Annotated in this window: 51 protein-coding genes (2 of these 51 running past the window's edge); 16 read left to right on the forward strand and 35 right to left on the reverse strand. The window is 63.6% G+C overall.

Annotated elements, in window-relative coordinates; translation table 11 throughout:
• From M3M27_RS14010 to rlmD, 5 genes are all read right to left on the reverse strand, one after another.
• Positions 1–113, reverse strand: partial view of a hypoxanthine-guanine phosphoribosyltransferase gene (locus tag M3M27_RS14010; RefSeq protein WP_140722293.1) — the 5' end (the start) only. 442 nt of this gene lie to the left of the window's left edge; only the first 113 of its 555 coding nucleotides appear in the window; its start codon is at positions 111–113; its stop codon lies beyond the left edge, outside the window.
• Positions 113–1,120, reverse strand: a complete 1,008-nt coding sequence (gene nagZ, locus M3M27_RS14015) for a beta-N-acetylhexosaminidase (RefSeq protein ID WP_434026007.1) — start codon at positions 1,118–1,120, stop codon at positions 113–115. The genes M3M27_RS14010 and nagZ overlap by 1 nt, the downstream gene beginning before the upstream one ends.
• A gap of 183 nt (positions 1,121–1,303) precedes the next feature.
• A complete protein-coding gene (locus M3M27_RS14020; protein WP_434026008.1) occupies positions 1,304–1,993 on the reverse strand; it encodes a DsbA family oxidoreductase in 690 nt (229 codons plus the stop codon).
• Between the two features lie 41 nt (positions 1,994–2,034).
• Entirely contained in the window at positions 2,035–2,535 is a 501-nt protein-coding gene (locus M3M27_RS14025; protein WP_434026009.1) for a CYTH domain-containing protein, read from the reverse strand.
• Between the two features lie 221 nt (positions 2,536–2,756).
• Complete coding sequence (gene rlmD, locus M3M27_RS14030) at positions 2,757–4,091, reverse strand: 23S rRNA (uracil(1939)-C(5))-methyltransferase RlmD (protein WP_434026010.1); 1,335 nt, start codon at positions 4,089–4,091, stop codon at positions 2,757–2,759.
• Between the two features lie 159 nt (positions 4,092–4,250).
• Here rlmD and M3M27_RS14035 point away from each other — a divergent pair, with 159 nt between their 5' ends.
• Positions 4,251–4,952 carry a response regulator transcription factor gene (locus M3M27_RS14035; protein ID WP_140722312.1) on the forward strand — a complete coding sequence of 234 codons (702 nt, stop codon included), beginning with the start codon at positions 4,251–4,253 and terminating at the stop codon, positions 4,950–4,952.
• Between the two features lie 93 nt (positions 4,953–5,045).
• Here the strand turns inward: M3M27_RS14035 and recO are convergent, their stop codons facing one another.
• The 9 genes from recO to rpoE form a co-directional block, all read right to left on the reverse strand.
• A complete protein-coding gene (gene recO / locus M3M27_RS14040; RefSeq protein ID WP_140724177.1) occupies positions 5,046–5,804 on the reverse strand; it encodes a DNA repair protein RecO in 759 nt (252 codons plus the stop codon).
• A 370-nt stretch (positions 5,805–6,174) separates the two neighbouring features.
• Positions 6,175–7,083 carry a GTPase Era gene (era, locus tag M3M27_RS14045; protein ID WP_140722315.1) on the reverse strand — a complete coding sequence of 303 codons (909 nt, stop codon included), beginning with the start codon at positions 7,081–7,083 and terminating at the stop codon, positions 6,175–6,177.
• Positions 7,080–7,760, reverse strand: a complete 681-nt coding sequence (gene rnc, locus M3M27_RS14050; protein ID WP_140722318.1) for a ribonuclease III — start codon at positions 7,758–7,760, stop codon at positions 7,080–7,082. Before rnc ends, era begins: the two co-directional genes overlap by 4 nt.
• Entirely contained in the window at positions 7,750–8,130 is a 381-nt protein-coding gene (locus M3M27_RS14055) for a DUF4845 domain-containing protein (RefSeq protein ID WP_434026011.1), read from the reverse strand. The genes rnc and M3M27_RS14055 overlap by 11 nt, the downstream gene beginning before the upstream one ends.
• Positions 8,131–8,157: 27 nt before the next feature.
• Positions 8,158–8,958, reverse strand: coding sequence for a signal peptidase I (gene lepB, locus M3M27_RS14060; protein WP_434026012.1), 801 nt, complete (start codon positions 8,956–8,958; stop codon positions 8,158–8,160).
• Between the two features lie 105 nt (positions 8,959–9,063).
• Positions 9,064–10,872, reverse strand: coding sequence for a translation elongation factor 4 (lepA, locus tag M3M27_RS14065; protein ID WP_140722327.1), 1,809 nt, complete (start codon positions 10,870–10,872; stop codon positions 9,064–9,066).
• Positions 10,873–11,054: 182 nt separating this feature from the next.
• Positions 11,055–12,608 (reverse strand): DegQ family serine endoprotease, encoded by a 1,554-nt coding sequence (locus tag M3M27_RS14070; RefSeq protein WP_434026013.1) that lies wholly within the window; start codon positions 12,606–12,608, stop codon positions 11,055–11,057.
• A gap of 102 nt (positions 12,609–12,710) precedes the next feature.
• Positions 12,711–13,583 (reverse strand): sigma-E factor negative regulatory protein, encoded by an 873-nt coding sequence (locus M3M27_RS14075; protein WP_140722333.1) that lies wholly within the window; start codon positions 13,581–13,583, stop codon positions 12,711–12,713.
• Positions 13,580–14,200, reverse strand: a complete 621-nt coding sequence (gene rpoE, locus M3M27_RS14080; protein WP_140722337.1) for an RNA polymerase sigma factor RpoE — start codon at positions 14,198–14,200, stop codon at positions 13,580–13,582. Before rpoE ends, M3M27_RS14075 begins: the two co-directional genes overlap by 4 nt.
• 235 nt (positions 14,201–14,435) lie before the next feature.
• Between rpoE and M3M27_RS14085 the strand changes: the two genes are divergently transcribed.
• Positions 14,436–16,517: a 3-hydroxyacyl-CoA dehydrogenase NAD-binding domain-containing protein gene (locus M3M27_RS14085; protein ID WP_434026014.1), complete on the forward strand. Its 2,082-nt coding sequence runs from the start codon at positions 14,436–14,438 to the stop codon at positions 16,515–16,517.
• Between the two features lie 112 nt (positions 16,518–16,629).
• On the opposite strand, the gene M3M27_RS14090 is transcribed toward M3M27_RS14085, so the two are convergent.
• From M3M27_RS14090 to M3M27_RS14115, 6 genes are all read right to left on the reverse strand, one after another.
• Positions 16,630–17,640: a cation diffusion facilitator family transporter gene (locus tag M3M27_RS14090; RefSeq protein ID WP_434026015.1), complete on the reverse strand. Its 1,011-nt coding sequence runs from the start codon at positions 17,638–17,640 to the stop codon at positions 16,630–16,632.
• A 117-nt stretch (positions 17,641–17,757) separates the two neighbouring features.
• Complete coding sequence (gene mmsB, locus M3M27_RS14095; RefSeq protein WP_434026016.1) at positions 17,758–18,645, reverse strand: 3-hydroxyisobutyrate dehydrogenase; 888 nt, start codon at positions 18,643–18,645, stop codon at positions 17,758–17,760.
• Positions 18,646–18,718: 73 nt separating this feature from the next.
• Positions 18,719–19,864, reverse strand: a complete 1,146-nt coding sequence (locus M3M27_RS14100) for an enoyl-CoA hydratase/isomerase family protein (protein ID WP_140722349.1) — start codon at positions 19,862–19,864, stop codon at positions 18,719–18,721.
• Positions 19,861–20,658, reverse strand: a complete 798-nt coding sequence (locus tag M3M27_RS14105; protein WP_434026017.1) for an enoyl-CoA hydratase — start codon at positions 20,656–20,658, stop codon at positions 19,861–19,863. The genes M3M27_RS14100 and M3M27_RS14105 overlap by 4 nt, the downstream gene beginning before the upstream one ends.
• A complete protein-coding gene (locus M3M27_RS14110; protein ID WP_434026018.1) occupies positions 20,655–21,836 on the reverse strand; it encodes an acyl-CoA dehydrogenase family protein in 1,182 nt (393 codons plus the stop codon). The genes M3M27_RS14105 and M3M27_RS14110 overlap by 4 nt, the downstream gene beginning before the upstream one ends.
• A gap of 4 nt (positions 21,837–21,840) precedes the next feature.
• Positions 21,841–23,346: a CoA-acylating methylmalonate-semialdehyde dehydrogenase gene (locus M3M27_RS14115; RefSeq protein ID WP_140722358.1), complete on the reverse strand. Its 1,506-nt coding sequence runs from the start codon at positions 23,344–23,346 to the stop codon at positions 21,841–21,843.
• Positions 23,347–23,464: 118 nt separating this feature from the next.
• Here M3M27_RS14115 and M3M27_RS14120 point away from each other — a divergent pair, with 118 nt between their 5' ends.
• The 3 genes from M3M27_RS14120 (at position 23,465) to mutS (ending at position 28,235) form a co-directional block, all read left to right on the forward strand.
• Positions 23,465–24,847, forward strand: coding sequence for a helix-turn-helix domain-containing protein (locus M3M27_RS14120; RefSeq protein ID WP_434026019.1), 1,383 nt, complete (start codon positions 23,465–23,467; stop codon positions 24,845–24,847).
• Between the two features lie 205 nt (positions 24,848–25,052).
• Positions 25,053–25,451, forward strand: a complete 399-nt coding sequence (locus tag M3M27_RS14125; protein WP_434026020.1) for a DoxX family protein — start codon at positions 25,053–25,055, stop codon at positions 25,449–25,451.
• A 171-nt stretch (positions 25,452–25,622) separates the two neighbouring features.
• Positions 25,623–28,235 carry a DNA mismatch repair protein MutS gene (mutS, locus tag M3M27_RS14130; protein WP_434026022.1) on the forward strand — a complete coding sequence of 871 codons (2,613 nt, stop codon included), beginning with the start codon at positions 25,623–25,625 and terminating at the stop codon, positions 28,233–28,235.
• 59 nt (positions 28,236–28,294) lie between these two features.
• Here the strand turns inward: mutS and M3M27_RS14135 are convergent, their stop codons facing one another.
• The gene (locus tag M3M27_RS14135) at positions 28,295–28,924 is read right to left on the reverse strand and encodes a glutathione S-transferase family protein (RefSeq protein WP_434026023.1); all 630 of its coding nucleotides are present in this window, start codon (positions 28,922–28,924) and stop codon (positions 28,295–28,297) included.
• A 66-nt stretch (positions 28,925–28,990) separates the two neighbouring features.
• Positions 28,991–29,701, reverse strand: coding sequence for a helix-turn-helix transcriptional regulator (locus M3M27_RS14140; RefSeq protein ID WP_140722644.1), 711 nt, complete (start codon positions 29,699–29,701; stop codon positions 28,991–28,993).
• Positions 29,702–29,926: 225 nt separating this feature from the next.
• Between M3M27_RS14140 and M3M27_RS14145 the strand changes: the two genes are divergently transcribed.
• From M3M27_RS14145 to katG, 3 genes are all read left to right on the forward strand, one after another.
• Positions 29,927–30,550, forward strand: a complete 624-nt coding sequence (locus M3M27_RS14145; RefSeq protein ID WP_434026024.1) for a DUF937 domain-containing protein — start codon at positions 29,927–29,929, stop codon at positions 30,548–30,550.
• 138 nt (positions 30,551–30,688) lie between these two features.
• A complete protein-coding gene (locus tag M3M27_RS14150) occupies positions 30,689–30,832 on the forward strand; it encodes a hypothetical protein (RefSeq protein WP_434026025.1) in 144 nt (47 codons plus the stop codon).
• Between the two features lie 79 nt (positions 30,833–30,911).
• On the forward strand, positions 30,912–33,164 hold the full coding sequence (gene katG, locus M3M27_RS14155) for a catalase/peroxidase HPI (RefSeq protein WP_434026026.1): 2,253 nt from the start codon (positions 30,912–30,914) through the stop codon (positions 33,162–33,164).
• A 158-nt stretch (positions 33,165–33,322) separates the two neighbouring features.
• Here the strand turns inward: katG and M3M27_RS14160 are convergent, their stop codons facing one another.
• Positions 33,323–33,736: an RNA-binding S4 domain-containing protein gene (locus M3M27_RS14160; RefSeq protein WP_434026027.1), complete on the reverse strand. Its 414-nt coding sequence runs from the start codon at positions 33,734–33,736 to the stop codon at positions 33,323–33,325.
• Positions 33,737–33,966: 230 nt separating this feature from the next.
• On the opposite strand from M3M27_RS14160, the gene M3M27_RS14165 reads away from it, so the two are divergent.
• From M3M27_RS14165 to M3M27_RS14200, 8 genes are all read left to right on the forward strand, one after another.
• The gene (locus M3M27_RS14165) at positions 33,967–34,626 is read left to right on the forward strand and encodes a phosphatase PAP2 family protein (protein WP_434026028.1); all 660 of its coding nucleotides are present in this window, start codon (positions 33,967–33,969) and stop codon (positions 34,624–34,626) included.
• A gap of 63 nt (positions 34,627–34,689) precedes the next feature.
• Positions 34,690–35,001: a hypothetical protein gene (locus M3M27_RS14170; protein WP_434026029.1), complete on the forward strand. Its 312-nt coding sequence runs from the start codon at positions 34,690–34,692 to the stop codon at positions 34,999–35,001.
• 77 nt (positions 35,002–35,078) lie between these two features.
• Complete coding sequence (locus M3M27_RS14175; RefSeq protein WP_434026030.1) at positions 35,079–36,197, forward strand: polysaccharide biosynthesis/export family protein; 1,119 nt, start codon at positions 35,079–35,081, stop codon at positions 36,195–36,197.
• 1 nt (position 36,198) lies between these two features.
• Positions 36,199–36,879, forward strand: coding sequence for a YjbF family lipoprotein (locus M3M27_RS14180; protein WP_177497730.1), 681 nt, complete (start codon positions 36,199–36,201; stop codon positions 36,877–36,879).
• A 3-nt stretch (positions 36,880–36,882) separates the two neighbouring features.
• Entirely contained in the window at positions 36,883–37,674 is a 792-nt protein-coding gene (locus M3M27_RS14185) for a capsule biosynthesis GfcC family protein (RefSeq protein ID WP_140722663.1), read from the forward strand.
• A 35-nt stretch (positions 37,675–37,709) separates the two neighbouring features.
• Complete coding sequence (locus tag M3M27_RS14190) at positions 37,710–39,863, forward strand: YjbH domain-containing protein (protein WP_434026031.1); 2,154 nt, start codon at positions 37,710–37,712, stop codon at positions 39,861–39,863.
• 49 nt (positions 39,864–39,912) lie between these two features.
• Complete coding sequence (locus M3M27_RS14195) at positions 39,913–41,046, forward strand: glycosyltransferase family 4 protein (protein ID WP_434026032.1); 1,134 nt, start codon at positions 39,913–39,915, stop codon at positions 41,044–41,046.
• 68 nt (positions 41,047–41,114) lie between these two features.
• Positions 41,115–42,518, forward strand: a complete 1,404-nt coding sequence (locus M3M27_RS14200; RefSeq protein WP_434026033.1) for a mannose-1-phosphate guanylyltransferase/mannose-6-phosphate isomerase — start codon at positions 41,115–41,117, stop codon at positions 42,516–42,518.
• 152 nt (positions 42,519–42,670) lie between these two features.
• Here M3M27_RS14200 and M3M27_RS14205 read toward each other — a convergent pair whose 3' ends face one another.
• The 12 genes from M3M27_RS14205 to M3M27_RS14260 all read right to left on the reverse strand — a co-directional run.
• Entirely contained in the window at positions 42,671–43,828 is a 1,158-nt protein-coding gene (locus M3M27_RS14205) for a hypothetical protein (RefSeq protein WP_434026034.1), read from the reverse strand.
• Between the two features lie 77 nt (positions 43,829–43,905).
• The gene (locus tag M3M27_RS14210) at positions 43,906–45,084 is read right to left on the reverse strand and encodes a glycosyltransferase (RefSeq protein WP_434026036.1); all 1,179 of its coding nucleotides are present in this window, start codon (positions 45,082–45,084) and stop codon (positions 43,906–43,908) included.
• Positions 45,081–46,319 (reverse strand): polysaccharide pyruvyl transferase family protein, encoded by a 1,239-nt coding sequence (locus M3M27_RS14215; protein WP_434026037.1) that lies wholly within the window; start codon positions 46,317–46,319, stop codon positions 45,081–45,083. The genes M3M27_RS14210 and M3M27_RS14215 overlap by 4 nt, the downstream gene beginning before the upstream one ends.
• A gap of 62 nt (positions 46,320–46,381) precedes the next feature.
• Complete coding sequence (locus tag M3M27_RS14220; protein ID WP_434026038.1) at positions 46,382–47,425, reverse strand: glycosyltransferase; 1,044 nt, start codon at positions 47,423–47,425, stop codon at positions 46,382–46,384.
• A gap of 153 nt (positions 47,426–47,578) precedes the next feature.
• On the reverse strand, positions 47,579–48,745 hold the full coding sequence (locus tag M3M27_RS14225) for a cellulase family glycosylhydrolase (protein ID WP_434026039.1): 1,167 nt from the start codon (positions 48,743–48,745) through the stop codon (positions 47,579–47,581).
• A gap of 69 nt (positions 48,746–48,814) precedes the next feature.
• Positions 48,815–50,167 carry a polysaccharide biosynthesis C-terminal domain-containing protein gene (locus tag M3M27_RS14230; protein ID WP_434026040.1) on the reverse strand — a complete coding sequence of 451 codons (1,353 nt, stop codon included), beginning with the start codon at positions 50,165–50,167 and terminating at the stop codon, positions 48,815–48,817.
• Positions 50,143–51,366 (reverse strand): polysaccharide pyruvyl transferase family protein, encoded by a 1,224-nt coding sequence (locus tag M3M27_RS14235; protein WP_434026041.1) that lies wholly within the window; start codon positions 51,364–51,366, stop codon positions 50,143–50,145. The genes M3M27_RS14230 and M3M27_RS14235 overlap by 25 nt, the downstream gene beginning before the upstream one ends.
• Before the next feature lie 598 nt (positions 51,367–51,964).
• Positions 51,965–52,942, reverse strand: a complete 978-nt coding sequence (locus M3M27_RS14240) for an NAD-dependent epimerase (protein WP_434026042.1) — start codon at positions 52,940–52,942, stop codon at positions 51,965–51,967.
• Positions 52,943–52,962: 20 nt separating this feature from the next.
• Positions 52,963–54,129, reverse strand: coding sequence for a nucleotide sugar dehydrogenase (locus M3M27_RS14245; protein WP_434026044.1), 1,167 nt, complete (start codon positions 54,127–54,129; stop codon positions 52,963–52,965).
• 544 nt (positions 54,130–54,673) lie between these two features.
• Complete coding sequence (locus M3M27_RS14250; protein ID WP_434026045.1) at positions 54,674–56,893, reverse strand: polysaccharide biosynthesis tyrosine autokinase; 2,220 nt, start codon at positions 56,891–56,893, stop codon at positions 54,674–54,676.
• Between the two features lie 49 nt (positions 56,894–56,942).
• Positions 56,943–57,377, reverse strand: coding sequence for a low molecular weight protein-tyrosine-phosphatase (locus tag M3M27_RS14255; protein ID WP_434026046.1), 435 nt, complete (start codon positions 57,375–57,377; stop codon positions 56,943–56,945).
• 206 nt (positions 57,378–57,583) lie between these two features.
• Positions 57,584–57,671, reverse strand: the 3' portion of a protein-coding gene (locus tag M3M27_RS14260) for a nucleotide sugar dehydrogenase (protein WP_434026047.1). 1,079 nt of this gene lie beyond the right edge of the window; 88 of the gene's 1,167 nt are visible here — the last part of the coding sequence; the start codon falls outside the window, past its right edge; its stop codon occupies positions 57,584–57,586.

Consider the following 57,671-nt stretch of genomic DNA (forward strand, 5'->3'; position numbering starts at 1 on the left):
CGGTAATCGCGGCTGATCTCGTCGGCGATGCGGGCGATGGCCGCGTCGATGGCAGGGCGGTCGATCAGCAGGTCGGCCTGGTCCAGGGCCTGGGGGATGGAAAGAGTGGGCATCAGGCGGTTTTTCCGAGTTGTTCCAGCAAACGGGATTGTGAAGCGGCATGCCGGCCGTCGGCCAACAGGCCGTCCCAGCCGAGGGCGCCGCGGCCGATCAGGCCGATCAGCGCGGCGGTATTGAGCTGGCGCCCGGCCACCGCGGCGAGCGCCTCGTCGACCAGCTCCGGGTGGCAGACCAGCACGGCGTCGCAACCGGCATCGAGGTGGGCATGCACGCGCGCGGCGACGCCGCCGGCGCCGTGCGAAGCGGCCATGCCGATGTCGTCGGAGAACACCACGCCGCGGAAGCCCAGCTCGCCGCGCAGGATGTCGCCGATCCAGCGCGGCGAGTAGCCGGCCGGTTCGGGCGCGACCTGCGGGTAGACCACGTGCGCCATCATCACCGCGTCGGCGCCGGCGCGGACGCCCTCGGCGAACGGGACCAGGTCCTCGCGCCGCAGCGCCTCCAGCGGCCGCGGATCGACCGCGACGTCGACGTGGGTGTCTTCCAGCACGGTGCCGTGCCCGGGAAAGTGCTTGAGCGTGGCGGCCATGCCGGCCTCGTGCATGGCCTCGACGTAGGCACGGGTGAACGCGGCCACGACCTCGGGGTCGGCGCTGAAAGCGCGGTCGCCGATCGCGCGGTTGCCGCGCGCCAGGTCCACGACCGGGGCGAAGCTCAGGTCCACGCCGCTGGCACGCACCTCGCTGGCCATCAGCCAGGCATGTTCGCGCGCGAGCTGCAACGCCGCCTGCGGATCGCGCGCGTACAGCTCGCCAAAACCCTGCAGCGGCGGCAGCGCGCTGTAGCCTTCGCGGAAGCGCTGCACGCGGCCGCCTTCCTGGTCCACGCAGATCAGCTGCGGCAGGCGCGCCGCGGCACGGATCGCGGCCGTCAGCTCGACCACCTGGGCACGCGAGGCGAAATTGCGCTTGAACAGCACCACGCCGGCGACACAGTCGTGTTGCAGCCAGTCGCGCTCCTGGGCGGTGAGCTCGGTGCCGGCAACGCCGATCAACAACATGCAAGGTTCTCCGGGGACGCGCGGCGGATGGCGCAGCGCCGCATTGTCGCAGAAGCCAGGCCGGAACGTCCCCGGCAGGCGGTGTCCCGCCCGCCATGGCCGCATCGGCGATTCAGCGGTTCACGGACCGCCGCTGCGCGCGCGGAGCCCTGCCGGCGGTGCTGGCGGACGCGGTCCCGCGGCTCAGGCCTGGCAACCATCGGTCCCGCAGGCCTCTCCCTCGGGACCCGCCTGGGCTCCACCTTCCGCCGCGACCCTGGCCAGGATCTGGGCGAACGCTTCCGGCGGTTGCGCGCCTTGCACCAGGTAGCGGCCGTCGATCACGAAACTCGGCACGGCAGTGATCCCCAACGCCCGGGCCTGGGCCAGTTGGGCCTCGACCTCGGCGACTCCTTCGTCCGACGCGAACAGCGCGCGGACACGTTCCTCGCCGAGGCCGCCCGCGGCGCCGGCAGCGATCAGCGTGGCGATGTCGGCCAGGTTGCGGCCCTCGGCGAAATGGGCCCGGAACAGCGCTTCGGCCACCGCGTCGGCATCCCCCTCGCGCGCGGCCAGCCATAGCAACCGATGGGCCGGCAGCGTGGTCACCCGCACTTGGCCGCGGCCGAAGTCGAACGGCAGGCCCTCGGCACGCGCGGTGGCCTGGGTCTGGGCCAGGATCTGCTCGGCGCGTTCCTGGCCGCCGAACTTGGCGGCATACGCCTGCCGCAGCGGCACCGGCTCGGTGCCGGCCTCGGGATCGAGCTGGAACGCATGGAAGTGCACGTCCAGCGCCGGGGCGCCGGCCCCCAGCAATTCCACCCCGCGCTGGAAGCGGCGCTTGCCGATCCAGCACCAGGGACACACCACGTCGGACCAGATGTCGATTCTCATCGGTCCCATATGCGGGCGCCGCCCAGGCAGACAAGCCCGCCTCAGGCGCCTGCCGGGCCCCAGCTCGAGTACGGGCGCACCGCCAAAGCCAGGTTGTAGTAGCGCACGTCGTCGGTGACCTCCTCGCCCAGCCAGTCCGGCCGTTCGAACGACTCCCCGGCGTCGTCCAGCTCGATTTCGGCCACCACCAGCCCGGCGTTGTCCCCCAGGAACTCGTCCACCTCCCAGAGATGCCCGGCATGCCGGACCAGGTGGCGGCGCTTGTCGATCAGCCCGCCGACGCACAGCGCCAGCAGCGCGCGCGCGTCCTCGACGGGGATGGGATAGTCGAACTCCTGGCGGGTATGCCCCACCTCGCGCGACTTCAGGTTGAGAAAGGCCCGGTCGCCCTGGATGCGAACCCGCACCGAAGCCTTCTGTTCGCCGCGGTCCATCGCGCCGAGATCGTTGATGTAGCCCTGCGCCATCGGGACGACCTCGTGCGCGGCTGCGCGCCAGCCATCGCCGGTGACGAGGAATTTGCGTTCGATTTCCAGGGGCATGGGATTCGGGATTCGGGATTCGGGATTCGGGATTCGGGATTCGGGAAGAGCATTTTTGCCTGGGCTCGGCTGTGACGCGCCCTGATGCATCCTGCGGGGCTTTTGCTTCTTGCAGGAGGGACTTCAGTCGGCAAGCCGGTCGGGACCGAAGTCCCTCCCACAACAGCAATCCATCCGAGGCAGCCTTTTCCGGGTCCCGTACCCTCGGGTCCCGGACGACATCACGGCCGCTCGAACAACGCAATGCTTTCCACGTGCGCGGTATGCGGGAACATGTCCATCGCGCCGGCCGCCTTGAGCCTGAAGCCTTGTTCGTTGACCAGGTAACCGGCATCGCGCGCCAGCGAACCGGGATGGCAGCTGACGTAGACGATGCGGCCGAACTTCTTCAACGGCAGCTGCTTGAGCACGTCGATCGCGCCGGAGCGCGGCGGATCCAGCAGCAGCTTGTCGAAGCCCTCGCGCATCCAGGGCGCGCCACGCTGGTCCTGGGTCAGGTCGGCCGCGAAGAACCGGGCATTGTTCAGGCCATTGCGTGCGGCATTCTCCTTGGCCCGCGCCACCAGTCCCGCGTCGCCTTCCACGCCGACCACCTCGCGCACGCCGCGCGCCAGCGGCAGGGTGAAGTTGCCGAGCCCGCAGAACAGGTCCAGCACGCGGTCCTCCGGGCCGGCATCGAGCAACGCCAGCGCGTGGGCGATCATTTTCTCGTTGAGCTTGGCGTTGACCTGGATGAAGTCCAGCGGCCGGAACGCCAGTTCCACGTCCCAGTGCGGCAGCCGGAACGAGAGCGGCACCGGCTCGGCTTCCAGCGGATGCACGCTCTCCACCCCGCCCGGCTGCAGGAAGATCGCAAAGCCATGTTCCCGGCCGAACCGCGACAGCGCCAGGCGGTCGGCCTCGCTCAGCGGCTGCAGGTGGCGGAAGGTCAACGCGATCGCCTCGTCGCCGGCGATGAACTCGATCTGCGGGATGTCGCGCTTGCCCTGCAGGCCTTCGACCAGTTCGGCCAGCGCCGATACCTTCTCGCCGATCCGGGGGATCACCGTATGGCAGACCGACAGGTCGGCGACGAAGCGCGGATCCTGCTCGCGGAAACCGACCAGCGTCTTGTCCTTCTTCTCGACCCGGCGCACCGAGAACCGGCCCTTGCGGCGGTAACCCCAGCTGTCGCCGGCCAGCACCGGCAGCACGGCCTCGGGGCTGACGTGGCCGATCCGCTCCAGGTTCTCCATCAGCACGCGCTGCTTGGCGACGATCTGCTTGCCCTCGTCCAGGTGCTGCAGCACGCAGCCGGCGCAGACGCCGAAGTGCGGGCAGCGCGGGGCGACGCGGTCCGGCGAGGCCGCCAGCACCTCGACCGTCCTGGCCTCGTCGAAATGGCGGCTGCGGGCGGTCGGCTCGGCCAGCACCGTCTCGCCCGGCAGCGCGCCGCTGACGAAGGTCACCTTGCCGCCCTCGCCGTCGCGGCGGGCCACGCCGCGGCCGTCGTGGCTCAGGTCGGTGATGTCGGTCTGGAAAGGGGTACGGTCGAAGCGGTTTCTGGATCTGGCCACGTGGCGGAACGGCTGCGGGCGGACAAAGGGCGCGTATTGTCGCAGAACCCGCCGGCGGGGCGCCCGGCGCCCGTTCATTGTCGTTTGTGCCAAGGAACGGCAAACTGCTCCCCGGCAGCGAACGCTAAGCTGCCGGAAGCTGACATGGAGGCAGCATCGATGGCACTGGAATCCACTCCCCGTCTCTTGCTGGTCGAAGACGACCCGATCAGCAGCGGTTTCTTCAGGATCGCGCTGGAAGCGCTGCCGGCCGAAGTCGACTGCTGCGACTCGAAAGCCTCGGCCCTGGCGCTGGCCGCCCACCACGACTACGACCTGGCCCTGATCGACGTGAACCTGCCGGACGGCAATGGCACGGAGCTGCTGGCTTCGCTGCGCGATGGCCACCAGCACCTGCCCGCCCTGGCGCATACCGCGGAACTGTCCGCCGACGCCCAGCGCGACCTGCGCGACAACGGCTTCCTCGACGTCCTGGTCAAGCCGCTCTCGACCGACCGGCTGCTGCAGGCGGTGCGCCGCGGGCTGACCCGGAGCCGCACCGCGGCGCTGGAGGCCACCTCGAGCGAGCACGACTGGGACGAGGACGCGGCGCTGCTCGCGCTCAACGGCCAGCAAGGCCACCTCGATGCGCTGCGCGAGCTGTTCCTGGCCGAACTGCCCGCCACCCGCGACGCGATCGTGTCCGCGCTGGAACTCGACGATACCCAGGCGCTGCGCAACCACCTGCACCGGCTGCAGGCCAGCTGCGGATTCGTCGGGGCGGCCCGGCTGGCAGGGGCGGTGCGGCAACTGCGCAACGATCCACGCTCGTCGCAGGCCCGCGCAGCCTTCCACGAGGCGGTGTCGGCACTTCTGCGCTGATCCCGGGTTCGGGTGAAAGCCTGTCGCCGCTCCTCCTCCGGAGCGGCCCCACGTCGCCGATCGACGGGAACGGTGTCTTCGCCGCCGCGGGGCTCAATCCGGCCCAGGCGCCTCCGGATCCCGCGTTCCCAATCCCGCATCCCGGCTCCACCCCAGCATCTCCCAGGACTTCAAGCCGCGGCCCCCGAGGTGGTGCATCAGCACGGCCCGCATGCTGCGCCGCAACCCGGCCATGTCGTCCGCGACCGGCCGCTCGTCGGCCGCCAGCGCCAGCAGCGCGCGTCCGGTCGCGCTCTCGTGGCGGTCCCGCGGTCCGCGCTCGCTCAGCAGGCGCCGGGGGCCGTCGGCAGGATCGAGCAGGTAGCGCGCCGCCGGATCGATCGGCGCCCCGTCCGCATCGTGCTGCAGGTCGAAACCGAAGCCCAGGATCTCCAGCAGGTCGCGCTCGAACCGGCGCAAGGTCCAGGCCAGGGTACCGGGGTCGGCCAGCCGCTCGCGCACCTGGCCGTAGAGCTCATGCAGCTCCGGCAGCGGGTCGTGGCGCGGGGCCAGCCGCAGCAGCAGTTCGTTGACGTAGAACCCCGCCAGCATCGCATCGCCGGCCAGGCGCGGCGCGGCGTCCAGGGCCTCGGCCTGCCGCAACTGGGCCAGCTCGCCGCGCTGCACCGCGCTGAATACGATCGCCTGCAACGGCTGCAGCGCCGCCCGCAGCGCCTGCTGCTTCGGCCCCTGCACGCCGCGAGCGATCAAGCCCAGCCGGCCATGCTCGCGGGTCAGCACCTCCACCAGCAGGCTGGTCTCGCGCCACGGCCGGGCATGCAGGACGAAAGCGGGCTCGTGCTCGATCAGCATGGGGATCTCGAGGGGGCTCGGGGCTCGGGGCTCGGGGCTCGGGGCTCGGGGCTCGGGGCTCGGGGCTCGGGGCTCGGGGAAGCATCTTTGCCCGAGTTTGAGTGTCAAGCGACCTGACGCTTTTTCTGCAGGCTTTTTGCTTTCTGTGGGAGGGACTTCAGTCCCGACGGATGGCCGGCAAAGCCCTGTCGGGACTGAAGTCCCTCCCACAACGACGCCCGATCGAAGCGGGCTTGTCGTTTTGCCGGGCCACCAGTCCCCGTCCCTGGCTCCGGCTTCTCCGGTGAAGCCTGTCGGGGCTGAAACCCCTCCTACGGCGGCACTCGACCCGGAGCAGGCATTTCGAGTCCCTGGGCCCCGGCCGGGGGCCTCACTCGTACCCGAACGCCTTCAGCGCCGACTCGTCGTCCGACCAGCCCTCGCGCACCCGCACCCAGGTTTCCAGGAACACCTTCGCGCCGAACAGGCGCTCCATCTGCTGGCGCGCCTTGGCACCGATTTCCTTCAGGCGGGTGCCGCCCTTGCCGATCACGATCGCCTTCTGGCCCTCGCGCTCGACCCAGATCACCGCGCCGATCCGCAGCAGGTTGCCGTCCTCGGCGAAGCGCTCGATCTCCACCGTGGTCGCGTACGGCAGCTCCTCGCCCAACTGGCGCATCAGCTGCTCGCGGACCAGCTCGCCGGCCAGGAAGCGCTGGCTGCGGTCGGTGATCTCGTCCTCGCCGAACATCGGCGGCGCCTCGGGCAGCAACGCGAGCACGTCCTTGACCAGCGCTTCCAGGCCCTTGCGCTTGAGCGCCGAGACCGGGTGCACCGCCGCGAACGCGCGGCCCTCGCTGACCTGCGCCAGGAACGGCAGCAGCGAACTCTTGTCCTTGAGCCGGTCGACCTTGTTGACGATCAGCACCACCGGAATGCCGGCGTCGCTGAGCACGTTGTAGGCCAGCGTGTCCTCCTCGTCCCAGCGCCCGGCCTCGATCACCAGCAACGCCGCGTCGACGTCCTCCAGCGAGCCGCGGGCGGCCCGGTTCATCACCCGGCTCATCGCCGAGGCCTTGAACTTGCCCTGCTCGCGGTGCAGGCCCGGGGTGTCGACCAGCACGATCTGCCCGGCCGGGAAGGTCGCGATGCCCAGCAGGCGATGCCGGGTGGTCTGCGGCCGGTTGGAGACGATGCTGACCTTGGCGCCGACCAATGCATTGGTCAGGGTCGACTTGCCCACGTTGGGGCGACCGATCACGGCAACGCTGCCGCAACGATGGGAAGGATTGTCGCTCACTTGCTCGGATCCAGTTGGCGGATGAGGGCGGCCGCGGCCTGCTGTTCGGCGAGCCGGCGCGAGGTGCCCTCGCCCTCGGCCCGCAGCGGCGGATCGCCCAGGGTGCAGGCTACCCGGAAATGCTTGGCGTGGTCGTCGCCGCTCTCGGAAATCAGTTCATAGGCCGGCAGCGGCCGCTGCCGCGCCTGCAACCACTCCTGCAGCCGGGTCTTGGCGTCCTTTTCGGGCTTGCCGACCGGCAGCGCGGCCAGCGCGCCCTCGAACCACGGCAACACGACCCTGCGGCACGCCTCGAAGCCGGCGTCGAGGTAGATCGCCGCGACCACCGCCTCCACCGCGTCGGCGATGATCGAATCGCGACGGTGTCCACCGGACTTCATTTCGCCCGGCCCGAGCGTGAGCCGCTCGCCGAGCTGCAGTTCGCGCCCGATCGCGGCCAGGGAAGCCTCGCGCACCAACTCGGCCCGCGCCCGGGTCAACGCACCCTCGTCGGCCTTCGGCCAGCGCAGGTAGAGCGCCTCGGCGACCAGCAGGTTGACGATGCCATCGCCGAGGAATTCCAGGCGTTCGTTGTGCGGGGCCCCGGCGCTGCGATGCGTCAGGGCCTGCTTCAGCAGCTCCGGATCGGCGAACGCATGGCCGATCCGGTCGCCGCGCCGAACGGTCTTACTGCTCACCACCACGCCTGGTCAGGTCCTGGGTGCTTTCGAACTTGCCGACCACGTCGAGGTTGCCGACCAGCGGACGGCGTACCTCGTAGGCCACCTTCATGCGCCAGCCCCCGTCGATGCGCTCGAACTTCACGTCGTCCTTCTTCACGTTCTCGGAGTAGTTGATGTACAGGCGGCGGAAGAACAGGTCCTGCACCTTGCCCGGGTCCATGTCGCCGCTGCCCGGCTCGTTGGCCAGGCTCTTCATGGCCGTGCGCACCGAGTAGTACTCCTGGTACATCGGGAACAGCTTCATGCCGATGTAGACGGCGAACCCCACCACCGCCAGCACCACCACGAACGACAACAGCGTCATCCCACCCTGATCGCGCTTCATAGGTCTCCCCTGCACGCCCCAACGTGCTTATTGAATACCTGTCCCGATCCGCGACGGATCGAAACTCCCCTTGCAGAACCAGCCCTCGCAGTTCAGCCAGATCAGGAACGCCTTGCCGCGGAGGTTCGCCTCCGGCAGGAAATGCGTCTGGGTCCAGAACCGGCTGTCCTCGCTATTGTCGCGATTGTCCCCCATCACGAAATACTGGCCCGGCGGCACCACCCAGTCGCCCTGGCCGGCCGGATTGGCGCGGTCGATCCATTCCAGCACGGTGTGCGGGCGGCCCGGCAGGTCCTCGGTCAGCAGCGTGGTCCCGGTCATCTCGGCACCGCGGCCCTTGCCGATGTACTCGCCCTTGACCTGGTACTTCATCGGCTCGCCGTTGATGTACAGGGTATCGCCGTGGAACCCGATGCGGTCGCCCGGCAGGCCGACCACGCGCTTGATCCAGTTCTCGTCCGGGCGGTGCGGCGGCTTGAACACCACCACGTCGCCGCGCCTGGGCTCGCCGGTCGGGATGATCTTGGTATTGGTGATCGGCAGGCGGAAACCGTAGGCGAACTTGTTGACCAGGATGAAGTCGCCGATCAGCAGGTTCGGCATCATCGAACTGGACGGGATCTTGTACGGCTCGGCCACGAAGCTGCGCAGGACCAGCACCACCGCCAGCACCGGGAAGAACGCCTTGGAGTAGTCCACGATCGCCGGCTCGGTGTCGAGCAGGCCCGCCTTGCTGGCGCGGCGCTTGGCGAGGAACAGCTTGTCCAGCAGCCAGATGAAGCCGGTACCCAGCGTGAGCACCACCAGCGCGATTTCAAACCATTTCATTCGGGTTCCTTCGGAACGGGATTCGGGAGTCGGGATTGGGGATTAGCAAGAGCGGGGCCGGCTTGCGCCTTTGCCAATCCCGACTCCCGAATCCCTAATCCCGTTTCACTTGTTGTCCATCTGCAACACGGCCAGGAAGGCTTCCTGCGGGATCTCCACGCGGCCGACCTGCTTCATCCGCTTCTTGCCTTCCTTCTGTTTCTCCAGCAGCTTCTTCTTGCGCGAAACGTCGCCACCATAGCACTTGGCCAGCACGTTCTTGCGCATCGCCTTGACCGTGGTGCGGGCGATGATCTGCGAGCCGATCGCGGCCTGGATCGCGACGTCGAACATCTGCCGCGGGATCAGGTCCTTCATCTTCTCGCACAGCTCGCGGCCGCGCCGGTCGGCATGGCTGCGGTGCGCGATCAGCGACAGCGCATCGACCTTGTCGCCGTTGATCAGCACGTCCACGCGCACGAACGGGCCGGCGTCGAAGCGCACGAAGCTGTAGTCCAGCGAGGCGTAGCCGCGACTGACCGACTTGAGCTTGTCGAAGAAGTCCAGCACCACCTCGGCCATCGGCAGCTCGTAGCTGATCTGCACCTGGCTGCCGAGGTAGTTGATCCCCAGCTGGGTGCCGCGCTTTTCCTCGCACAGCTTGATGATGTTGCCGATGTACTCCTCGGGCGTGAGGATGTTGGCGCGGATGATCGGCTCGCGGATCTCCTCGACATGGTTCACCGGCGGCAGCTTGGCCGGGTTGTCCATCATCACGATCGAGCCGTCGGTCTTGAGCACCTCGTAGATCACCGTCGGCGCGGTGGTGATCAGGTCCAGGTCGTACTCGCGCTCCAGCCGCTCCTGCACGATTTCCATGTGCAGCATGCCGAGGAAGCCGCAGCGGAAGCCGAAGCCCATCGCCTCGGAGCTTTCCGGCTCGAAGCGCAGCGCCGCGTCGTTCAGGCGCAGCTTCTCCAGCGCCTCGCGCAGATCCGGGTAATCCTCGGCATCGACCGGGAACAGGCCGGCGAACACGCGCGGCTGCATTTCCTGGAAGCCGGGCAGCGGCTTGGGCGCCGGATCGCCGGCCAGGGTCAGGGTGTCGCCGACCGGCGCGCCGTGGACGTCCTTGATCGAGGCGGTGACCCAGCCCACCTCGCCTGCGGACAGCTTCGGCAGCACCTTGCGCTTGGGCGTGAACACGCCCACCGCGTCGACCTGGTGGTTGCGTCCGGTGGACATCACCAGCAGCTTGTCGCCGGGCTTAATCTCGCCCTGCATCACGCGCACCAGCGAGACCACGCCCAGGTAGTTGTCGAACCAGGAATCGATGATCAGCGCCTGCAGCTTGTCGGTGTCGCGCGGCTGCGGCGGCGGGATGCGGTGGACGATGGCCTCGAGCACCTGCTCGACGTTCAGGCCGGTCTTGGCGCTGACCGCGACCGCGTCGGCGGCGTCGATGCCGATCACCGCCTCGATCTCGGCCTTGGCGCGCTCGGTGTCGGCGGTCGGCAGGTCGATCTTGTTGAGCACCGGGACCACTTCCAGGCCCTGCTCCACCGCGGTGTAGCAGTTGGCCACCGACTGCGCTTCCACGCCCTGGGCCGCATCGACCACCAGCAGCGCGCCTTCGCAGGCGGCCAGCGAGCGGCTGACCTCGTAGGAGAAGTCGACGTGCCCCGGGGTATCGATGAAGTTCAGGTGGTAGACCTGCCCGTCCCGCGCCTTGTAAGGCAGCGATACGGACTGGGCCTTGATGGTGATGCCGCGCTCGCGCTCGATCGGGTTGGAGTCGAGCACCTGCGCTTCCATCTCGCGGGCCTCGAGCCCGCCGCAGAGCTGGATGATGCGGTCAGCGAGCGTGGACTTGCCGTGGTCGACGTGGGCGATGATGGAGAAGTTGCGGATGTTCCGCATCGAATCGGATGACATGGAGGTGGGCGGCGGCGCAGCCGTCGTCAGGATAACGCCGCATTATCGCACGAGCGGCCCGGTGGCGCCCGCCCGGCCTGCCTGCAGGAGCGGGGCCGGCCGCGGCGGGGTCCGAGCGCCGTCCGCCGCAGCCGCTCCTGCGGCTGCGTGCCCGCCGCGGCCGCGGCGGGCACGGGGCGACATCAGCCGCCGGCCTTGATCGCCACGTAGCTGGTGGCCTGGCCGTTGGAGACCAGCAGCATCACCACGTCGCCCTTCTTGTAGCTGCCCAGCGCGCGATTCAGTTCGGCGACGCTCCCGACCGGGGTCCGGCCGACGCGCAGGATCGCCAGCCCCGGAGACAGCGGCGGCGTGGTGTTGCGGGCCTGGGAGCCGGTCACCGCGGCGATCCGCACGCCCTGCCCGGCCTCCAGCCCCAGCCGGCTGCGCTCGGCGGCGGTCATGTCCGCCACCTGCAGGCCGAGCAAGGCAATGCTGGCGGGCCCGGCCGAGGGGCCTTCGGCGGCGTCCTCGATGGACTTCGCCGGCCCCTTGCCATCGTCCAGCGCGGTCAACGTCACCGTCACCTCGCGCGGCTTGCCGTCGCGCAGGATGCCCAGGCGAACCTTCGTGCCCGGCGGCAGCAGGCCGATCATCGGCGGCAGGTCGCTCGCCGCGGCGATGTCCTTGCCGTTCACCGAACGGATCACGTCGCCGATCTCGACCCCGGCCTTGCCGGCGGGGCTGTCGGGCGGGAGCCCGTTGACCAGCGCGCCACGGCTGTCCGACAAGCCCAGCCCCTGTGCCTTGAGCGCATCGATCGGGCCGACCATCACGCCCAGCTGCCCGCGGGTCACGCGGCCGGTCGCCTTGATCTGCTCGGCCGCGCTGATCGCCAGGTCGATCGGGATCGCGAAGCTGATGCCCATGTAGCCGCCGGAGGCCGAGAATATCTGCGAGTTGATGCCGACCACCTCGCCGCGGGTATTCAGCAGCGGCCCGCCGGAATTGCCCTGGTTGATCGCCACGTCGGTCTGGATGAACGGCACGTAGCGCTGGTCGGCGTACGGATTGCTGCGCCCGGTGGCGCTGACGATGCCGGCGGTGACCGAATGATCCAGCCCGAACGGCGAGCCGATCGCGACCACCCACTGGCCGGCCTTGAGCGTATTGGAATCGCCGATGCGCACGGTCGGCAGGTTCTTGGCCTCGACCTTCAGCAGCGCCACGTCGTACTGCTCGTCGCTGCCGATCACCTTGGCCTTGAGCTCGCGGCCGTCGGACAGCTTCACCGTGACCTGGCTGGCGCCATCGATCACGTGGTGGTTGGTCAGCACGTAGCCGTCGGCGGAAATGATGAAGCCCGAGCCCATCGACTTGCCGGCGATATCGTCGTCATCGCCGCCGCCCTGGCCGCGGCGAGGCTGGCCCGGCATCGGGAAGTCCGGGCCGAAGAAACGGCGGAAGAACTCGGGGATCTGGTCGTCGTCCGGCAACTGCTGGCCGCGGCCGGAGCGGCGCATCATGTCCTTGCGCGTCACCGTGCTGTCGATGTTGACGACGCCGGGGCCGACCTGCTCGACCAGGTGGGTGAAGTCCGGCAACCCCGCCACCAGCTGTGGCGCCGGCGTCGTGCTGCGGTTCGTCGCGATCGGCGACGATGCGGGCGCCGGCGTCTCGGGCTGCTGGGCGCAGGCGGCCAGCGGCAGCGTCATCGCCAGCAGGCCGAACATCTGGTTGCGGATACGGGGATTCATCGGGGCATGCCTCCAATGGCAACAGTCGCAGACAAAGGGGTGCTCATGACCCACGCGGCGCGTGGGCGGCTCGGGATGCAACGGAGTGGACCGGAATCGCGGTTATGGCTGCGGCAACGGCGGCTCGGAGGGCCCGTTGACCGCCGGCTGCGCCGGCAGCCGCGGCTCGAACGGATAGAACGCCGTACCCGCCTGCGGTCGCGCGAAACTGGCATTGAGCGCGCCATCGCCGGAGATCACCGAACGCGGCCACGGCTTGGCCTGCAGGGTCGATGGATGCGCAAACGGATTGGCCGCGACCGGCAAGGGCTCCGTACCCGTCGCGAGGACAGGCGCCACCTGGGGCGTCGCCGCGGCGATCCGGCGTTCCGGCTCCTGCGCCCGCGCCGCCACGCTGCGCGCGGCCTGCTGGTTGCGCGTGGCGCCGCCGTTGCGCCGCTGCGCCGCCGCGTCCTGGCGCCGGGCCGAGGCCAACGCGACCGCCGGCACCGCGGCCACCGCATCGGCCAGCGTGCCATCGGGAGCGGCCGGTGCGGCCGGGCTGGCCGGCATCTGCGCCGTCGTGGCGACCACCTTCACCGGCTCGGCGGCCGGGGCGGCCTCGTCGGGCAGTCGTTCGCGCGCCATGAACAGCGCCAGCGCCGCCACCGATGCGGCGATCGCCGCACCGCCGCCCCAGCGCCAGCCGGGACGGGCCTTGCGACCGGCATCCGCCAGCGGCAGGGGTTCGGCCGCCACCGCCGCGCGCACCCGCGCGGCGAATTCGGCCGGGGCCGGCGCGCAGGCCGCGCCGCGCAGCACATCGCCGAGCAACTGCCAGCGCTCGTGGCAACCGGACAGCTCCTCGTCGTGTTCCAGGCGGCGCAGCAGGAAACGGCTCTCGTCCGCCGCCAGCTCGCCATCGATCAGCGCGGACAACTGCTGCCGGTAATGGATTTCGAACTTGTCGTTGGTCATGGACGGGTTATGGCTCATACACGATGTCGCTCACGGGTCGCACTGACGGTTTCGAGCAGGGGACGCAGCTCGGCATCGATGGCTTCGCGCGCCCGGAAGATGCGCGAACGCACCGTACCGATCGGGCACCCCATCTTCTGCGCGATGTCCTCGTAACTCATGCCCTCCACCTCGCGCAGGGTGATCGCCTCGCGCAATTCCTCGGGCAAGGCTTGGACCGCGCGCATCACGGTTTGTTCCAGCTCCTGACGCATCAGTTCATGCTCCGGGGTGTCGCTGTCGCGCAACCGCGCCGCTCCGTCGAACTGCTCGGCATCGGCGACGTCGATGTCGTCGGTGGGCGGGCGGCGGTTGTGCGCGACCAGGTGGTTCTTGGCGGTGTTCACGGCGATACGGTGCAACCATGTATAGAACTGGCTGTCGCCCCGGAAGTTCCCGATCGCGCGGTAGGCGCGGATGAAGGTTTCCTGGGCCACGTCCTGGCACTCGCTCCAGTCGGCGATGTAGCGCCCGATGAGGGCGACGATCCGGTGCTGGTACTTGCGCACCAGCACGTCGAAAGCCGCACTCTCGCCGCGCTGCACGCGCCGGACCAGTTCCAGGTCCAGCTCCTGTGGTGTTTCGACTTCGGCCATGTCGGGCCGCACTCCTGTCGCCCGAACGAGGTCGGGCGTTGTGACCGCTGTTGGATGGAAAAGTTCAGTCGCCCGCCAGCGGCGACCGTCCCAAGGTTAACGGGCGTTACGGAAGCCTGGGAAATATCCGGCCCCGCCGCGCGCACGCTTCCCTACCCCTTATGGGATTTGACGTGAAGGAAACAACCTCTGGATGATAACGGGCCTTTCCATACATATCCGGATGGACCGACCCATGCTCTCAGGCTTCGATGGGCTCCGATTCAGTCACTGGCAGGCCGAGATCCGCGACGACGGCGTCGTGGTGCTGAGCCTGGACCGCCAGGACGCGCCGGTCAACGCGTTTTCCCAGGACGTGCTGCTGGAACTGGGCGATATCCTCGAGCGTATCGCCATCGACCCGCCCAAGGGCGTGGTGATCCGTTCGGCCAAGGCGAATGGCTTCATCGCCGGCGCCGACCTGAAGGAATTCCAGGAATACGACCGCCGCGGCACGGTGGACGACGCGATCCGCCGCGGCCAGGCCGTGTTCCAGAAACTCGCCGAACTGCCCTGCCCGACCGTGGCCGCGATCCACGGCTTCTGCATGGGCGGCGGCACCGAGATCGCGCTGGCCTGCGACTACCGCATCGCCAGCGACGCCCCGTCCACCCGCATCGGCCTGCCGGAGACCAAGCTCGGCATCTTCCCGGGCTGGGGCGGCAGCGCGCGCCTGCCGCGCCTGGTCGGCGCGCCGGCGGCCATGGACCTGATGCTCACCGGTCGCACCGTCTCGGCCGGCGCCGCCCGGGCCATGGGGCTGGTCGACAAGGTGGCGCCCCCGGCGGTGCTGCTCGACGGCGCCATCGCGCTGGCGCTCTCCGGTTCGACGCGCCCGGTCAAGCAGCGCCTGCTCGGCTGGGCGACCAACACCTGGATCGCCCGCAAGATCCTCGCACCGCAGATGACCAAGCAGGTCGCGCGCAAGGCGAAGAAGGAACACTACCCGGCCCCCTACGCCCTGATCGGCACCTGGGAGCGCGCCGGCGGCAGCGGCATCCAGGCGCGCCTGGACGCGGAGCGCCGCGCGGTGGTCAAGCTCGCGGGCACCCCGACCGCACGCAACCTGATCCGCATCTTCTTCCTGACCGAACGCCTGAAGGGCCTGGGCGGCAAGGACGGCGGCGGCATGCCGTCGCCGGGCATCAAGCACGTGCACGTGATCGGCGCCGGCGTGATGGGCGGCGACATCGCGGCCTGGTCCGCCTACAAGGGCTTCGAGGTGACGCTGCAGGATCGCGAGCAGCGCTTCATCGACGGTGCGCTGTCGCGCGCGCAGGAGCTGTTCGCCAAGAAGGTCAAGGACGAGAGCAAGCGCCCCGCCGTGGCCGCAAGGCTGAAGAGCGACCTGGCCGGGGACGGCGTCGCGCAGGCCGACCTGGTGATCGAGGCGATCATCGAGAACCCGGAAGCCAAGCGCGAGCTGTACCAGTCCGTGGAGCCCCGCCTGAAGCCGGACGCGCTATTGACCACCAACACGTCCTCGATCCCGCTGGTCGAGCTGCGCGAACACATCGCGCGGCCCGGCCAGTTCGCGGGCCTGCACTACTTCAACCCGGTCGCGCTGATGCCGCTGGTGGAGATCGTCCAGCACGACGGCCTCGATCCGGCCAACGTCCAGCGCCTGGCCGCCTTCTGCAAGGCGCTGGACAAGTTCCCGGTGCCCGTGGCCGGCACCCCGGGCTTCCTCGTCAACCGCGTGCTGTTCCCGTACATGCTGGAGGCCGCCACCGCGTACGCCGAGGGCATCCCGGGCCCGGTGATCGACAAGGCCGCCGTGAAGTTCGGCATGCCGATGGGCCCGATCGAACTGATCGACACGGTGGGCCTGGACGTGGCCGCCGGCGTCGGCGAGGAACTGGCGCCGTTCCTGGGCCTGCAGATCCCGGCCGCGCTGCAGACCGTCGAGCCGGGCAAGCGCGGCAAGAAGGACGGCCAAGGCATCTACAAGTGGGAGAACGGCAAGCCCGTCAAACCCGAGGTGCCTGCCGACTACAAGGCCCCGGAGGACCTGGAAGACCGCTTGATCCTGCCGTTGCTCAACGAAGCCGTCGCCTGCCTGCACGAAGGCGTGGTCGCCGACGCCGACCTGCTCGATGCCGGCGTGATCTTCGGCACCGGCTTCGCCCCGTTCCGCGGCGGCCCGATCCAGCACATCCGCGCGACCGGCGCCGATGCACTGCTCGCCCGCCTGAAGGCCCTGCAAAGCCGCCACGGCGAACGCTTCGCGCCGAGGCCGGGCTGGGACTCGCCGGTGTTGCGCGAACCGGTGGTCTAGCGCATCGTGCATGCGTCATCCCGATAGGCGATGGCAGGTTCACCGGATTGGGCGAAACGAAAAACGGAGCCGCGGGGCTCCGTTTTTCGTTTCGCATCGGCAGACGCTTCCCCTATCGGTGCACGGGACCGTGATGCCCCTGGGCATCTGCTGCGCCATGCCCATGCCCATGCCCATGCCCATGCCCATGGTCGTGGTCGTGGTCGTGGTCGTGGCGATGTTCGCCGGGCCGGCCGACGCTGCAGGCATCGCCGCAGTGGTCCGCTTCGACCTGCAGGGTCACGTGGTCGATCTCGAAGCGCTCGTGCAGTCTCTGCCCGAGTTGGCGTCGCAGCAGGTCGGCATCGCCGCCCTCTGCCATCACCACGTGGGCGGTGAGCGCCGGCGTGCTCGAAGCCAGCGCCCATACATGCAGGTCATGCACGTCCAGCACCCGCTCGTGCGCGCACAGCTCCGCGCGGACGGCATCCAGGTCCACGCCCTTGGGCACGCCTTCGAGCAGCACGTTGATCGCTTCGCGCAGCAACACCCAGGTGCGGGGCAGCACCCACAGGCCGATCAGCACGGCAAGGATCGGGTCGATCACCTGCCAGCCAGTGAAGCGGATCAGCAGCGCGCCGATGATGACGGCCACCGAGCCGAGCATGTCGCTCCACACTTCCAGGTAGGCGCCCTTGACGTTCAGGCTTTCGCCGCTGCCGGCCTGCAATAGCCGCATCGCGATGAGGTTGACCACCAGGCCCAGCGCGGCGATGAGCAGCATGCCGGTGGAAGCGATCGGCTGCGGCTCGCGGAAGCGCTGCACCGCCTCCCAAAGAATGTAGGCGCCCACCGCGAACAGCAGCGCGCCGTTGGCCAAGGCGCCAAGCGCTTCCAGGCGGGCGTAGCCGTAGGTGCGGCGCGCATCGGGCGGGCGGCGGCTCAGCCGCACCGCGAGCAGCGCGATCATCAAGCCCAGCGTGTCGGTCGCCATGTGCGCCGCGTCGGAGAGCAAGGCCAGGCTGTTGGTGATGAACGCGCCGGCGATCTCGGCCGCCATGAAGCCGCCGGTCAGGCCCAGCGCCCACCAGAGCGGCTTCTCGTGGCGGATCGTGCTCGGCGCGTGGTTGTGGTCGTGTCCCATCGTCTTGGCCCTGCTGGATGCGCGCACCTTATGCGCAGCCGCGAGCGGAGACTATTACACCCACGATGCCCGGCTCGGGCATCGATGCATGTCCCGGGCCGGGCAGGCACGGCCCGTCTACGGGGACGCCACCAGCTTGACCACGCTGGAGAAGTCCAGCTTGCCGTTGCCGGCACGGCTGTTCATGGCGTAGAGGTTGCGCGCCAGCTCGCCGAGCGGGATCGAAGCGCCGGTGCTCATCGCCGCTTCGACCGCCAAACCCAGGTCCTTGAGCATCAGGTCGTTGCCGAAACCGCCGCTGTAGCCGCGCGAAGCCGGCGCATTCTCGAGCACGCCCGGCCACGGGTTGCACACCTCGGTGGCCCAGCTGCGGCCGGTGCTGACCGCCATCATCTGCGACAGCACCTTGGGATCGAGCCCGTGCGCGACGCCCAGTGCGATCGCCTCGCCGGTCACCGCCATGATCACGCCCAGCGCCATGTTGTTGCACAGCTTGGCGACCTGCCCGGCGCCGCTGTCGCCGACATGGAAGATGTTCTTGCCCATGGATTGCAGGACCGGGCGCGCGCGCTCCAGCGCGGAGGCCTCGCCCCCGACGATGAACGTCAGCGTGCCGGCAGCGGCGCCGGCGGTACCTCCCGAGACCGGGGCGTCGATCATCTGCAGGCCGCGCGCCTGGGCGGCGGCGGCAACCTTGCGGGCGGTCGCAGGCGCGATGGTGCTGCAGTCGATCACCAGCGCACCGGCGGGAATGCCCGCGAGAATGCCATCGTCGCCCAGGTAGAGGCCCTCGACGTGGCGGCTGGCCGGCAGCATCGAGATCACCACCTCGGCGCCTTCCAGCGTGGCCTGCGCCGAACCGGCGGCCGATGCGCCCGCGGCGACCGCAGCGTCCAGCGCGGCCGGCACCAGATCGTAGGCATGCACCGCATGGCCGGCCTTGACGAGATTGGCGGCCATGGGGCCGCCCATGTTGCCCAGTCCGATGAAAGCGATACGGCTCATTGGTTCAGCCCTCCTGATAGGTGATGTCAGTTTGCCGGTTGCGGAAGCGGCTGGCTGCCGCCGGCACCGGCCTCTACGCCAGGTCGGCCAGCGGATGCTTCGCTGCCGGCCATGGCGCCTCGAAGAAACGCGCGGCCCAATGTTCGTCGGCCTCGGCGAGCGTGGCCGGGTTCCAGCGCGGCTGGCGATCCTTGTCGATCAGCAACGCACGGATGCCTTCGGCGAAGTCGCCATGCGCCGCCGCGTGCAGCGCCACGACGTATTCGACGCGGAAGGTGTCGGCCAGATCGTCGGTGGCCGCGTTGTGCTGCAGCGCCCAGGCCAATCGCGCCGAACCGGGGGCGCCTGCGCGCAACGTGGCGCGGGCCGCCTGCAACCACGCATCCTCGTCGTCGATCGCTTCGATCGCGGCAACGACGTCCTCCAGGACCGGCCGCGCCACGATCCGCGCGATCAGGTCGGCATGGGCCTGCAGCGGACCGGGCTCGGGCGAATGGGCGATGCCATCCAGGAATTGCGAGAGTTGCGCGTGGTCCAAGGCGGCATCGCCGCTCCAGTCCAGCATGCGCAAGCCATCGAGCACGTCCGCGTGCCGCTGGCTGTCCACGCACGCGTCGGCCAGGCCCGCGTAGATCGCATCGCCCGCATTCAACGGCGCGCCGGTCAGCGCGAGGAACAGGCCGGCGCCCCGCGGCACGCGACGCATCAGCCAGCTGCCGCCGACATCGGGAAACAGGCCGATGCCGATCTCGGGGAAGGCCAGCTTCGACCGCTCGGTCACCACGCGATGGCTGGCGCCGGACATCAGGCCGATGCCGCCGCCCATCACGATGCCGTGTCCCCAGCACAGGATGGGCTTGGCATAGGTGTGGATGCGGTAGTCGAGCCGGTACTCCTCCGCGAAGAAAGCGGCCGCATAACGGTTGGCGCCGACATCGGTCGCGCCCGAGTCGCGGAACTCGCGCATGCTGCGATACAACCCGTGCAGATCGCCGCCGGCACAGAACGCCTTTTCTCCGGCGCCCTGCAACACCACGCAGGCGATGCGCGCGTCGTCCTGCCAGCGCCGCAACTGCGCATCGAGCAGGCGGGTCATCTCGAGCGACAACCCGTTGAGCGACTTGGGCGCGTTCAGCGTGGCGATGCCGATACGCCGCCCATTGTCCGCCTCGCGCTCTTCGAAAAGAACGGGCGCCTGCGCGTCGTGCGGGGCGTTCATGCGTTCTTCCATCGCGGACTGCGCTTTTCCAGGAAGGCGGCGACGCCTTCGACCTGGTCGGCGGTATCGAACAGGTCGACGAACGCCTCCCGCTCGGCCACCAGCGCCGCGGCATGGGTGCCGGTGCGGGTGGCCTGCACGAGCCTCTTGCAGGCCGCCACGCTCGATGGGCTCTGCTTCTCCGCGCGATGCGCCCATTCGATCGCACGCGCCTTCGCCTCGCCCTTGCCCACCACGTCCTCGACCAGGCCGATGCGCAGCGCGGTCGCCGCATCGACGCGCTCGCCGAGCAGGATCATGCGCTTGGCCCAGCCCTCGCCCACCAGGCGCGGCAGGTTCTGGGTGCCGCCGGCGCACGGCAGCAATCCCACCGTCGCCTCCGGCAGCGCCATCTGCGCGTGTTCCTCGGCGATGCGCAGGTCGCAGGCCAGCGCGCATTCCAGCCCGCCGCCCATCGCATAGCCGTTGATCGCGGCGATCGATACGCCACGGAACGCGCTCAAGGCCTCGAAGGCCTCGCCGAACCTGCGCGCCGCCTCGCGCGCGGCCGCCTTGTCGCCCGAAGCGAACTGCTTGAGGTCGGCCCCCGCCGAGAAGAACTTCTCGCCGTCGCCGACGATCACCAGCGCATAGACGTCGCGATCCGCATCCAGCGCCTTCACCAGGTCGCGCAAGGCCGCGAGGCTGTGCACGGTCCAGGTATTGGCCGGAGGGTTGCTCAGCGTGACGACCGCCACGTGGCCATTGCGCTCGACCTCCAGGCCCGCGAACCCGCGTTGCGACCAGTCGCTCATCGCAGTTCCTCCTCGGTGTTGAGCAGGTGGCGCGCGACGATCATGCGCATCACCTCGTTGGTGCCTTCCAGGATGCGATGCACGCGCGAATCGCGCAGCAGGCGCTCGACCGGGTACTCGCGGATGTAGCCGTAGCCGCCATGGATCTGCAAGGCTTCGTCGCAGATCGCGAAGCCGGCATCGGTGGCGAAGCGCTTGGCCATCGCGCACCACACGGTGGCATCGCGCGCGCCGGCGTCGAGCTTGCGCGCGGCCGCATGCACCATCTGGCGCGCCGCCACCAATTGCGTCGCCATGTCGGCGAGCTTGAACTGCAACGCCTGGAAATCGGCCAGCTTCCTGCCGAACTGGCGGCGTTCGCCCATGTAGCGGCGCGCCGCGTCGAGCGCGCCCTGTGCGGCGCCGAGCGAGCACGCGGCGATGTTGATGCGGCCGCCATCGAGCGCCTTCATCGCCAGCTTGAAGCCCTCGCCCTCCCTGCCCAGCAGGTTCTGCGCCGGAATGCGCACGCCTTCGAAACTGATGCCGCGGGTGGGCTGGCTGTTCCAGCCCATCTTCTCCTCCTTGCGCGCATAGGCGATGCCGGCAGCGTCGGCCGGCACGACGAACGCGCTGATGCCGCGGGCGCCCTCCTCGCCCGTGCGCGCCATCACCACCAGCACGTCGGTGGCCCCGGCGCCCGAAATGAACGCCTTGCTGCCGTCGAGCACGTACTCGTCGCCGTCGCGCACCGCGCGGGTCTTGAGCGAGGCGGCATCGGAACCGGCGCCCGGCTCGGTCAGGCAGTACGAGGCCAGCTTCTCGCCGCTGGCCAGCAACGGTCCCCAGTGCTGGCGTACCGGGTCCTGGGCGAAGCTGGCGATCAGCCAGGTCGCCATGTTGTGGATGCTGAAGAACGCCGAGGTCGAAGGATCGACCACCGCCATTTCCTCGAACACGATGGCGGCATCCAGACGCTTCATGCCCAGCCCGCCGTAAGCCTCGTCCGTGTAAAGACCGCAGAAGCCCAGCTCGGCGCCCTTGCGCAGCGCCTCGCGCGGGAACTCGCCTTCGGCGTCCCAGCGCGCGGCGTGCGGCGCCAGTTCCTTCATGGCGAAGTCGCGCGCGGCCTCGCGGAAGGCCTGCTGCTCCTCGCTGGGTTCGGTGGTGTCGTACGGCATCTGCATGGCGGCGTTCATGGCATCACTTCAGGTTGATCGTGGTGTTGACGCCGTGGCCTAGCGTCTCGTCGTCGAACCAGCGCGCGGTCACGGTCTTGGTCTGCGTGTAGAAGGTGACGACCTGCTTGCCGTACGGGCCGAGGTCGCCGAGCTTGGAGGCACGCGAACCGGTGAACGAGAACAGCGGCACCGGCACCGGGATCGGCACGTTGATGCCGACCTGGCCGACGTCGATGTCTTCCTGGAACCTGCGCGCGGCCGCGCCGGACTGGGTGAAGACCGCGGTGCCGTTGCCGTTGGGGTTGGCGTTGACCAGGGCGATGGCCTCGTCGAGCGTCTCCGCCTCCAGGATCACCAGCACCGGCCCGAAGATCTCCTCGTCGTAGATCCGCATGCCCGGCTTGACGCCGGAGAAGATCGTCGGGCCGACGAAATTGCCCTTCTCGTAGCCGGCCACCGCCGGATTCCGGCCGTCCAGCTCGAGCTTCGCGCCCTGCTCCACGCCGGAGGCGATCAGCCCCTCCACGCGCTCGCGCGCGGCGCAGGAGATCAGCGGGCCGACATCGGTGCCGGCCTCGGTGCCGGCGTTGACCTTGAGCGTCTTCGCCTTGGCGACCAGGTCGGGGATCCATGCACGCGCTTCGCCGACCAGCACCAGGGTCGAGGCCGCCATGCAGCGCTGCCCGGCCGCGCCGAACGCCGCGCCCACCATCGCGTTGAGGGTTTGCTCCTTGTTGGCGTCGGGCAGCACCACGGCATGGTTCTTGGCGCCCATCATGCACTGCACGCGCTTGCCGGCCAGCGAGGCGCGTTGGTAGACGTGGGTGCCGACCTTGGTGGAACCGACGAACGAGACCGCCTTGATGTCCGGGTGGTCGCAGATCGCGTTGACCACGTCCGGGCCGCCATGCACCACGTTGAGCACGCCCTTGGGAATGCCTGCTTCCAGCGCCAGCTCGACCAGGCGCATCGTCACCAGCGGGTCCTGCTCGGACGGCTTGAGCACGAAGGTGTTGCCGGTGGCGATCGCCATCGGGAACATCCACAGCGGGATCATCGCGGGGAAGTTGAACGGCGTGATGCCGGCGCATACGCCCAGCGGCTGCAGCAGCGTATAGGTGTCCACGCCGGTGGCGACGTTGTTGGCCAACTCGCCCATCTGCAGCGTGCCGATGTTGGCCGCGTGCTCGACCACTTCCAGGCCGCGGAACACGTCGCCCTCGGCATCCGGCAGGGTCTTGCCCTGCTCGGCGGTCAGCAGCGCCGCCAGCTCCTTCATGTTCTCGCGGATCAGCTGCTGGTACTTGAGGAAGATGCGGGCGCGGGCGCCGATCGGGGTCTTGCGCCAGGTCCGGAAGGCCGCCTTCGCCGCAGCCACCGCGGCATCGACCTCGGCCGAGGTGGCGAACGGCACCTTCGCGAGGACCTGCTGGGTGGCGGGATTGACCACGTCCTTCCAGTCGGCGGTCGTGGACTCGACGAACTCGCCGTCGATCAGCAAGGGGACACGGGAAGCGGAGTCGCTCATGGCGGGGGACCTGGATGTGAAGAACATTCGCATTGTTCGCATCCCGGACGCCAATTTCATCCTTGAATCTGCTTAATCGCGCTAAGATCGGCACGAGATCTTGCGAATATTGCGAATCATGAGCCAAGCCCATCGCCAGCTCGGCCTGCGCCTGCAGCGCCTGCGCCGCCTCCATGGGCTGACCCAGGCCGAGCTGGCGCGGCGCCTGCAGCTCTCCCCCAGCTACCTGAACCAGATCGAGCGCAACCAGCGGCCGCTGACGCTGGACGTGCAGCGGCGCCTGCAGGAGGTGCTCGGCGACATCGGCGACTTGCTCGACGCAGGCGATCCCGGCGCCCTGGTCGAACCGCTCGACCGGACGTTGCGCGCGCTCGGCCGCGGCAACCTGTCCACCAGCGAGCTGCGCCTGCTGGCCGGCAGCCTGCCGCAGGTCGCCCACGCCCTGCTCGACCTGCACCGGCAGCACCGCCACCTGCACGAACGCGCCGCCGCGCTCGAGCTGCAGCTGGGCAACGCCCAGGCCGCCGCGCCGCTGCTGCCGCCGGGCGACCAGGTCCGCGACTACTTCAACCGCGTGCAGAACCACATCGCCGAACTGGACGACAGCGCCGAAGCGCTCTACGCCGAGCTGGGCCTGACCCCGGCCAGCCTGGTCGGCCGGCTACGCCAGCGCCTGGCCGACCGCCACGGCATCGTCGTGGAAACGACCGAGGCGCCATTGCCCAACGCCAAGCGCGAACTCGATCCGGCGCACCGCACGCTGTGGCTGGCCGCCCATCTCAAGCCCGGCCAGCAGGCGTTCCAGATGGCGGCGCAGCTGGCCTTGCTGGAACACGCATCGCTGCTCGACGCGCGCATCGCCGACGCCGGCTTCGACGACCCCGGGCGTGCCGCGTTGATGCGGATCGGCCTGTCCAACTACTTCGCCGGCGCCTTGGTCATGCCCTACGGCGAGTTCCTGCGCAGCGCGCGGGAATCCCGCTACGACATCGACTGGCTGGCGCATCGTTTCGGCGTCGGCTTCGAAGCGGTCTGCCATCGCCTGAGCACGCTGCAACGGCGCGGCCATGCGGGCCTGCCGATCTTCCTGCTGCGCGTGGACCGCGCCGGCAACGTCTCCAAGCGCCACTCGTCCACCGATTTCCACTTCTCGCACGTGGGCGGTTCCTGCCCGCTGTGGATCGTCTACGAAGCCTTCAACCAGCCCGGCCGCATCCTCACCCAGATCGCGCGCATGCCGGACGGGCGCGCCTATTTCTGGCTGGCGCGGCAGGTCAGCAGCGGCGAGCCGGGCTACGGGCGGCCACGCAAGACCTTCGCCCTCGCGGTCGGCTGCGACCTGCGCCACGCCGACCAGTGGATCTACTCGCGCGGCTGGGACCTGAAAGCGCTGGACGACGCGGTACCGATCGGCCCCGGCTGCCTCACCTGCGAACGCGAGGACTGCGTGCAGCGCGCGTTCCCGAGCCTGCTGCATCCCAGGACGTCGCGCGGCGGGTGAACCCGGCGCCGCGGTCGCTGCGACTCCCCGTGGTGCTTCGACCCATCCGGCGGCGGGCCGGTCCGCCCGGCCTCGGCCGTCCGCTGGGCGACGCCATCGCCATCCGGCCGGTCCGGACCGGAACCGCCATGGCTGGCGATCGCCTGCCCCCTTTCCGCGCCGATCCGGCTCTACAATCGGGCCCGCATCCACCACGGAGCCCGCCATGGACAAGTCGTCGGACTACGCCCCGGCCCTCGGCCGCTTGCTCATGGCCGCCCTCTTCCTCTTTTCAGGAATCGGGAAGCTGATGGATCCGGCCGGCACCATCGGCTACATCGCCTCGGTCGGCGCGCCGTTCCCGAGCCTGGCGTTCGCGCTCGCCGCCGCCATCGAGGTGGGCGGCGGCCTGTTGCTCGTCATCGGCTACCGGGCCCGGCTGGTCGCCGCGGTCATGGCGGCCTTCACGCTGGCCACCGCGCTGCTGTTCCACACCCGGTTCGGCGACACGAACCAGCTGATCCACTTCCTCAAGAACGTGGCGATCGCGGGCGGCCTCCTGCAAGTGGTCGGATTCGGCGCAGGCGCCTGGAGCGTCGATGCCCGGGGAACACGCGCCCGCTGATGCGATCGACACGGATGCCATGGCGGCGATTCGCCGTCGCGATGCATCCGGCGCGTGCGGAGCCTGCGAAGAGCACCGGCCCGAGCCCCGGCGATCGGCGGGGCCAGGCCAAGCCGAGGCTACAATGGGCGGCCATCGCCACCGGCGACCCACAGCCGTCCATTGCACTCGATGACCGTATCGCTCGAATCACCGCGCCCGACCAAGGGAAGCGCGGAGCACACGCCCTTGATGAAGCAGTACTTCGCCGCCAAGGCCGAGTACCCCGACCTGTTGCTGTTCTTCCGGATGGGCGATTTCTACGAGCTGTTCTACGACGACGCGCGCAAGGCGGCGCGGCTGCTCGACATCACCCTGACCCAGCGCGGCAGCTCGGGCGGGGCGCCGATCCCGATGGCTGGCGTGCCGGTGCATGCCTACGAAGGCTATCTCGCGCGCCTGGTGGCGCTGGGCGAATCGGTGGCGATCTGCGAGCAGATCGGCGATCCGGCGCTGGCCAAGGGGCTGGTCGAGCGCAAGGTGGTGCGCATCGTCACGCCCGGCACCGTCACCGACGAAGCCCTGCTGGACGAGCGCCGCGACACCCTGCTGATGGCGCTCTCGCGCGGCAAGACCGGCTACGGGCTGGCCTGGGCCGACCTGGCCGGCGGCCGTTTCCTGGTCAACGAGGTCGACAGCGACGATGCGCTGGAAGCCGAACTGGCCCGGCTGGAGCCGGCCGAGCTGCTGATCCCCGACGAGGAAGCCTGGCCGGAATTCCTGCGCCAGCGCAACGGCGTGCGGCGCCGTCCGCCGTGGCTGTTCGACGCCGACAGCGGCCGCCGCCAGTTGCTGGCGTTCTTCAAGCTGCACGACCTCTCCGGCTTCGGTATCGACGACAAGCCGCGCGCCACCGCCGCGGCCGGCGCGCTGCTCGGCTATGTCGAGGAAACGCAGAAACAGCGTTTGCCGCACCTGACCTCGATCGCGATGGAAGTGGCCGGCGAAGCGATCGCGATGAACGCCGCCACCCGCCGCCACCTCGAACTCGACACCCGCGTCGACGGCGATACCCGCAACACCCTGCTCGGCGTGCTCGACAGCACCGTCACGCCGATGGGCGGGCGCCTGCTCCGCCGCTGGCTGCACCGCCCGTTGCGCCTGCGCGACGTGCTCGTCCAGCGCCACGACGCGGTAGGCACGCTGATCGACCGCGGCGCGGACGCCGACCTGCGCGAGGCCTTCCGCGCGCTCGGCGACCTGGAGCGCATCCTGACCCGCGTGGCGCTGCGCTCGGCGCGCCCGCGCGACTTCTCCACCCTGCGCGATGGCCTGGGGCTGTTGCCGCAAGTCCGCGCGATCCTGCAATCGCTGGACTCGCCGCGCCTGCAGGCGCTGTATGCCGAGCTGGGGGAGCACGACGCGACCGCGCACCTGCTCGCCTCGGCGATCGCCGAACAGCCGCCGCTGAAGCTCTCCGACGGCGGCGTGATCGCCGAGGGCTTCGACGCGGAGCTCGACGAGCTGCGCCGGCTCTCCACCCACGCCGACCAGTTCCTGATCGACCTGGAAGTCCGCGAACGCGAAAGCAGCGGCATCCCGACCCTGAAGGTCGGCTACAACCGCGTGCACGGCTACTACATCGAAATCAGCAAGGGCCAGGCCGACAAGGCACCGGTGCACTACACCCGCCGCCAGACCCTGACCAACGCCGAGCGCTACATCACCGAGGAACTGAAGGCGTTCGAGGACAAGGTGCTGTCCGCGCGCGAGCGTTCGCTGGCGCGCGAGAAGTTGCTGTACGAGCAGCTGCTGGACGCGCTCGGCGCCGAACTGGAACCGCTCAAGCGCTGCGCGGCGGCCCTGTCGGAGCTGGACGTGCTCGCCTGTTTCGCCGAACGCGCGCAGGCGCTGGACTGGTCCCGGCCGGAACTGGAGACCGCGTCCTGCCTGCGCATCGAGCGCGGCCGCCATCCCGTGGTCGAGGCCGTGCGCGAGCACCCGTTCGAGCCCAACGACCTGGACCTGCACCCGGATCGCCGCATGCTGGTGATCACCGGCCCGAACATGGGCGGCAAGTCGACCTACATGCGCCAGAACGCGCTGATCGTGCTGCTGGCGCACATCGGCAGCTACGTGCCGGCCACGCGCGCGGTGATCGGCCCGATCGACCGCATCCTGACCCGCATCGGCGCGGGCGACGACCTCGCCAAGGGCCAGTCGACCTTCATGGTCGAGATGGCCGAGACCAGCTACATCCTGCACCACGCCACGCCGCACTCGCTGGTGCTGATGGACGAGATCGGCCGCGGCACATCGACCTACGACGGCCTGGCCCTGGCCGACGCGGTGGCGCGGCACCTGGCGCACGTCAATCGCTGCTACACGCTGTTCGCCACGCACTACTTCGAACTGACCGCGCTGGCCGACGAGACCTTCGAGGGCGGCCCCAGCGGCATCGCCAACGTGCACCTGGACGCGGTGGAACACGGCGAATCGCTGGTGTTCATGCATGCGGTCAAGGACGGGCCGGCCAACCGCAGCTTCGGCCTGCAGGTCGCCGCGCTGGCCGGGCTGCCCAGGGCCACGGTGGCGCAGGCGCGCCGGCGATTGGCGGAACTGGAGCAGCGCGGCAGCGAAAGCCATGCCGCGCAGATGGCCCCGCAGGCGCTGGACGCGCCCCAGCAGTTCGGCCTGTTCGCGCCGAACTCCGCCGCGCTGGACGCGCTGCAGGCCCTCGATCCGGACGAGCTGACCCCCAAGCAAGCGCTCGAGGCGCTCTACCGGGTCAAGTCGCTGCTGTAGCGCGGAGCGCTTCCATCGACGCGCCGGCCGCCTCCACGAAGCGGCCGGCACTGCTGGCGTCACATCGCGGGATTCGGATGCGCGGGCGCCAGCGCGTCGTCGCGCGCATTGGCCGCGATCGCGGCCGGGCGCTGCGCGTGCCGCGCGGCATAGGCCTCGAACGCCGGCCGCTTCTCCAGCGCGCCGATCATCATGTAGTAGTTGAGGAAGGAGGCCATCATCAGGTCGGCCGTGGTGAACCGGTCGCCGACCAGATACGTCTTGCCGGCCACCGCCTGCTCCAGCGTGCGCAGCACGTCTTGCTCGCAGCCGTAGCCCGCGTTCATCGGCGGCGCGAGCTTGCCGGCGTGCTTGGCGGTTATCAGCGCCTCCACCGGCCCGGAGAGGAAGAACAGCCAGCGGTAGTAGTCGCCGCGCTCGGGCGAGCCCGCGGGCGGCGCCAACCGCTTCTCCGGCACCAGCTCGGCCAGGTAGGCGCACACCGCGGCGCTCTCGGTGACCACCGTATCGCCATGCCGGATCGCCGGCACCTTGCCCATCGGGTTGATCGCCAGGTACTCGGGCGACTTCATCGTGGTGCCGAAGTCCAGCACCGCCTCCTCGTACGGCAGGCCGGTCTCTTCCAGCATCCAGCGCGCGATGCGGGCGCGGGACATCGGATGGGTGTAGAAGGTCAGCGTGCTGCTCATGGCGTGCTCCTGCATTGGGCATCGGAAGGAACAGACAGTGTGTTCCCCCGCTGCTGACAACCGCTGTCAGCAGTCTGCGACCGGACGCGGCAATCGCCGGCGCAAGCGCAGCTTTTCCCAACGCCGCAGCAGCCGGTGGCGCTGGTCCGGGTAGCGCACGCCGGTATCCTCCAGGGCGAGCACGCGGTCGGCGCGGAAGTGGCGGAAATCGGCGCGCATCTCGCACCAGGCGGCGAACAGGCGCATGTCGGCGAGGAAGGCCATCGCGAACGGCCAGATCCTCCGCTCGCTGGACCGGCCTTGCGCATCGCCGTAGCGCAGCCGCACCACGTGGCCATCGCGTATCGCGCGGCGCAGCACCGGCAACCACGGTTCGGGCGGCACCGGGCTCCAGTCGGGCGCGAACAGCCCGCTGGTTTCCACCTGCAGGCGCAGGCCGTCGGGCAAGGTGCCGACCACGCGGTCCAGCGCCCGGACCGAGGCCGCCGCCAGCTCCGGGTCGGCATGCGAGGCCACCCAACGCGCGCCCAGCAGCAACGCCTCCAGCTCCTCGGCCGAGAACATCATCGGCGGCAGCAGGAATCCCGGGCGCAGCTGGTAGCCGACGCCGGGATCGCCGACGATGTCGGCGCCCTGCCCGCGCAACGCGTCGATGTCCCGATACAGCGTACGCAGGCTCACGCCGAGCAGCTCCGCCAGCTGCGCGCCGCGCACGGGCGCGCGCCGGCGTCGCAGTTCGTCCAGCAGGTGCAGCAGGCGGGTGGCGCGAACGGTCATGCGCGGGCTCCATGGCGGACTTGCCAGCATAGCCTCGACATGCAGGCGCCGGACCCGGCAACGAAGGCCGGCACCGGCCCGCCGGCGACCTCTCGGGACCCGCCGCCAGGCGTTCGCCCAGGCGCTCCGGGCAGCCATGACGACGCCCCTGGCCCTTCGTTCCGGCGACATGCCGTTCTGCTAGGCTCGGTGTCCCGCCGTCCCCGGCATCGCCCAGGAAACGCCATGAACAACCCCTCGCTTGCCGGCAGCCTGCTGCAGCAGCTGCAAGGTTCCGGGATCCAGCAGATCGCCTCGCAACTGGGCGTGGACCCGAACCAGGCGCAGTCCGCCGTTTCCAGCGCGGTGCCGCTGCTGCTCGGCGCGCTGGGCCGCAATGCCCAGCAGCCGGAAGGCGCGCAGGCCCTGCTCGGCGCCCTGCAACGCGACCATGCCGGCGCGTCCGCCGGCGGTCTCGACCTGGGCGGCCTGCTGGGTTCCGTGCTCGGCGGCGCTTCGACGCCACAGACCGACGGCGCCGGCATCCTCGGCCACATCTTCGGCGGCAACGCCCAGCAGGCCGCCAGCGGGCTTGGCCAGGCGACCGGCCTGGATAGCGGCAAGTCCGGGCAGTTGCTGCAGATCCTCGCACCGATCGTGATGTCCTTCCTCGCCCAGCGCTTCCTTGGCGGCGGCAGCGGCAGTGTCGGCCAGCTCAGCCAGGCGCTCGGCCAGGAGCACCAGCAGGCCCGCGCCGACGGCAGCGTGTCCGGCCTGCTCGGGCAGGTACTGGACCAGGATGGCGACGGCCAGCTCGGCGTCGGCGACTTGCTGAAGATCGGCGGCAGCCTGCTGGGCGGCAACCGCTAGGCTCGGCTGTTCTGGGCTGGAGGCGCCGCATGGCGAGCGCCTCCATGCCATAGCCGAGAACTATTGAAATATTCAAATTATTCGAATTCAACAAACGATCGGCGCTCCTTATCGTGTCTGCACCGTGAGGAGCCCGCCATGAGCCCGCCGATCGATCGTCTTGCCAACTCTCCGGATGCCGTGATCTTCCATCATGCTCCGGCGGCCGCACCCGCTTGGCCCATGCTCGCCCCGCACGCCCCGTCGTTGTCCGATCCGGTACAGCTGCAGCGCCACGACTGAAACATCCGTTCCCGGTGCCCGGCTCCCGGACCGGATACCGAGCGGTCACCCAAGTGCGTACGAACCAGGTAGAGAAGCCATGACAACCGAAGCCAAGTGCCCTTTCCACCAGACCGCCGGTGGCGGCACCACGAACAAGGACTGGTGGCCGAACCAGCTGCGCGTGGATCTGCTGAACCAGCATTCCGACAAGTCCAATCCGCTGGACAAGCGCTTCAACTACGCCGAGGAGTTCAAGAAGCTCGACTACCAGGCGCTCAAGAACGACCTGCACGCGCTGATGACCGATTCCCAGGACTGGTGGCCGGCGGACTTCGGCCACTACGGGCCGCTGTTCATCCGCATGGCCTGGCATAGCGCCGGCACCTACCGCATCGGCGACGGCCGTGGCGGCGGCGGTCGCGGACAACAGCGCTTCGCCCCGCTCAACAGCTGGCCGGACAACGTCAGCCTGGACAAGGCGCGCCGCCTGCTGTGGCCGATCAAGCAGAAGTACGGCCAGAAGATCTCCTGGGCCGACCTGATGATCCTGACCGGCAACGTCGCGCTGGAATCGATGGGCTTCAAGACCTTCGGCTTCGCCGGCGGCCGTCCCGACACCTGGGAACCCGACCAGGACGTGTACTGGGGCCGCGAGACCACTTGGCTGGGCGGCGACGTCCGCTACGCGCACGGCTCGGAAGGCGTGGACAAGCCCGGCGACGAAGGCGTGCTGGTGACCGACAACGCCGCCGATGGCGACGTGCATTCGCGCAATCTCGAAAACCCGCTTGCCGCGGTGCAGATGGGCCTGATCTACGTCAATCCGGAAGGCCCGGACGGCAATCCCGACCCGCTGCTGGCCGCCAAGGACATCCGCGACACCTTCGGCCGGATGGCGATGAACGACGAGGAGACCGTCGCCCTGATCGCGGGCGGACACACCTTCGGCAAGACCCATGGCGCCGGCCCGGCCGACAACGTGGGCTCCGAGCCCGAAGCCGGCGAACTGGAGCAGCAAGGCCTGGGGTGGTCGAACAAGTTCGGTACCGGCAAGGGCGGCGACACGATCACCAGCGGCCTGGAGGTGACCTGGACCCAGACGCCGGCGCAGTGGAGCAACCACTTCTTCGAGAACCTGTTCAAGTACGAGTGGGAGCTGACCAAGAGCCCTGCGGGCGCGCACCAGTGGGTCGCCAAGGATGCGGAGGCTGTCATCCCGGACGCCCACGATCCGTCGAAGAAGCGGCGCCCGACCATGCTCACGACCGACCTGTCGCTGCGCTTCGATCCGGCCTACGAGAAGATCTCGCGGCGCTTCATGGAAAACCCCGACCAGTTCGCCGACGCCTTCGCGCGCGCCTGGTTCAAGTTGACCCACCGCGACATGGGCCCGCGTGCGCGCTATCTCGGCCCCGAGGTGCCGGCCGAGGAGCTCATCTGGCAGGATCCGATCCCCGCGGTCGACCATCCGCTCGTCACGTCCGAGGACATCGCCTCGCTCAAGCAGAAGATCGCCGCGTCGGGGCTGACGATCCCGCAACTGGTCTCGACCGCCTGGGCTTCCGCCTCCACCTTCCGAGGCTCTGACAAGCGCGGCGGCGCCAACGGCGCGCGCATCCGCCTGGCGCCGCAGAAGGATTGGGCCGTCAACCAGCCGCAGCAGCTCGCGAGCGTGCTCAAGACCCTCGAAGGCATCCAGAACGAGTTCAACGCCGCGCAGGGCAGCGGCAAGAAGGTCTCGCTGGCCGACCTGATCGTGCTCGCGGGCGGCGTGGGCGTCGAGCAGGCCGCGCAGAAGGCCGGCGTGCCGATCGAGGTGCCGTTCTCGCCGGGCCGCAGCGACGCCTCGCAGGAACAGACCGACGTCGATTCGTTCGCGCCGCTGGAACCGCTCGCGGACGGTTTCCGCAATTACCTCAAGGGCCGTTACGTGGTGCCGGCCGAACACCTGCTGATCGACCGCGCGCAACTGCTCACGCTCACCGCGCCGGAACTGACGGTCCTGGTCGGCGGCCTGCGCGTGCTCGGCGCCAACGTCGGCGGCTCCCGGCATGGCGTGTTCACCGCCCGGCCCGGGGTATTGAGCAACGACTTCTTCGTCAACCTGCTCGACATGAACACCGAATGGGCGCCGACCTCGCCGGCACGCGAGGTGTTCGAAGGCCGCGACCGCAAGACCGGCGCGCCGAAATGGACGGGCACGCGCGTCGACCTGGTGTTCGGCTCGAACTCGGTGCTGCGCGCGGTGGCCGAGGTCTACGCGAGTTCGGATGCGCAGCAGAAGTTCGTCCACGACTTCGTCGCGGCCTGGACCAAGGTGATGAACCTGGACCGCTTCGACCTGGCCTGACCACGGATCCCTCGGCAAAGGGAGCAACGGGAACGCCCCGGCCTGGCCGGGGCGTTTTTTGCTGCGTCCAATGCAAGATCAGCGCTTACCGGACCTGCAGGCGCTTCCGGTACCGCCGCATGGCGGCCCGGGCGTACCCCGCCCGTTCGCGTGCGCTCCTACATCGCGTCGATGTCGCCCAGCGCGCGGATCAGGCGCCGCGCGCGCTTGTCAGGCCGGTGTTCCGGCGGCTGGTAGCCGGTGCGCTCGGCGGCGCGCAGCGCCCGCGCCTCGGCCCGCCGCGCACGCGATGCCTCGCTTTCTTCATACAGTTGCTGCGCCACCGATGCCGGCCCCCGCTGCTCGCTGAGCCCGCGCACGACGATCTCGAATACCTCGTCGCCCCGGCTGATGCGCACCTGCTCGCCGACCCGGACGGCGCGCGACGACTTGGGCCGCTGCCCGCCCACCTCGACCTTGCCCGTCTCGATGGCCTGCTTGCACAAACTCCGCGTCTTGAAGAAGCGCGCCGCCCAAAGCCATACATCGAGCCTGACCGTGACGCTTTCCTGTACCTGTTCAGTCGCTGACATTCATTTCCCGGGGATCGCGATGCGTCCTGACCGGATCGTCCCGCCCGCATCGTTGGCGGCACGACCGGGACCATCGCCTCCACCCGGATGATCCTGCACGCGAAATGCGGCATCGGCCGGCATCAATCAAGGCTCCAAACGTCACGAAGTATCGGCCGCCCGTCGTCCCGCTCATTTTCCAGCCATGCCGTACCGCCTATGCTCGGCGGCCACCTCTTCGATCCATCCGCATGCCCCACGCCTGGACCTGGGTCACCGAACTGGGCAACAGCAAATGGCTGCTGCCCGCCGCGGCCCTGCTCATCGCCATCGCCTGGCACTCCAGGACCTTGCCTGGGCGGACCGCCGTGCACGTGGGTCTTGCGATCCTGTCGACCTCGATGGTGGTGCTGGCCTCGAAGATCGCCTTCATGGGCTGGGGCATCGGCTCGGCTGCGCTCGATTTCACCGGATTCAGCGGCCACGCCGCGATGTCGGCCTGCATCTATCCGCTCCTGTTCGCCGTGCTGGGCACCGGCCGGAAGGCCGCGCGCGGGCTTCCCCTGGCCGGCTTCGCACTGGCCGCGCTCATCGCCTGGTCCCGGCTTCCGCTCCAGGCCCATTCGCTCTCCGAAGTGGTCGGCGGATTCCTGCTGGGAGCAGCCGGCTCGATCCTGGTCCTGCGCCATTGGCCATGGCACAGGCCGCCGTTGCCGGCCTGGCGCTGGTTGGCGGCGGGGCCTTCGGCGGTGGTCGTACTGATCCTGGCGCTGCCCTCTTCGTTGAGCACCCACGGCGCGGTGATCGCCGTGGCCAAGGCGCTCTCAGGCCGACATGAGATCCATACCCGCGACTGGCTGCACACGCATTCAGCCAAGCCTGCCCAGGAACGCATCAACCCGTTGACATAGTTCGAAATTTACGCCAACCTGCCGAGTGTCAATCTCTCCCATACGGATTTTCAGGAGCCACTCATGAAGAAACTCATCGTCACGGCCATCGCCATGGCTCTGTCGGCGCCCGTGTGGGCCGCTCCCCAGCAGGACAACCAAGACACCGGCGCCGCGCCGCAACCGGCGGGTGCCGCTGCTGCCGATTATTCGACCATCAACACCGCTGCCTGGATCTACTCCGGCGTGGCCGCTGCCGCCGTGCTGTACAGCGTCGTCGGCGACAGCTCGAGCAACGAGAACGATGCAGGCAATCCGGGTGGTCCGGGCAACCCGGGTGGCCCGGGCACGGGTGGTACCGGCGGCACGGGTGGTACTGGCGGCACCGGCGGCTGATCCAGCTCGTCACGCAAATCAAGAGGCCCTCGCCGGGCGCAGCTTGGCGAGGGTTTTTTTATGTCTGGCGTCCACCCATGAACAAGACTCCGATGACCTACCTCCGTATTTCGGCCGCGCTGGCGACCGCCCTGTCCCTGTCAGGCTGCATCTGGTCCCCCGGCCAACACTTGCGCAGCAGCGACATCAGCCGCGAACAACCCACCAGCGAGGACGGCAAGCTGGAGTTGATCCCGATCACGCCCAAGCTGATCGCGATGGATCGGGCCGCACAGCAAGCCGGTCCGTTGCCGTCGGCCTTGCTCGAGTACCAGCCAGAGCCCTACCGCGTCGGCCCGGGCGACTCGCTCTACATCACGGTCTGGGACCATCCCGAGTTGACCGTTCCCGCTGGTCCCCAGCAACAAGCCACGATGGCCGGACGCCTGGTCCAGGCCGATGGCTCGTTGTTCTATCCCTACATCGGCAAAGTCCAAGCGGCCGGCAAGACGCCGATGGAATTGCGCGATGAAATCGGCCAGCGCCTAACCAAGTACATTGAGGCACCACAGATAGATGTCGCCGTGCTGACCTACGCCGCCCATCGCATCTGGATTACCGGTGCAGCCGAGCGTTCGACCACGGTACCGTTGACTGTCGTCCCGCTGACACTGGGCGATGCCATTAGTCAAGCCGGCCTAAATCCGGCCGAAGCCGATCTTTCCGGAATCAAGCTTACCCGCGACGGCATCACCTATGAGCTGGACTTGGAAAGTCTCTCCCAGCAAAGCCACGGGCGCCGGATATATCTCAAAGACGGCGACAACATCTACGTGCCATATCTGGACCGCAAGGAAGTATTCGTGGTCGGCGAGGTCAACTTGCCAGGCGCCTACAGCTTCCGCACCAACGACATCTCGCTGAGCCAGGCCCTGGGCCGCGCCCGCGGCCTCGCGCAAACCACGGCCAAGGCCGATGCGGTCTACGTGATCCGCGGCAGCCGCGACCTGCAGCAGCACCCGTCCGTGGTCTATCAGCTGGAGGCCCGCTCCCCGACGGCATTCGCCGTGGCCAGCCAGTTCCAGGTCCAGCCGGGCGACGTGATCTTCGTCGGGGCTGCCGGCGTGACGCGCTGGAGCCGCTTCATCAACCAGTTGCTGCCGTTCACCAGCATCATTTCCAATGCGGCCAGCGCCAAGAACGACCTGGACAACTGACATGAAAGCCGGGGGCCGGCAGTCTCTTTCCACCTTGGCGCGGATCGGGTTCGGCGCATCGATCGCGATGGCGATGCTCGTCGTTGCCGGTTGCACTTCGGTCAGCCGCGCAACGACCGATGCGATCCGGCTGGCCTTCAAGCGCCAGGACATCACGCCTACGGCGCAACAGGTCGATGCCGTTCCGTACCCCCAGTTGTTGCTGCATTCCTCCGATATCAGCGGGGTGTTGATCCTCGGCTATGTCGACGAAGGCCGCCAAGCCTGGATGGCAGGCCGCGAAGCCGTGCTCTACCTGCAGAGCAACGGCTTGCTGAGCGGCATGTCCGATTCGCGACGCAACAGCAATGTGCGCGTGGAGGGGGAAGATCCGTTCCGCAACCTGGCTCGGCTGGAAGGTCCGGCGAAGGTCCAGCGGCGTTACGACTGGATGCCCGGCTACCATTACGACGTTCCCGTCACCGGAGAGTTGCGCCGGATCGGTACGGAGTCCGTGACCTTGCCGAACCGCACGCTGCAGCTGGTGCGCTACGAGGAGACCCTGGAAGGCCCTGGCATATCCGGTACCAACGTGTACTGGGCCGACCAGAACGGCTTCATCTGGAAGAGCCGGCAATACCTGGCTCCCGGCCAAACCGTAGAGATCGAGCAACTCAAGCCCTACCTGCCCGCGAATTCCTGACCAATGCCGCTACCCCGTTTGGCCGTCCTCGCGCTGCTTTGCCTGTCCGCGGTTCCCGCGGCGGCCCAGACAGCATCTTCGACCGACTCCATTGGTGTAAGCGTGGAGGGCGCGGTCCGGGCGCCGGGGCTCTACAAGCTCCCGGCCAAAGCACGCATCGACCAGGCCATAGCCGCCGCCCGCCCCGGCGCCGATGCCTACGTGCTGGGCGCCGCGTTGCTGCGCCGGCAGGCGCTCACCGAACAGGTACGCCTGAAGGCCGGGCTGCAATACGACCTCAAGCAGTTGGCCAACAGTGGCGACAAAGCGATTTCCGACACTGCGGCCACCTTGTCGGCATGGCTGGAGTCGCTGCCGGTCACGGGCCGGGCGCCACGCCAATTGTTGGAGCTGCGATTGCTGCAGATCCAGCCCAAGTACAACCCGGTCGCCTTCGAGGGCGACCGGGTGATCTATCCGGTTCGCCCGACCCAGGTGCAGGTCGTCGGCGCAGTAGTCCAACCCTGCGCCTTGCAACACGTTCCCGAGCAGGACGTGCTCGCCTACCTGCGCGCATGCCCAGGCAACCCCGCAGCCGATCGCGATACCGCCTACATCGTCCAGCCCGACGGCAACGTCCAGGTCGCCGGCATCGCGCTCTGGAACCGCAGCCCGCCACAGCCGTTGGCGCCTGGCGCAATCCTCTACGTCCCGCTGACCGAGTACGCCACGCGTACCGTCGATCCCGAGTTCAACCGACAGTTCGCCGAGTTCCTCGCAACCCAAGTTCTGCCGGCGCCCGGAGCCAGCCTTTGATCCTGCAGCCTTCCCATCCGCACCGTCGAACCGGCATGCGCCTGGCGCGCCTGACCCTGAGCCTGCTGGCCATGGCCACGGCCACCGTCGTTCATGCGCAACAAGCTCCCGCGCCCACCGCAAGCGATTGGGGCGGCATCGGCCTGCTGCAGACGCCAACGGCCCGCATGGCCGATGAGGGCGAGATCGCCTTCACCGCCTCGCATACTTCGCCCTACAGCCGGTACAACCTGGTCATGCAGCCGTTTCCCTGGCTGGAGGGCGCGTTCCGCTACATCAACGTCAGCAATCGCCGTTATGGCCCCGAATCCCTCAGCGGCGACCAGAACTACAAGGACAAGTCGATCGACTTCAAGGTACGGCTCTGGCGGGAAAGCCGCTGGGTCCCCGAGATCGCCTTCGGCATGCGCGACGTGGGCGGCACCGGCCTGTTCTCCAGCGAGTACCTGGTCGCCAGCAAGCGTCTCGGCCCCATCGACGCGAGCCTGGGCCTGGCGACCGGCTACATCGGCAACCGCGGCGATTTCGGCAACCCGCTCGGCTGGATCGACGAGGATTTCAAGACCCGCCCGACCGCCACGGGAGAATGGGGCAACCTGAGCGGAAAGAGCATGTTCCACGGCCGCGTCGGCGTATTCGGCGGCATCGTGTACCAGACGCCCTGGGACCGCCTCCAGCTGAAACTCGAATACGACGGCAACGACTACAAGCACGAGCCGCAGAACAACAACCAGAAGCAGGACACGCCGCTGAACCTCGGTGCGGTGTTCACGCTCAACCGCAACATCCAGCTCGCTGCCGGCTGGGAACGCGGGAACACGGCCATGTTCGCGGTCACCTTCCGCAGCAACCCGGGTCATTCGCCGAGGGCCCCCAAGCCGCTGGACGTACCGCCCGAACCCCTGCAGCGCAGTGCGGCGGCCAGCAACCAGGCCCTGTCCGGGCGGCCGGCCATGCAGGCCTCCGCCATCACCGCGACGTCCGCGCCCGACTGGGAAGACGTGGCCCGCCGGTTGCGCAACAACGCCGGCATACAGGTCGAGGAGATCTCGCGCCGGGGATCGGAACTGTTCGTCACCGGACAGCAGCTGCGATACTTCTACCCGGCACAAGGCCTGGGGCGCAGCGCACGCATCCTGGACAATGCCTCGCCCGCCGACATCGAGTGGTTCACCCTGGTCGACAAGCGCCTGGGCATGCCCGTGGCCGAGACCAGCATCGCGCGCGACCGGTTCGTGGACTACGCCGAGCACCGCATCGACCTGGACCAGCTCAAGCTGGGCACCGAACTCAACGCTCCTGCGATACGCGATGCCGACGTGCTCTACCGCGCGCCGTTGAAGCCTTTCGGCGGCGGCTTCAACGTGACCTACAACCAGAACCTGGGCGGCCCGGACGGCTTCATCCTGTACCGCATCTCGGCCAACTACTCGGCCAGTTGGTTCTTCAACCGCAACACCTGGCTCACCGGCACCGTCAGCGGCAACCTGATCAACAACTACGACAAGTTCAAGTACGACGCGCCGAGCAAGCTGCCGCGCGTGCGCACCGACCTGCGCCAGTACATGACCACCTCGGACGTCACCGTCCCCAACCTGCAACTGACCACGGCCGGCCAGCTCGGCCGCGACCTGTACGGCCTGGCCTATGCCGGCTACCTGGAATGGATGTACGCCGGCGCCGGCGGCGAACTGCTCTACCGCCCGATGGGCGAGCGCTGGGCCGTGGGCGCCAACCTCAACTGGGTGAAGCAGCGCGACTACGACCAGCACTTCGGCCTGCGCGACTACAGCATCACCACCGGCCACGCCACGCTCTACTACGCCTTCGGACGCGAGCAGCGCGTGCTGGCCTCGCTCAGCGCCGGCCGCTACCTGGCCGGCGACTGGGGCGCCACCCTCGACGTCGCCCGGACCTTCGCCAACGGCGTGACGATGGGCGCCTACGTCACCAAGACCGACGTCTCCTCGGAGCAATTCGGCGAAGGCAGCTTCGACAAGGGCATCTATTTCTCGATCCCGTTCGACACGATGCTGCCGCGCTCCACCCGCGCCCGCGCCACCATGTTGTGGCAACCGCTGATCCGCGACGGTGGCGCGATGCTGGGACGTAAATACGCGCTGTATCCGCTGACCAGCGAGCGCAACGAATGGTTCTTCTACGAGAATCTGGACAAGATCGATCGCTGAATCGAACCAAGCTCTCCCTCCCCATGTTAGGACACAGGCCGCCCTCAGGATGCGAATAGCAATTATCCACGACTGGTTGACCGTATACGCAGGCGCAGAAAAAGTACTTGAGCAGTTGCTGCTCCAGTATCCGCAGGCCGAGGTATTCACCCTCGTGGATTTCCTGCCTTCCAATGAACGCGCGTTCCTGCACGGCGCCAAGGTACATACCAGCTTCCTGCAACACCTCCCCCGTGCTCGCAGCAGCTATCGCAGCTACCTCCCATTAATGCCGCTCGCGATCGAGCAGTTCGATCTATCCAAATTCGATGTTGTGCTGTCCAGCAGCTACGCCGTTGCCAAAGGCGTACTGACTGGCCCTGATCAGGTGCACATCTGCTATTGCCACTCCCCAATCAGATACGCGTGGGATCTCCAGCATCAGTACCTCCGCGAGTCCGGATTGGAAACCGGATTCAAGGGTTGGATCGCCAAAGCGGTTCTGTCCTACGTGCGCATGTGGGACAGCCGTACGGCAAATGGAGTGGACCAGTTCATCGCCAACTCGAGCTACATCGCGCGTCGAATCAAGAAGGTCTACGGCCGTGACTCCATCGTAATCCCGCCCCCTGTCGAAATCCCTCAGCGCACCTATGAGCTGGAACGGAGCGACTACTATGTCACTGCTTCCCGCATGGTCCCCTACAAGCGTATCGATCTGATCGTCAAGGCATTCAACAAAATGCCCGATAAGCGATTGGTTGTAATCGGCGCAGGCCCCATGCTCGAAAGCGTCAAAGCCATAGCCCAATCCAATGTGTCCGTGCTCGGCTACCAGCCACAAGAAGTGCTCGAAGAGCATCTCAGCCGTGCAAAGGCATTCGTCTTCGCCGCCGAGGAGGACTTCGGTATTGCGCCAGTGGAAGCCCAGGCACACGGCACACCCGTCATTGCATTCGGCAAGGGCGGCATTCTTGATAGTGTGAAGGAAGGCATCACGGGCACATTCTTCTCCGAGCAGACCGAACAATCAATCTGCGAAGCCGTAGAAGCCTTCGAAAATCGTTCGACTCCATGGTCGCGGCAGGACATTATTGAGAATGCACGGCAATTCTCGCCCCCCGTATTCCGCGACCGGATTGCCCAAGTTGTTGCCAGCCAAGTAAAGCCAGCGCCCCCCGCATTGGCGACACCATCCCCTTGAGCCAGCTGTCGCCTCCTGCGGTCTCGGCCAACCGAGCCGCGTTTCATTGGCCCCAAGAGAGTTTCTTCATGATCAACCTTCTCCCCGTCATCCTCTCCGGCGGCTCGGGCACGCGGCTGTGGCCGCTCTCGCGCGAGACCTACCCCAAGCAGTTCCTGCCGCTGGTGGGCGAAGACAGCATGTTGCAGGCGACCTGGAAGCGGGTCGCCGCGCTGGCCGCGCGCGGCCCCATCGTCGTCGCCAACGCCGAGCACCGCTTCATCGCCGCCGAGCAGTTGCAGCAGGCCGGCACGACGCCCACGGCGATCCTGCTCGAGCCGGCCGGGCGCAACACCGCCCCGGCGATCGCGGTCGCCGCGCTGGAAGCCATCGCCCTGGGCCAGGACCCGCTGCTGCTGGTCTTGCCCTCGGACCACGTGATCGCCGATGAGGCCGCGTTCCATGCCGCGATCGGCGTGGCCGCCGCGGCCGCCGAGACCGGCAAGCTGGTCACCTTCGGCATCGCCCCGACCCGTCCGGAAACCGGCTACGGCTACATCAAGGCCCGCGGCGACGAACCGGCCCGCCCGGTCGAGCGCTTCGTCGAGAAGCCCGACCTGGCCACCGCCGAGGGCTACCTCGCCTCCGGCGACTACTTCTGGAACAGCGGCATGTTCCTGTTCAAGGCCTCGCGCTACCTGGAGGAACTGGCCCGGCATGCCCCGGCCATCGCCCAGGCCGCCCGCCAGGCCTGGGAGCGGGCCAAGCGCGACACCGACTTCATCCGCCTGGACGAGGCCGCCTTCGCCGCCAGCCCCTCGGACTCGATCGACTACGCGGTGATGGAGAAGACCGACGCGGCGGCGGCGGTGCCGCTGGATGCCGGCTGGAACGACGTCGGCTCGTGGTCGGCGCTGCGCGAGGTGTCCGGGCAGGACGCCGACGGCAACGCCCACCACGGCGACGTCATCGCCATCGACTGCCGCAACACCTACGCCTACGGCGACCGCCTGATCGCGATGATCGGGCTGGAGGACGTGGTGGTGGTGGAGACCGTCGACGCGGTGCTGGTCGGCAAGAGCGAGCGGATGCAGGAAGTGAAGGACGTGGTCGCGCGGATCAAGCGCGAGGGACGCTCGGAGGCCACCTGGCACCGCAAGGTCTACCGGCCGTGGGGCGCCTACGACTCGATCGACAACGGCCAGCGCCACCAGGTCAAGCGGATCACGGTCAAGCCCGGCGGCACGCTGAGCCTGCAGATGCACCACCACCGCGCCGAGCACTGGATCGTGGTCAGCGGCACCGCCGAGGTCACCCGCGGGGACGAGGTGATCCTGCTCACCGAGAACCAGAGCACCTACATCCCGCTGGGCGTCACCCACCGCCTGCGCAACCCCGGCAAGCTGCCGCTGGAGCTGATCGAGGTGCAGTCCGGCAGCTACCTCGGCGAGGACGACATCGTCCGCTTCGAGGATACCTACGGGCGCGCCTGAGTCCTGCGGCGCCAGGGGAAGTAAAAGGCAAAGGCGGCCATCGGCCGCCTTTCAGACTGCTGACAAACCCTGGCGCGAGCCGGGGTTTGTTGTTTTCATAGCTGCATGCTCACAGACGCGCTGCCCGCCCGAGCAACAGCTCGAGATGGTGGTCACCTACCGCTTAACTCCTTAACTCTTCTATACCCTACTGACCTGGACATAGAAGAAACGACAACAATTCCACATCCTAGCTGCAACATCAGAAGGGGCAAGATAGGGAAGCTTTTTCTTGTCATATTATCCCCGCCACGCCCGACCTGATACGAATCACCCCGAAGATTAACGGTATTATTAAACCCAACCACAACCGATAGACAACCAAACAACATAATGGAAAGGGCAATCCTATCCAAACCCAAAACCCTCCACCTCTTATTAAATAACTGCCACAATGCAGCAACCAATGCAACCGACATAATAATGCCCTGAATTGTCACCAGATTAATCGGAATCTCCCAACTTGCCGACCTAAATGGGAAAGGATTAACAAACACATAACCGGACGAAAAAAGCATATTTGCCATTGCCGCAAAATTAAACTTCACCAGAAACAGTAGGCCAACGAGAAAGAAAAAGAACAATTTATAATCATGCCTAGCCGGAGCACGAATAGCCATAACAAACAAAAAAATAATAAGTGGATTGTAACTCCGCACCATCATTGCGAGGATGAGTGCCCCGGCTAAAAATATATAACTTCGCTTAATGAAAAGATATGTCGCAAGCAACACCAGAAGCATTGACAACTGATCTTTAAGAAGATCATTAGAAAAAAACAAGAGAGATGGCGAGAGCATGAAAGCTGAAACTGAAAATCCAGCTATGATTTTACGTTTCCCCTCCATTCCGTGGTTCAAACAAAATTCCAGCGCCAGCTCATAAAGCAACAAGGCGGACAAGGCAAAAATGAAATAACTATAGGCCACGTATGCCATTCCATCATACCCTCCCGCCCCTTTAATTAAGGGATATACAACCAACAGGAAAGATCCCTTCGCTAAGGATGAAAAATCAAGTGCCAATATAGATGAATAATATGAGCCCACGATCAAGTCCCAAAGATCCCGGTAGGCATAACTCCCTATTAGAAACTCATAATATTCAGAATCCACCTGCCTTTCCATGACATCAAACATAAAAAACATTAGGACAGGCAAAGAAAAGGCAGCGAATGGGAAAGAAAAAACCCTTCGCCTGATGAAATAAAAGCTAGCAGCAACGTATGTATACACAAGGCGCAATCCAACGTTTGCCCCGAGGTAATTCAACAAAGAGTATCCCACCCACATAACCACAAGATATAGAACTACACTATATCTCCACTCGGATCCTGGCGTACACTTAATCATCGCGATTCTACGACCGTTATTATGTTCTCATAAAATGCCAACCTTTGCCTTGTGACCTCTTCAACCCTATATCTCCTAGAAACCTCTAGATTCCTTGCAGATTGCACCATCATAAAACCGGGATTATCTAAAAAGAATTTTATTTTATCCCGCAGACCTGTCACATCATCCGGCTCCACGAGTGAATCATCATCTAGTAGTTCAGGAGTCCCTCCAACTCTACTGGCGATTGCAGGCAGACCTCTTGCCATGGCTTCAAGAAGGGCTCGAGGTAATCCTTCCTGTCGAGAGGGGAGGACGAATAAATCTGAAGTATCAAGAATTTTACGTATAGGATCCCCATTTTGAAGCTTTCCTGTAAATTCAACAAAATCCAAAATCCCCAAATCACTAGCCAACTTTTCGTATACTGCCCGATTCTCCCCATACCCGATTATAGTTAAACAAACATTATATCCCTGCAGCCGCAACTCGGCCAGGGATTTTAACAACACATCATGTCCCTTAAGAGTTTTTTGCATGTTACCAATCATAACAAGACGAGGCTGCGTCAGATTAAAATCTGACTCGGCACGTGAAATATCCACATACGCATCTTCATGAAGATCTATTGATGTAAATGAGAAAGATCTCGCCGAATTTCCTGGAGGATAGCGGGACTGAAGGGCATTAGCGGTTACATATGCTGCACCATTTGCTCTTTTACATTGCCACCGTGTCATAGCGACAAATAATAACTGAAAAAAGGGGGATAAAATATTATTATTCAATGCCCTAGCACTATACCCATCATAAGGATCAGCAGCGACCTCAACAAAAAAAGGAATCCTTAATAGCCTCAAAACAAAAGCATAAATGCTTGGCACTGTTGTGGGGATTCGCAAAATATACGCAGCATCACGCTCCAATGTAGACATCACAACGCGAATTATTCCTGGAATATTTTTTATAAAACCAATGGGCCCATGATAGCCAGGCAGAGCCTTAAAAGACACTCCCGGCCCTACTGCAGGCTTTGCCGCAGCATCTTCTTTTTTGAATAGCCGTCCAACTAAAATAACCTCATCGAAACGGGCAAGGTACCTTTTTGCAAAGTTATCATAACTCAATAAATCAGATGAAGGCACCCCATTATTGAGGGTAAAAGCACTATCACGAATCACATAGACCTTCACGACATCCCTCCAACATGCTTCAAAGAAGCCACCAAGTCTCTCGCGTTTTCCATGGCCATATTTTTTAGTTTTCTTACACTATCCAAATCCACTCCTACCTCTAAAGCATTATCCAAAGCAGAGATGACTTCCGATGCATTACAGCCCTGCTCCAGGCACCACTTTTCACGACCAGCCAATTGCATGAACGACTTAACTTTTTCGTCCCACACCAGTGCGACATTAGGAATGTTTAAAGACACTGAAATTATATTAGCGTGCAACCTGTGAGATATTACTGCATCCATCTCGGCAATATTCCCCACCAGATTCTCAGGGCGTAGCGGCCGCTCCATATAATTCACATCATCACTAGCCCCATGCTCCGCAATAATCGTACGCAACACACTCAAGAAACACTCATCGTCTGAAGATCCATTCGTAAACAGCACTGGAATATGTCCACGCTGAACAATTAAACATATGAGATCACAGAAAAATTCAACCATTTTTTTATTGGAGAACATTGCTGACTTATCGGCATAAGCCGCAAGCTCATTAGGATCTGAAACTCCCACGCCAATTTTTAAAACTCTCCCACTTGCCAACCGTCTCTCACTATTTAGGCAGTATGCCTCGGCCGCGCATATACCTGGATCCACAACAACCTTACATGATTTTTTTGCTTCAGGCATGCTGCGTATCAAATTAGCCCAACTATCTTTATCACGAACACTTAAATACCCCACCCCTCTTTTGGCAAGGGAATTTCTAAACAACTTTCGCCCTAGCCAACTCCATTTTTTACTAACGCCCAGTGCATTAAAAGCAATAGGAATTCTATTCTTATAGGCAACTTTAGTGACCCATCCCATTTTGAGGGGGAAATTAAGCGCCAAATCAGACAGTAGTTGCCCGCCGCCAAAAACAAGAAAAACTGGCTTCTGCAATTCGACTTTTGACCAAGCAACACTTAAAGCGCCTCTAGTTCGAATCACCCAAAAACCAATTGATAATAAAGGCCTAAAAAATAATGGAGAGCCAAAAAAAACCTTCTTAAGAAGATTTCGCTCACCATTTACCCCCCCCTCCCTATAACCCATTCGCCCAGCCATATCAAAATGCTGTATGGCCGCCGATGGATCGACACATTTAATAAGATACGACAAACAATCGCCAATTACTCCATCGCCCAAATTATCGCTATACCTAACAGTGCATATGATATACGACGTCTTCCCATCGAAACTATTCATAATACTCAGCCCACGCAAAATTGCTTCACTTGCCAATCCCTCGCAAAAGACATTATGCAGAATTAGCCCAGCCCTCTATTAGGGGCACAACCGTACACCCCCCTCATCTTTTCATAGGAATGAGATATCGCATGCTGACTTGCCTCAATTACACTCAAGCAATCAATTCCAATGAAACTCTGACTGGAATTCAATATTTCCATAACCTTATCCGCCCAGATCTTTGGAGACTTATCCAACGGCATCCGAAATATTAGATCAGGAATCACGTCTGCCTCATTCGGGACAACGTCAGAGACCAAGCTTGGCTTGCCTGCAGCCATTGCTTCCACTATAACCAACCCCAAACCTTCAAACCGAGAAGGCAGAACAAATATATCGCAACAATCCAAAATAATCTGTGGCACGTCGTTTCTGGCACCAAGAAATTTACAGCGTTCCTTTATGCCAAGCTCATCAGCCATATTCTCAATTCTGGATCGTGAGTCTCCTTCCCCCACACATATGAGCCACGCATTAGGGAGATTTTTCATTACTTCTGAAGCGATGCGCAGTAGCATTTCATGATTCTTCTGGTACACAAACCGTCCAACATGCGCCATTACAATAGCATCATGAGGAATGCCAATACTATCTCGCACCGCTCCTCTTATATGCAAATGACTACGATAAGAGCTAAAATCGAGCCCGCAATGGGCAATCTCAGCCCGCTTTGATCTCGCCCATATTTTATCCCCATAAAGTTTTTTACCGGCAGCGTCACTAACAGAAAGGAGATTGGTTCCGAATACAAATATGAACCATCGCATAAGAAAATTGTATGCCCGCCGGGGAAATATAGGCTTGACAGCCTGATCGGAGTTATGAGCATGACTAATTCTTACTTTTATACCAAGCAACCATGCGATTGCTAATACTAGCCCATTCTGGAACATCTCATGCCCATGAATGGCATTATAAGGACCATGAGTATCATTTATGGCCCTTATTGATTTAAGCAATGAAATTGGGTTCCGGTGATTATTGCAAGAAAAGACGTTAATGCCCAAGGACTTCAATTCATCAGAGTAAGGCCATTTCTCATCAGAATAAGTCAACACATCCATTTTCAATGATGGGTCGCGTTTAGATCTACGTATAAGGTCCATAACCCAAGACTGAACCCCCCCATGACGCATATTCGCAACCACATGGAGAACCTTTATTCCATCAGCCATAACTATCTCGCCAATTATTAATATCTCCGCCCATAAACCCAACTAAACGTCCACTTTTTCAAATCGGCATTTTTTAGCCATATCAAGCCCATCTTTCAATTCAATAAAGGATGGCTGCACACGCGCATTAACATTCAACCCGCGCCACTTTTTATCTGCGGAATTATAGTACAACCTCCAATCCCCCCCCCTCTCCTTACTAGAAGCCCAAAAATAAATAAATTTAGACTTATCCTTTACACTCTCAAATACTACCGCCTGCTGGCTCCAATCCCCTCCTTCACAGCGCATAATCGGCCGCCTGTATTTAAGACTCAAATTAATTTTAGATACAGCACTATATGCAGGCTTAAAATCCCCATTACTTTTAATTAAACCAAAATTATCTTCCCGATCGACAGGATTAGACCCTCGATCAACTAGCGTGTACCAAACCGAATACTTCATCCCCTCAGCAGCTGTCACCACAGCCATCTGAGCCGCATATTCGCCTTGCTCTTGCTCACTAATGCTTCGTTGCCCTTGAGTAGGGTATCCCCACTCCCCATTTATTAAATTCACTTCTCCATTAATCCACCCTTTCAAACTTATCAAGTCCTTACTAAGAGACGACGGAGCTGAACCACGATAAGGGTGCAACGAAATATATGAGAAGCAATTCTTCCGCTGCCCCTCAATTATTTTCTTAAGATAAGTATCCCTGGAACGCTGTGCTAATGCGCCAGCGACAACAACCGCAGAAGCATCTTTTTCGCGAATCATCTCACAGGCTTCATTTGCAAAACGAACATATTCATCAACATTACTTTTAGGGGGCCAAAAGCGATCTACATTTGGCTCATTCCATAACTCCCAGACCACATTATTATTCTTGTACCTTTCCGCAGCCGCACTTATCCATTTAGTTATTCCACCTTTCCGCTCTCCAGGTAGCGTCATATTACCCCCCCCCCTTCCATGCGCATAGATAGTGAAGTATGCAAACATATTGCGCGAATCCAGCTCTGCAATCAAATCATCATAGTATGACCAGTCATATTTCCCTGGTACACGCTCGACCTTGTCCCAATAGAATCCTTGTCTAATAAAGTTGAACCCAGCATTTTTTGCCGCATCTAGGTTCTTAGTACTTGTATTTTGTGCATCCAACTGCACCCCTCTCAAAGGACATGCAGGACAATGTGCATAACCTACAATTGGCAACAGCATTCCCAATAGCACGATTAAGAAAAAAACCCCCTGAAAATATACAGATCGCGGTCTACGCATATAAATATCTCACTTCATGCGGCCAATTAATTTGCATGCACCTTCGTAATAAGCCTTAAAATCTTCTCCCCGAAGATGGATCGGCTCCCACAACCCGCTACCAGAGACTCGACGATAGACCTCAAGCTTGAGCAAACAATTGACAGCTGCCGTAATACTGGTAGCCAGAGAAGCCCCCAATAATCCATATGTAGGTATGATTGTCCAACACAAAAGCACATTGCCTAGCACCACAAACACGGATGTTGAAACATTCAAATAAGGCAACCCTCTAGCCGATAAATCATTCGCAATTATTCTTGAGACTGATGTAAATACGGTAGATGGCAAGAGCACCAATAAAGGCACCAGCGCGCCCATATAGTCCTCACCGAAAAGAACTCGAATGACAATAGGCGAAGATATCCCCACCAATATAGCCACACACATTGATGCAATAATAGTCATGCGCGTCATTAATGACGTTATTGCACTACCATCCCCTGCCCCGTAACTCGCAGATAGCTTAGGCAATGCCACCGTGGTAACAGATGTTACAAGCAGCAATAGCCTATCAGACATTTGACTTGCTATTGCAAAAACCCCTAATGCTGCTCCACCCAGAAAATGCCCCACGAAATAATAATTAACCCGCACTAAGGCGAATGCCATCAAATTGCCCAAGTACGAGAAAAAACCATATTTTGCATAAGCCCACATTGGCCTATCAATTTTTGCACCAAATCGCGGCGCAGATGATACCAAGCCCTTAACTACCCATAATGAATATCCTGCCGAAACAATTTGAGCAGCTGCATAAGCAATCACTGCATTAACTATGCTAACCCCAAACAAAAGAAACAAAACCGCCAGCAACACGAGAGTTACGGCGGAAGGGACAAGTGTTACACGGCTATAAATTCCAAACTCTTGCTTAGCCTGGATTAGGCTTGTCAAAAACGTCTGCAATAGTAGAAAAGGGAAAGATGAAATTGAAATCCACAGTGCAGTGTCGCTTATGTAACTATCAGAATGGTATTTGCTATATAAATATCCTATCACGCAACCTATAGGAGAAAGGAGAAGCCAATAGGCAACTGCCATATGATAGCCCGACCTTAGATCTATATCCCCCCTAGCCACATAGTAGACCCCAGAATATATGACGCCAAATCCTGCAAAGGCGACAAGTAGGGGAGGAACAAGTACAGTTAGAAAAACAAATACCCCATTGCCTTCCGGCCCTAAAGCCCGAGCAACCACTGCAGTTATCGCCACACCTAACACTATGTTTGAAATTTGCCGAAAGAATACTCTAAAAACACCACTTAAAATGGTATTTGATGATCTATCCCGATTCATCGATTCGGCGCCATAAGACATTTCAAAGCCGCATCAAGATCATTTATGGCCTTTTCCTTCAACGAATCCAACAGTTCGTCCGGAAATCTTTCCTTCATCGCGACATCTAGTTTCTCCAGAACATGGATTACGGATAGATCCTCAGGCTCAATATAATAACTAGATCGCCCAGATTCGACACCAAACGATTTAACCTTCTCATCCCACACTAGTCCTACTGACGGTATCCCCAATGAATATGCAACAATATTTGCATGCAGCCGATGTGCTATTATCGCAGAAAATTCCGAGATGCCAAAAACCAAATCTCTTGGACTTTCGTATGGCTTACACCTATCCAACTCAGCTCTAATATTACCTTTACACGCACTCAATACTTCATCAGCAAATTTTTCATCTTCTGGATCTCCATTCGTAAAAACGCTAACCAGCTTTCCGCTCCTAACCAATGCCCCTAGAAGCTCTGTATAGAAAGATACAAGCGAAGACTTATGGAAATATTCTGGTTTTTGTGCGTGTTTCAGAAGGGTCAATGGATTCGTTATGCATATCCCTATGCGACCCGGCTTAATTCGATGATCTTTGCACTTTATACCATAAGCTTCTGCGGCCCATACAGCAGGATCAGCAGAAATACAGATGTTCTGCCTAGAGTACCAAAATGCATTGCGAGAAAAATTCGCGACAGATGCTGAATCTCTCAAGGACACCCGACGAACATCACACTTATAGAATGCTTTCCTCATTAGAATATTAGCGGCCGCACTCCATTTACTCGAAGCGCCGCAACTATTAAATGCTACAGGAACTCCAGCTCGCCCGAGCAGACCGAGAAATTTATATAGCTTTATCGGAAAATTAAGATCATTATCGATAAGTAAGTGCCCGCCCGTGAAAATGGTGAGTGTGGGCTTCCGCCTTAGCGAAGCCTCATACTGCTCCATTACTTCCCGCTTACTACCAAATACCCATGAAGATACAACTCGAAACCTCCTAAATAAACTAAATTTATTTAACGCAAACACCTTCGATTCTTTCGCTGTAGCGCGTTGCGCCACTTGTTTGCCTGGCTTACGACCAGACAAATCGACATGATAAACTTCACACCCAGGAACTATTTTCTTAACAAGAAATTCAACGCTGTTAAATATAACCCCATCACCAAGATTGGGGCTATACAACTCTCCACACAGCAGTATTTTCACAGGCATGTCACCCATATTACCCCTCGTTTACAACCCATTTTCAGCGAAAAGAAGCCCCGTAAAAAAATCAATGGCATCTAACTCAAAAGTCCAGACGCCCCCCTGCTCACACCCAAAAAACTTTAGACAAGCAACCCGAAATTATTCCTACTGCCATTAATATCAGCACATGCGACTTATATGTTCCGGCCGCATTGACAAAATATCGTCTTTGACACCCCCCTCCCTCAATTGCCTTTAATTGCACTCAAAGCCCCCTAGTCTTATTATCTCCAACATTATAGATACGGCCGGATATTTCACCCTCACTGAATTCCCCTCTCTTTAAAGCAATCAGCTCAACCCCGTCACTAATATCGCCCCCCCCCCCCGAATAAGCCCCCCCCTAAGGGGCCATAAACTTTAGAAGTTTTATTCAGTTATTTCATTCGATCAAGCGCGTAGCGCCGGCCTCAATCAATAGAATCGCCGTGCCGCAGAAAAACTTTCGCGCTTCCGCCGCGAACGAGCGCCATCTCGGATATGCGAGAAATTCATGGGTGTGACATGCCAATCTCTAGCCAATATAGATGAAAGATTAAACTACCCCCCCTCAAGAAATAAAGTGCAAGCATCAGCGATTCAGATAAAACGATTTATACCACATGGAAAACCGTCTCAACCCATCGGCCAACGAAACTTTTGGAACAAATCCATAGTCGCGATGTATGGCCTCGATGTCCGCATAGGTGGCATACACATCGCCCGGCTGCATCGGCAAGAAGTTCTTTTGCGCTTCCTTACCAAGTTCTTTTTCCAGAAGCTCGATCATGTCCAGCAATTGCTCCGGATGGTTGTGGCCGAGGTTGTATACCCTGTGAGGTACTTCACTACCATTCTCGACCGGCCCCTTGGTTACGATCGCTTCAATGCCATCGACGATATCGTCGATGTAGGTGAAGTCGCGCTTCATGTCTCCGTTGTTGTACACGTCAATTGGCTTGCCGGCGGTAATGGCATTGGCGAACTTGAAATAAGCCATATCTGGCCGGCCCAGCGGGCCATAGACCGTGAAGAAGCGCAGGCCAGTGATCGGGAATCGATACAGATGCGCGTAGGTGTGGCACATCAGCTCGTCTGCCTTCTTGGTAGCGGCATAGAGCGAGATCGGCGTATCCACGCGATCTTCCAGCGCGAATGGCAGCTTGGTGTTGCTGCCGTACACCGAGGATGATGACGCATAAATCAGATGCTTGACGCCGTTGTGGCGGCAACCTTCCAGTACCGTGAGGGTACCGGCAAGATTGCTATCCAAGTAAGCGAATGGGTTTTCCAACGAATAGCGCACACCAGCCTGCGCCCCCAGGTGCAGCACGAGGTCGAAGGCATGTTCGCCGAACAGGTTGGCGATGCCTTCGCGGTCGGCCAGGTCCAGCTTGATGAAGGAAAAGCCGGGCTTGCCTTCCAGTTGCGCCAGCCGCGCGTGCTTCAGGCCTACGTCGTAGTAGTCGTTGAGGTTGTCGATTCCGATGATTTCGTGCCCCAGGCCTAGCAGGCGCAGGGCGCTGTGGAAACCGACGAAACCAGCAGATCCGGTAATGAGTATCTTCATGTTTGACCTAGGAAAATGGATTAGTCGGCACCGAACAAATCACGGCTATACACCTTCTCAGCCACGTCACCTAGATCGGAGGTGGCGCGATTGGCCACAATCACGTCGCTGATTTTCTTGAATTCAGCCAGATCGTTGACCGTGCGCGAGTTGAAGAACTCGACATCCTTCAACACCGGCTCGTACACAATTACTTCAACGCCCTTGGCCTTGATGCGTTTCATAATGCCTTGGATGCTGGATGCGCGGAAATTGTCGCTACCAACCTTCATGATCAGGCGATAAATACCCACCACCTTAGGTTTGCGCCTGAGGATTTCGTCGGCAATGAAATCCTTGCGAGTGGAATTCGACTCCACGATGGCCTTGATGAGGGTCTGCGGCACATCATTGTAGTTGGCCAGCAGTTGCTTCGTGTCCTTGGGCAGGCAATAGCCGCCATAGCCGAAGCTCGGATTGTTGTAGTGATTACCAATCCGTGGGTCGAGACTGACGCCCTCGATGATCTGGCGGGTATCCAGGCCACGACTGGCGGCATAGGTATCCAGCTCGTTGAAGAATGCCACGCGCATGGCGAGGTAGGTGTTGGCGAACAACTTGATCGCCTCCGCCTCGGTGGAGTCGGTGAACAGCACCGGCACGTCTTTCTTGATCGCGCCTTCCTTGAGCAGGTTGGCAAAGGTTTCCGCACGCTGCGAGCGCTCGCCGACGATGATGCGGCTGGGGTAGAGGTTGTCGTACAGCGCACGCCCCTCGCGCAGGAACTCCGGCGAGAAGACCACGTTCTCGGTGCCGTACTGCTCGCGCGCCTTGGCGGTGAAGCCCACCGGGATGGTGGACTTGATCACCATCGTGGCCTTCGGGTTGATGGCCACCACGTCGGCGATCACCGATTCCACCGAACGGGTATTGAAGTAGTTGGTCTGGACGTCGTAGTCGGTCGGGGTGGCGATGATGACGAACTCGGCCCCCTCGTAGGCTTCGCGCTTGTCCAGCGTGGCGCGGAAATCCAGGTCGTGGTGGTCCAGATAGTCCTGGATCTCCTTGTCCTCGATCGGCGATTGCCTGTCGTTGAGCTTGGCGACCTTGTCCGGGTCGATGTCCAGCGCAACCACGGTGTGATGCTGCGCGAGCAGGACTGCATTGGACAGGCCTACGTAACCGGTACCGGCAATGGCTATCTTCATGGAGTCTTCGGTAGGGAGGTTGGGGGAAGATGGAATCGGGAGGACGCGGTCGCTCCCTGGCTGGAAATCGGCGATGCCGCCGCTGGCGTCGGAGCTTGTGCTCTACGCTCGCCGGGAATACAGGTCTGGAGGAGGGCCGGATGGCGTGCTGGTGACGCGGGCTTTCCGGAAGCGATGCCATGGGCTGGCCGGTCGTCGGGACTGGAGCCCTTGACCAGGACGCAGGCATCGCGAGGACGGATCGGGTCTCCATGGCCGGGCCATCTTCTGGCCCGCCTGGATGGGTTTGCCCTGTGGCCGGGCCAGGCCGCTGCGCGGGAGTGCCCGGGATCGTCATGTCCCGGCCTGATGGGCGCCGTCCTTCGGCGAGGGACCAAGAACCGCTCCGGAAAGCCCGCGGTTGGTTGTGGGAGGGGCTTCAGCCCCGACGGGCCTTGCCGGCCGGCTGTCGGGGCTGAGGCCCCTCCCACACGGGCATGGCGGGGAGTTCGTGGTTGTCGGGCGTTCCGATCTCCCGGACGGTGCGTGCTCAGACGGCGCGTGCTCAGGTGTTGCTGGACTTGTATTCGTAGTAGCCGTAGCTGTAGTACCCTGCCGCGCGACGCTCGACAGCATTGAAGATCGCGCCCTTGAGCTTGACGTTGTTCTGTTCGAATCGTTTCTTCGCCAACGCCAGTTCCTTGGGCTGGTTCAACCCGAATCTCGCTACCAGCAGGCTCGTGCCTGCGTGATGGGCGATGATCGCAGCGTCCGTCACCGCCAAAATGGGTGGGGTATCGATAATAACCAGGTCGTAGTCCTTGGCCACCCGCTGCAACAAACGAGTGAAGTTCTCGTGCATCAGCAGTTCGGACGGATTCGGCGGCACATCACCACGCGCGATGAACTGCAGGTTTTCAAGCCCCGGCAATGCACGGGTGGCTTGTTCAACGGTGACGTCACCGACCAGCACCTCTGACAAGCCCGGCGACTGTGGAGCTCCCAGTGCCTTGTGCAATGTGCCATTGCGCATGTCGGCATCGATGATCAGCACACGTTGTCCTGCTTGCGCGATCACGGTCGCCAGATTCGAGGACACGAATGTCTTGCCCGCATTTGGACTTGAACCGGAGATCAGTACGACATTGTTCTTGGCTTCCAGACGGGCGAAATGCAGACTGGTCCGTAGACTACGAATCGCCTCCACGGCAAGGTCGGCTGGCTCGTTGACCGCCAACAAATGAAGCTTGCCGTCGGCACGGAAGCGACCGCGCACCGAGTCGTTCACTTGGGTAGGGCTTACCGGAATCGATGCATATACCGGCAATCCCAGCTCCTCGATGTACGCAGGGTCTTCGATTCCCCTATTGAGCATCTGCTTCAGCAGCACGATGCCGACGGAGAGAAAGACTCCAAGCAGTGCCCCTACAAGCACGACCAGCCCCTTGCGAGGCTTCACCGGGTCGGTCTCGTCCACTGCCGCCGGATCGACGATGCGCACGTTGCCCACCGTGCCGGCGCGTGCAACGTCCAGTTGTTGGGCTTGACCCAACAATGCGGTGTACATCTCGTTGCTGACTTGCATGTCGCGGGTCAGCTTTAGCAGCTCTTGCTGTGCTTCGGGCAACTGCTTGACCTGCCCCTGGAAGCCGGCCTTGCGTCCTTCCAGCTCGCCGATCTGGCGCAGCAAGGCCTGATAGGCCGGGTGATCGCGGGTGAACTTGCGGTCCATCTCCGCTTGCTGCAAGCGCAGCTGCTGGATGCTGGTCTCCACGGCCACGGCCTGGTCCAGCAAGCCCTTGGTCTGCAGGTTCAGGTCGACCGAGTTGGCCTTGGTCTGGTAGGCGCTCAAGGCTTCCTGGGCAGCATCCACCTGCCTGCGGATGTTGGGCAGCTGTTCCTTGACGAAAGCAAGCTGCGCGGAGGCTTCGGCAGAATTGCGCTCCACGTTCTGGCGGACGTAGGCTTGGGCCACGTGCTGCAGGAATTCCTGTGCCAGGCCCGGATCGGCATTCTCGTAGCTCAGCGCGAGGATTCCCGAGTCCTTCCCGGATTCGGAGACCACGACATCGGCTTGCAGATCAGAAATGACGTTCAGTCGGCGCAGCTTGCGCACATGAAAGCGGGTGCCCGGGTTGGCCTTCAACTGGGCCACCTGGATCTTGATGCCATGACCCTCTGCGGTTCCCCCCACTTTCCCTCGCAGCGCGGGTAAATCCACGTCGTCGGCGGTAAGAACGAAGCTTCCTGGTGTATCGACTGCCGTCAGCGTGAAATCCGTTTCCAGCAGGCGGGCCGGCACCTCGAACTGGAAGATATCCAGCTTCTCGCCCCCCCAGCCGAAGCTGTTGAATCCGAGCCAAGGCTTGGCCACCGAGTCAGGATCCGCCTTCTCCGCCTTGCGCGCGAGGTAGCCCCCCAGCAACGGGAAGCGATAGGGTTCGATCTTCACGTCCAGCTTGAGTTCGTCCATGGCAGTACCGACGACGGCGCGCGAGGTGATCAGCGCGATCTCGGTCGTGGCCTCGGAACTGCCTCCCACGCCCAGGGTCTGGGTCAGGTCCGTCAACCCCGGCAGCGAGGGTATCTTGGATTCCACCTGCACCATGGCATTGGCCTGGTAAATGGGGGTCGCCAGCAAGGCATACGCCACTGCCACAACGAAGAAGAGCCCGGTAATACCGGCGATCCACCATTTGTGATCGATCAGGGTTCCCAGCAATTGCCGCAGATCGATCTCATCCGCATCGACAGCAGGGGTGGCTCGTGGATCTTGGCTCGTCATGGCAGGCGGATGGCTCGGTAGGTAAAGAGAAGGGAGGTTAAGGAAGGAGTCAAAGGTAGCGTCGCCAGCTCTCGACGCCTTCCGCCATGAGGTGGTAGACGTGCTCGAAAGCGGGGCGCTGCTGGCGATAAGGGTCGGGGATTTCCCGGTCGGATTGCCATTTGCCGAGCAGGAAGCTCTTTCCGGAAGCTTCGGGGGCCTGGTCGGCGATGGCCTTCAGGTGTTTGCGCTCCATCACCAACACGAGGTCGGCGGCCGCAAGGATGCTTGGGTCGATCTGGCGGGCGCGGTGTCCACTCGCATCGAATCCATGCTCTACCAGCAGTTCCTGCGCGGTGGGATCGATGGAACGGCCCACCAATGCTCCGAGGCCCGCCGAGGAGACCTGGATATCCCGCCCTTGCAAGGCATGCCGCATCATCGCTTCGGCCGAAGGACTGCGGCAGATGTTGCCGACGCAGACAAACAAAATGTTCTTGAACACCTATCTAAGAATCCCAGTAAGTCTGTCGCCCGTACGCCAAGGGCGGGCCCCTCTCGTGCCCCTTGGCCGGGACACGGCGCGCAAGGATACCCCAACTGGGCAGGCCGGGCCCTCGACGGGAAAGCCCGGCCTTCTGCAAGACCAAAAGATGGAACAATATCCGGGGGAAAGTGCGCGGCGTTGCAAATTCCGCGCACTTGGCAGGCTCAATCCGCGCCGAACAGATCGCGGCTGTAAACCTTTTCCTGAACGTCATGGAGGTCCGGCGTAAGCCGATTGGCCAGGATCACGTCG

Source organism: Xanthomonas boreopolis, assembly GCF_046529185.1.
GTDB lineage: Bacteria > Pseudomonadota > Gammaproteobacteria > Xanthomonadales > Xanthomonadaceae > Pseudomonas_S > Pseudomonas_S boreopolis.

Excerpts from the sequence above, each read along its gene's own strand:
- nagZ (WP_434026007.1), bottom strand. The coding sequence starts at position 1,120 with ATGTTGTTGATCGGCGTTGCCGGCACCGAGCTCACCGCCCAGGAGCGC.
- M3M27_RS14020 (WP_434026008.1), bottom strand. The coding sequence starts at position 1,993 with ATGAGAATCGACATCTGGTCCGACGTGGTGTGTCCCTGGTGCTGGATC.
- M3M27_RS14025 (WP_434026009.1), bottom strand. The coding sequence starts at position 2,535 with ATGCCCCTGGAAATCGAACGCAAATTCCTCGTCACCGGCGATGGCTGG.
- M3M27_RS14035 (WP_140722312.1), top strand. The coding sequence starts at position 4,251 with ATGGCACTGGAATCCACTCCCCGTCTCTTGCTGGTCGAAGACGACCCG.
- recO (WP_140724177.1), bottom strand. The coding sequence starts at position 5,804 with ATGCTGATCGAGCACGAGCCCGCTTTCGTCCTGCATGCCCGGCCGTGG.
- M3M27_RS14055 (WP_434026011.1), bottom strand. The coding sequence starts at position 8,130 with ATGAAGCGCGATCAGGGTGGGATGACGCTGTTGTCGTTCGTGGTGGTG.
- lepB (WP_434026012.1), bottom strand. The coding sequence starts at position 8,958 with ATGAAATGGTTTGAAATCGCGCTGGTGGTGCTCACGCTGGGTACCGGC.
- lepA (WP_140722327.1), bottom strand. The coding sequence starts at position 10,872 with ATGTCATCCGATTCGATGCGGAACATCCGCAACTTCTCCATCATCGCC.
- M3M27_RS14070 (WP_434026013.1), bottom strand. The coding sequence starts at position 12,608 with ATGAATCCCCGTATCCGCAACCAGATGTTCGGCCTGCTGGCGATGACG.
- M3M27_RS14075 (WP_140722333.1), bottom strand. The coding sequence starts at position 13,583 with ATGAGCCATAACCCGTCCATGACCAACGACAAGTTCGAAATCCATTAC.
- rpoE (WP_140722337.1), bottom strand. The coding sequence starts at position 14,200 with ATGGCCGAAGTCGAAACACCACAGGAGCTGGACCTGGAACTGGTCCGG.
- M3M27_RS14085 (WP_434026014.1), top strand. The coding sequence starts at position 14,436 with ATGCTCTCAGGCTTCGATGGGCTCCGATTCAGTCACTGGCAGGCCGAG.
- M3M27_RS14090 (WP_434026015.1), bottom strand. The coding sequence starts at position 17,640 with ATGGGACACGACCACAACCACGCGCCGAGCACGATCCGCCACGAGAAG.
- mmsB (WP_434026016.1), bottom strand. The coding sequence starts at position 18,645 with ATGAGCCGTATCGCTTTCATCGGACTGGGCAACATGGGCGGCCCCATG.
- M3M27_RS14100 (WP_140722349.1), bottom strand. The coding sequence starts at position 19,864 with ATGAACGCCCCGCACGACGCGCAGGCGCCCGTTCTTTTCGAAGAGCGC.
- M3M27_RS14105 (WP_434026017.1), bottom strand. The coding sequence starts at position 20,658 with ATGAGCGACTGGTCGCAACGCGGGTTCGCGGGCCTGGAGGTCGAGCGC.
- M3M27_RS14110 (WP_434026018.1), bottom strand. The coding sequence starts at position 21,836 with ATGAACGCCGCCATGCAGATGCCGTACGACACCACCGAACCCAGCGAG.
- M3M27_RS14115 (WP_140722358.1), bottom strand. The coding sequence starts at position 23,346 with ATGAGCGACTCCGCTTCCCGTGTCCCCTTGCTGATCGACGGCGAGTTC.
- M3M27_RS14120 (WP_434026019.1), top strand. The coding sequence starts at position 23,465 with ATGAGCCAAGCCCATCGCCAGCTCGGCCTGCGCCTGCAGCGCCTGCGC.
- M3M27_RS14125 (WP_434026020.1), top strand. The coding sequence starts at position 25,053 with ATGGACAAGTCGTCGGACTACGCCCCGGCCCTCGGCCGCTTGCTCATG.
- mutS (WP_434026022.1), top strand. The coding sequence starts at position 25,623 with ATGACCGTATCGCTCGAATCACCGCGCCCGACCAAGGGAAGCGCGGAG.
- M3M27_RS14135 (WP_434026023.1), bottom strand. The coding sequence starts at position 28,924 with ATGAGCAGCACGCTGACCTTCTACACCCATCCGATGTCCCGCGCCCGC.
- M3M27_RS14140 (WP_140722644.1), bottom strand. The coding sequence starts at position 29,701 with ATGACCGTTCGCGCCACCCGCCTGCTGCACCTGCTGGACGAACTGCGA.
- M3M27_RS14145 (WP_434026024.1), top strand. The coding sequence starts at position 29,927 with ATGAACAACCCCTCGCTTGCCGGCAGCCTGCTGCAGCAGCTGCAAGGT.
- M3M27_RS14150 (WP_434026025.1), top strand. The coding sequence starts at position 30,689 with ATGAGCCCGCCGATCGATCGTCTTGCCAACTCTCCGGATGCCGTGATC.
- katG (WP_434026026.1), top strand. The coding sequence starts at position 30,912 with ATGACAACCGAAGCCAAGTGCCCTTTCCACCAGACCGCCGGTGGCGGC.
- M3M27_RS14160 (WP_434026027.1), bottom strand. The coding sequence starts at position 33,736 with ATGTCAGCGACTGAACAGGTACAGGAAAGCGTCACGGTCAGGCTCGAT.
- M3M27_RS14165 (WP_434026028.1), top strand. The coding sequence starts at position 33,967 with ATGCCCCACGCCTGGACCTGGGTCACCGAACTGGGCAACAGCAAATGG.
- M3M27_RS14170 (WP_434026029.1), top strand. The coding sequence starts at position 34,690 with ATGAAGAAACTCATCGTCACGGCCATCGCCATGGCTCTGTCGGCGCCC.
- M3M27_RS14175 (WP_434026030.1), top strand. The coding sequence starts at position 35,079 with ATGAACAAGACTCCGATGACCTACCTCCGTATTTCGGCCGCGCTGGCG.
- M3M27_RS14180 (WP_177497730.1), top strand. The coding sequence starts at position 36,199 with ATGAAAGCCGGGGGCCGGCAGTCTCTTTCCACCTTGGCGCGGATCGGG.
- M3M27_RS14185 (WP_140722663.1), top strand. The coding sequence starts at position 36,883 with ATGCCGCTACCCCGTTTGGCCGTCCTCGCGCTGCTTTGCCTGTCCGCG.
- M3M27_RS14190 (WP_434026031.1), top strand. The coding sequence starts at position 37,710 with ATGCGCCTGGCGCGCCTGACCCTGAGCCTGCTGGCCATGGCCACGGCC.
- M3M27_RS14195 (WP_434026032.1), top strand. The coding sequence starts at position 39,913 with ATGCGAATAGCAATTATCCACGACTGGTTGACCGTATACGCAGGCGCA.
- M3M27_RS14200 (WP_434026033.1), top strand. The coding sequence starts at position 41,115 with ATGATCAACCTTCTCCCCGTCATCCTCTCCGGCGGCTCGGGCACGCGG.
- M3M27_RS14215 (WP_434026037.1), bottom strand. The coding sequence starts at position 46,319 with ATGAATAGTTTCGATGGGAAGACGTCGTATATCATATGCACTGTTAGG.
- M3M27_RS14220 (WP_434026038.1), bottom strand. The coding sequence starts at position 47,425 with ATGGATGTGTTGACTTATTCTGATGAGAAATGGCCTTACTCTGATGAA.
- M3M27_RS14225 (WP_434026039.1), bottom strand. The coding sequence starts at position 48,745 with ATGCTGTTGCCAATTGTAGGTTATGCACATTGTCCTGCATGTCCTTTG.
- M3M27_RS14230 (WP_434026040.1), bottom strand. The coding sequence starts at position 50,167 with ATGTCTTATGGCGCCGAATCGATGAATCGGGATAGATCATCAAATACC.
- M3M27_RS14235 (WP_434026041.1), bottom strand. The coding sequence starts at position 51,366 with ATGGGTGACATGCCTGTGAAAATACTGCTGTGTGGAGAGTTGTATAGC.
- M3M27_RS14240 (WP_434026042.1), bottom strand. The coding sequence starts at position 52,942 with ATGAAGATACTCATTACCGGATCTGCTGGTTTCGTCGGTTTCCACAGC.
- M3M27_RS14245 (WP_434026044.1), bottom strand. The coding sequence starts at position 54,129 with ATGAAGATAGCCATTGCCGGTACCGGTTACGTAGGCCTGTCCAATGCA.
- M3M27_RS14250 (WP_434026045.1), bottom strand. The coding sequence starts at position 56,893 with ATGACGAGCCAAGATCCACGAGCCACCCCTGCTGTCGATGCGGATGAG.